Genomic DNA, 56,056 nt, shown 5'->3' with positions numbered 1-56,056 from the left:
CTCATATCTTTCTGATGAACAATTCAGCGAAGCACCACAGGTTCTCGATGCCCTGAAGTCAGTATTCGATCAGCCACTGGACGTTGATTCGACACGTAAAAGCAAGGCGTTTAACAGTGCGAAAGTGACTGCGCATACGGCGATAATCCCGACCGTTAACGTACCGGATGTAAACGCGCTGAGCAGTGACGAGCGCAATGTTTACCTGGCAATCGCACAACACTATCTTGTTCAGTTCATGCCTGAAAAAACATACCAGGAAGTATCCGTTGCCATTCAGTGTGGTGATGAGTCGTTTTATGCCCGTGCCAGGAAAACAACAGACAGCGGATTTGAAGCGTTTCTTGGTGAGGAAAATACCGGGGATGAGGAATCAGAAGCCGAAAATGATGATTCCGCTTTTGATCTGCTCTGTAAAATTCGCACAGGAGAAACAGTGACGACAAAAGAAGTGGTTGTGAATGAGAAGAAAACAACGCCACCGCCATTATTCACCGAAGCCACTTTACTTGCCGCGCTTGTTCGTGTCGCAGATTTTGTCACTGATCCAGTGATTAAAAAGTTACTGAAGGATAAAGATCGGGATAAAAAAGACGAACATGGCGGTATTGGTACGCCAGCTACGCGGGCTTCCATATTGGAAACACTGAAAAAACGGAACTATATCACCCTGGAAAAAGGAAAACTTATTCCGACAGATACCGGGTATGCGCTTATTGATGCTCTGCCGGATATAGCTGTTAATCCAGATATGACGGCATTATGGGCGGAAAAACAGACACTCATTGAAAACGGAGAAATGACCATCGAACAGTTCGTTGACGAACTGTACAATGATCTGATACCGATGATCAGTAATGCGAACAGTGCTGAAATAAAAGTTTCCCCCAGCGCGCCGTCTGGTCAGTCACAACGCCTGTCCTCTCCTTGTCCTTCCTGTGGTAAACAGATTGTTATCAGGCCAAAAAGCTATTCCTGTACAGGATGTGAATTTAAGATATGGAAAGATTTCTGCGGCAAATCATTAACCGATAAACAAATTGAAACGTTAATAACAAAAGGAGTTACAAGTGAATTGAAAGGTTTCATTAGTCAAAAAACAAACAAAGAATTTTCAGCAAAAGTAAAACTGGTTGACAAAGCAACCGGGAAACTGGGATTTGAGTTTACACAAAAAAGTAAGAAATAAATCCAGCAGTAGAAATCAAACATCGTTGTAGCTACTATAGGACAAGGATGTTCTTCAGGAATTGTACAATGAAAACAAAACAAGACTGGCTCTTTCAGTTAAGACGTTGCTCAACACTCGACACACTTGAAAAGATTATTGAAAAAAACCAAAACAGCCTCCCTCCTTCTGAGCTTGAGTCGTTTAATGCCGCCGCCGATCACAGGCTTGCAGAACTCACAATGAATAAACTCTACGATAAAATCCCCCCATCCGTCTGGAAATATGTATATTAGTTCTCATCTATTAATATTAGATTTTTGATCGACACAAACATCAGCAATCCCTATACACCTTTCATAGAATGAATTGAACCCTGTATATAGCCTGTCTGAAATGGATATCTGGCAGGCTATCTTAATAGTGTTATAGGTGATGTGAATGTTTTTCCACATGATCACTCTTTTTCTGTTCTTATCACTATTGATACTCCTGATAAGGATATTCTCCGCCAGACTAATAATTCCGGCTGTGGGCGTGTTTCTGCCAGTATCATCACTCTGGATGGGATTTCATATGCTCACAGAAAATGAATCCTGGACAGTTTTGTTGGTTCTTATACTTATAGACTGGATTAAATCATGAAAGAATACGAAAAAGCGGCTTTAATATATTCCTTAAAGGAAAGCAATACATTAGTTCTTCGGATTATACTCATCTCTATTTTAGTTGTCGGGGTGATTTCAGGCGCGGTATACTTATATAACTTAGCGATCTCGTTGTTTGATTCAAACCCGACGTCTGTGCAATTCACCGTTTGCGGAGTAGGCTGTTTTATTGCTCTATTACTTCAATGGATATCTAATGTTGATGCAAATTACAGAGAAAGAATTGGGGAGCAACCAAGTACAATAAAAAACATTGTACAATATTTATTTGCAGCCATTATTATCATTAGTTTCATTACAATGGCATTAACAGCCTCATTAGTCTTAAAAGACTCGTCCAACATATGGCTCAACATTACTTTTATTGCATTATTACTGTCCATTTTTGTAGCTGTTATTTCTGTTTGGGGTTGATTTTTTTTCCTTGTTCACCCTTCTTAAAAAACACCCACGCAAGCCCTGCCGACATCGCCCACGCAAGCATCATCGACACCACCGTATGGCTCAAAAAATGATCGCCAATAATCATCTTATAGCAGCCCATCGCCCAGCCCAATGCCATCACCACGATGATGATCGCACCACGACGGCGGCGCAAACTTGGCGCAAACGCAAAGGCAAACAGCGCAAATCCGCTACTGGCATGCGCCGCAGGAAAGCACTTATCAGGAATGGTGTTACGCATACTATCAAGCATCGGCAAATACGGCAGCGTACCATCAAAAATCGTCAAATGCACAGGGCAGACCACATGAGTATATGCCTTCAATGACGCGACAACTGTCGGCACTAGGATCAAAGTCAGCACCAGATACGCAAGCTCACGCACGCGAAATTTTGTCACTGGGACAAGCCACTTGGCAGTGATAGCATTGCCCTTTTTCTCATGATAAGCACGGCAAATGGTCGCAACCAGCAAGTAGATCAGCATCGCCATCAGCAGCTTTTTTAGTCCAGAATACAGTAGCAAATCTGGCAAAAAAGCTTGCTTGGCAACCATCCAATGCCCCATACCCAGATAAAACCAATCAGCGACCATCAGATCAATCTGACTGTGCTCAAGGGTCAGCGTGGCAACGATCGCCATGACAAGAGCGATACTCATCTCAGCAAGTAGGCGTTTATTTGATAAATACGGCATAACAAACCCCACCCCACCGCCCATAATACGAATGGAGTGTGCGGTGGGTTTGGAAAAAATACAGGGAGAAATCAGCGGATGAATGCGGTGCGGTCTTTGACTTTGTCCGCGGTGACATCAAACAGCTTTAATAATGTCGGCGTGATCGCGTCATGGGTCAGGACGGTATCGGTTGCCATTGGCGTGATGCCAGTTTGCTTATCCGTCCAGAAAAATGCAGGCACACTGCGCTGTTCTTTTGGTGCAAAGGCATTTGGCATACCATGTAGATAGACACCGTTCTCACCCAGACTTTCGCCATGATCGCTGACATACAGCATTGAGACATCATAGGCATTGCTGTGCGTCTGCAGCCACTGGATACTTTGAGCGATGAAATCATCGGTGGCAAGCAAGGCATTGTCATAAGCATTGATCAAGGACTGATGTTCGCACTTGGCAAGCTCATTACCTTCACACACTGGCGTGAATTTGGCAAACTTTTCATCATATCGCTTAAAATACGCAGGCCCGTGATTGCCCATTTGGTGCAGCATGATCAGCATATCTTTGCCGTTATTGGCAGCGACAAAGTCATCTAAGCCAACGAGCATACCGACATCGCGGCATTCGTTATAAGGATTGGTGTTGCAGATGGCGTTGTTGGTCGCGGATTTATAATCGGCAAATTGCGCTTTTGGCAGCTTATCCATCACGCCTTTTGAGTCCGAATTATTATCACGCCACAAGATACTTACGCCCAAGCGATCCAGCGTATCCAGCACATTTTCTTGGTATTTGGCGGTATCGACATCATACTCATCCGCGCCCAGATAGCTGAACATACACGGCACAGAATACGCCGTCGATGTGCCGCACGATGTGACATTGCTAAAATTGGTCACGCCATCGATCTTGGCAAGCTGTGGGAAAGTATCGCGCTCATAGCCATTGAAGCTGACATGATCGGCGCGTGCCGTCTCACCGACGACGAACACCACTAGGCGTGGCTTACGCATATCAGGCTTGGTTGCTTGTACCGCGTCTTTGGCGTGATAAATGGTATCTTTTGGCGCACTGGCTTTTTTATACTCAATACTGGCAAGCTTACCCACCGAGTAGATTGGCATGATCGGATTGACATAGCTACGCAGCGGCTTATGCACGCGAAAGAAACTGGCATAATGACTGCTGAACGCCACCACAGGCAGTAAAATCAGCGCAAGACTTGCCACGATCAAGCCCAATCGGCGCATCAAACCCTTGCCCCAAGTCGGATAATCCACCTTAACAAAAGCCACAAGCAAACTTGGTAGCACACCCAAACCAATGATACGCATGATAAACGCTGCGTTTAATAGATCCTTGGTCTCGGCTTGGTCGGTCTGTAGGGCATTTTGGAGCATGGTCGTATCATAGACCGTGCCATAAGTGTCAGTAAAATAACTGGTCACCGCGCCCATGATTAATAGCAAAATCAACACAGGCTTTAGCACATAGCGATACGATGATAACAGCGTGGTGATCAGTAGCATCGCGCCAAAGAGCACGACAGCGATCGTCAGCACAAAGCCGAGATTGTCCGCGATGGGATAGGTTTGGCTGATTTTATCAAAAAAGGTAAGATTGGCGGTCGCGGTCAAGAAAACGGCAACACTCGCCACAAGAACAAACGGACTGACCGAGCGTCGGTACCACACAGAAGTATGCTGCATCATGAGAAACTACTCAAAAAATAAACGGTGTGATAATTGCGGCAATTATACTGCAATTTTTTAAGAAATCCAGTACAATTTATCTGATATAAAAAATTATGCGATACAGAAATATTTCAGAAATTTTATTAGGCAATCATTGCGCAATCCCATACTGAATATACACTTGAGAGTATTTATAATTTGTATCTTAAAAAGCCCGAAAACCGGGCTTTTTTCTTAATTAGTGCATGTCCTGTGAATTGTCACGCTGTTGCTGCAATTCCAGATGTTCTTCTCTGGCCTGGACAAATTGTTTTCCAAGAGCATCTTCTGCCATTTCACGAGTGAATCCGTGATTAAGCAAATCGGATTCGGCCTTCTCCCTTTCGAACTTCAGTCCTTCCCCTCTGAACTTGTCCTCAAAGCGATCAATTGCCTCAAGAATCTTGCCGTCTTCCGGCGTGCAATCCCGTCCCTGTGCTTTCTCAATTTCATGACGCTCCACGCGTTCAGCATTTTTCATTACAGCGTCAATCCCCTGAGAAATATGTTCAGACTCGACGCGATAAATGACAGTATCGCGCTTATTGAGATCATGTAGCTCGCATTCAACCCGGCCCCACTCAATAGCATCCTTGAGAGAGCTGAAATCTTTTATTTCAGCATTCAGGCCTTCATGTGTTGAGAAATAGACATAATCCTTCTGTTGTTCCAGTTTATTCACATTTTCAATAGCCCTTGTACTGAAATGGATACCTGTAATTACCGGAACACGAGCCGATGTTTGGTCCCCCGTTAAAACTTCAGAAGGTGTTTTTCCAGTGATCGCGGCAAATTGCTGCTCCGTAACATCCACTCTGGCAACTGCATCACCACGCTCTAAGCCATGCTTACCAGCGACCGCAAGGTGATAAAGACCACCTTCCCCCCTGGTAATTTCCGCCTCCACAACGATATCCCCATTGCAGGAACTGAACTGAGAACGGTCTTTAACCAGGAAGTTTTCAAGCCCGGAGATCATATGCTCGTTAGCTGAAATACTGGCGAGTATCTCTTCTGGTGATTCTCTGGACGAATCCCCCGCCTGTTCCATCACTGCCATATTAGCGTCATTAACAGCGTCCTTAATTCCTTTAAAGGCGATTTCTTCTCTTGTTACAGGTGTGATTAAGATATCATCCTGGTTAAGCCCGTGCTCCTGAAGCATCTTATTTTTATATTCAGATGCGTCGTGCAATGACTCAAAAGTCTTAATATCTTCACTAAACTCATCCTTCGAAAAAGAAACCGCATACACTGGAGTACGGTATTCTTCATATGAATTGGCAATTATTTCAAATGGCCTATCAAACGTTACTAATGCCCCCTCTGGATAAGAGGATAATTCATCGGTTGAGACAGTTTTAGACATAAGCACAACAGTATCAAAACCATCACCATTTAAATAATTGCTTTCATATTTTTCTATTGCAGAAGATTTGCTTTCCTCATAACACTGAATAGCCGCATCTTTAGAATGAAAGACGATACCTTCATTCAAATCATGGAAGCGACTAAAGTTTATACAATAAATTTCCTGTTTATTATGCACCTGCGCAGTAGCCTGATCGTGTTGAGTAGTAAGCTGCTCCTGAATCAGAGCCTGTGTTCTGTCAATACCTAACTCATTCACAATTTTGCAAAATTCTTTTGCGTCGTTTTCATTATCAAAACTGGCAACGTCAAAAATATCATCGCTGTCTCCAGGTACATGTCCCAGCACTTCCCAAATCTCATTTTCATCGCTATCCAGAGATTTCAAATAGCCAAATTCACCATTTGTGCCTTTACTAAGCATCTGTGAATCCAGGGTGTTTGCCCTGGTAATAACACCAGGATCATATGAAGATGTGGCCTGCGCTGCGACCTGTGCTTGCTCTGTGGCCTGTGCCTGCTCTGTGGCCTGTGCCTGTTCGGTAGCCTGTTCCTGTTCGGTAGCCTGTTCCTGTTCGGTGACCTGTTCCTGTTCGGTGGCCTGTTCCTGCTCTGTAGCCTGTGCCTGCTCTGTAGCCTGTGCCTGTTCTGTAGCCTGTGCCTGCTCTGTAGCCTGTGCCTGCTCTGTAGCCTGTTCCTGTTCGGTGGCCTGTTCCTTCAATGCATCACCTTTCTCTATTCTGGATTCGGACTCCTGGCTATTTTCCTGTGTTTCCACCTGCTCAAACTTATTACCCTGAAGTTCTGCTTTTAATTCCAGCATCATCTGTTGATACTGCTCCGGGCGTAAAATAATCTTCATGTCCTGCTCTGCGGCAACTTCAGCGCACATTTTTTTGAAATCTTCAGAGCCGGTAAGTTTGAGTACACCACCAAACTTTTCCCTGGAATACTCAAGCATTATTCCGATCTCTTCTTTTGAAGGATTTTTACCCGCAACGACAAAGTTCCCTTTGTCGGTAAAGACAGGCTTTTCCGATTCCTGATCGCGATAAACAATCCTGGAATCCTGCTTATCCATCACAAGATCTTTTAGTTTGGAGTTAACCTTTTTCGCCTCTTCTAAGCGGCGCTGGGAATCCACCGCTTTCTGAAGCGAAAGTTCGGGTTCGTCAGCAGAAATGGCGTTGATTTCATCGAAGTTGAGATAGCTTTTGAGACGTTCAAGGGCTTTCATTTCATCTTTATCCTTATGCCAGTCAGCATGATATTGACGAATTATGTGTCGCCCCTCTGTGTCGAGTTCAGAAAGACGCTCAAGTGTGGTTAGTTTTTTGTAAACAATCACACCCACGGCAATATCACGCTGTTCACGTGGTATTAACTTCAACTCGCGTCTCATCTCTCGCAGATCATTATACAGCTTGCCACGCTCAAACCTGATAGTATTTCGTAATGTTTTTTCCGATAAATTCAGTGAGTTAAGACGCTCACGGGCTTCATGATGCGTAAGGCGTCTGTAGGTTGGATAGCGCGTATATGGCGTGTTTTCTAACTGCTGTGAATAAACTTCAAGCAGAAAGGATTTCGCATCTTTCCAGGCAAGATTAATATGCTTTGTCAGAAAATCAGATGCGTTCATATTACGATTCCCCACAGAAAACCGGGGGGAACCGTCCTTTGCTGTTCTGATTTTATGCTGCGCTGGAATAATATTAAAACGCTCGGCGGCAGAAGACAGAAACCTGACAGGATCAATATTTCTGCGAATTTCTGCCATCGTTGCAATTTCGTTTTTCTCTGCCGCCTCATTCAGAGTCTGAAACATCGTTTCACACAAAAAAGAAGAGCGTTCAAGACTTTTTATTCCTGACTCTGTGAATTGTCTATCATAATCCCGTCGCACATCCTGACCAGGATGTTCTCTTTGCGATAATTGCTCTGCCAGATCACGCTGCGAAATATCTGACAATACACTGACAGAGTCGGGTCTTGTGAATCCATTGATTCCGTAAACCATACCGCGTTGGGGCATACGTGACAATCCGACTGTTGCTTCAGATTGACGGATTCTGGCAAACTTTTTAGGACACGACTTGTAACCTCCCGCTCGTCCTGACGTTTGCTGAGAATTTCTTTCGTTAAGTTTTTCTCTTGAGTCATATTCTTTTATCCTCTCTTTCAGAAATTCAATCTGCTCTGCTTCAGATAAACTTGTATAGTCCTTACGAACGCTGGCGTTGAGAAAAACATGTTTAATCTCGTGACTGGTTTTGTTTACCCAGGTATTGAGACGTTTTTCTATTTGCTTAGGCGTAGGTTTTTGAAGAGTCAACTTTCCCTCTTCAATATAGTTTTTACGAAACAACGGGCTTTTCAGATTAGTGAACTTTTTATCTCCCGGTAACTTAACAGCAATATATTCACTGGCCTTTCCTTCATTTCTTATCCTAACCTCACCATATTCTGCAACAATCTGTTTGAATACAGCATAATCACTTACTTTTTCTTTTTCAATTCGATAATTCAATTCATTCTTAAATGCAGAATTACGCTCTACATCAAGATCTGCTTTTACTCTCTTTAAAATAACACTATAATCGCTATTTTTTCTCGGAAAGTCCTTCGGGCTGGCAAGATTATATTTATTATTAATATGCTCCTGTATTGCATCTAGCTGTTCGATAGTATGACCTTTCCCTATAAGGCCAACAGGATCAAGTTTATCTCCTGTAACTAGATTAACCTTTGGAATGACAATGTGAATATGAGGCTTTCTTTCAATTAACTCTCCTGTACTATTATCCTGAATATGCCGGATTTTTGGCAAATGTGCTTCAGCATAGAAAGAATATTCTTCAGGATGATAAGCATTCATCAATAATTTTTTATAATCATCCACAACCGCCTTTAACATTTCATTTGATACGTGACTTTCATGAAAAGACAACGTAATGTGCAAATAACGGTCCTGTTTGTTGTCTTCAATAGAATTGATAATCTTATCTGTAGTCTGGAGATCACCATCAAGAACAACACGATGATCAAGTTCATCACGTGTGTACTGACGTTCTGCTTTGCGACCATTTATCAGGTAATCAACAATACCGTCATTACCACCACCATATCTGACAATCATTTGGCTATCTCCTGAAGACGATCACGAATACCAATCAGCACATTTAAAATCTTTTTATAAAGCGCCTCTGATATAATACCCTTTAAATGATCTGAGTTTAAGCGGTGAGCTATCTGGTTAATATTATTCCCAGCCCAACTTAACTGAGAAAGACACCGTTTGTATTCCGGGATATGGCGTTTATCTGATGTGTAGTTTTTTATTTTACCAATAGTAAGCAGCCTGAAAAATTCAGACTTACTAATTTCAAGCTCTCTGATTGCTCTGTCAAATGGAGCATACTCTTCTTCTGTAAGTCTGAATGTCACATGAACACTTTTGTTGGCTTTTTTCTTCATAAGTCCTCAAGGTTCGTAGAACCGCACTAGAACGGCTGCGCCGTTCGGGGTTGCAAAGGGGCGTCCCCTTTGGCACAAGCATTGTAACATGGCCGGAACGGGCTTGTGTACAAAGCTTATCGTGCCTGTGTTTTAGGAGAACAAGAAAATGCTGTGCATACAGCCCACACAATGACTCACATAATAACCCACAACTCAAAACACACAGCCCACACAATCACCCACACTTTAACCCACAAAAAAAGACCACAATCCCATTGACAACCCACAAAACAACCCACATAATCACCCACACAAACGGCGAGCAAATTGCTTTAAATAAGGTATTATGCCAATGTAGGAGGTAGAGAGAGAGAGGAAATGTAACAAATGAAAAAGATCGAGAGTTTATTATCTCCAATATGCGAGGCTATAAACGAAACAAAATCGAAATCAAAACAGGCTGTCTTCAATATGTATTTGCAAAATATACTTGAAGCAAAGAAATATTATACATGGGAGCAAATAGCTGATTACATAAACAACAACACCAAGACAGAACTAGCCCAAAAGACTTATATAAATATGACAGAGAGGGCTAAAAAAAGACAAAAATGCACTGAACCAAAAGAACAGGCAAAAACCATAGATGTAATTGATCAGAATGAAACTAAAGACGATGAACCGAGAGGGGGGGTAAAAGGTTTTTTTTCAAACATTAGTGAGAACAAAAAAGAAATAGAGCACGATCCAAGTGCTACGAATGAAAAATTCATAAATAAATATCTTTAAGTAAAGGAGCATTATAAATGAAAAACTCAATCAATTTCATCCTTCAGGGTAAAGGTGGTGTTGGAAAATCATTCGCGACCGCAATACTGGCACAATACTTTATTGATGAAAATCACATGGATAATATCGTAGTCGGTGACACAGACCCAGTTAATACAACTACGGTTAAAGTAAAAAGATTAAATGCAGATTTGATACAAATCACTGAAAACAGCAAAGTAATACAATCCAAATTCGATCCAATGTTCGAATCAATGCTGACCAATAGTCAGAATACTTTTGTTATTGACAATGGCGCATCTACATTTTTACCGTTAATTCAGTATTTCAATGATAACTGTGTTATGGACATGTTTGAAGATGTAGAACAAGACGTTTATATCCATACTGTTATCGTTGGTGGACAAGCTCTTGCGGATACCTTGCAGGGATTTGAAGAACTGAAAGAACTGGTTAAAGGAAGTAAGGTAAAACTTATTGTCTGGATAAATGAATTTCAGGGTATTCCAGCACTTGAAAATATCCCATTGATAGAAACTAAATTCATTGAAAAAAACAAGGATGTAATCGCTGGCGTTGTTGTTATTCAGGACAGAAAAAGTGATGCCTTTGCCTCTGACATCAAAGAGCTAACAGAAAAATCACTAACACTGAAAGAAGCTCTTGAGTCTGACCATTTTGGATTAATGGCTAAATCACGATTAAAACGAGTCTTCAATGACATTTACAAACAATTAGATAGCATCTATGACGATGAACACGGTGAATAATATGAGTACAGTTAATCAGCCAGAATTAAAACAGCCTGAAAAGGCTGTTTCCAGTGAAGATATTGATAATTTTATTGTTGATGTATTCAAGGAGACAGGGCATAAAATATCTAAAGATGATCCAGTTATTTCATTGATTTTTCTAAACCAAAAGATACAGAAAAAATTCAGCAATGAGTTACAAGCTAACTTCACAGCCCTGTCTGAAGGCTTCAGACAGGTCGTTTCATCTGTAGAAAATGACTATATTCAAAGATTCAAAAATATCGTTGAGACGTGCGGCGATCTGGATAATGAAATAAAAGAAAAAGTAGAAGAGGGAAAAAACGATCTAAAAGAAACAAGCGTTGAGGTAAAAGAAAAATTAACAGATGATATTATTGAACTCATATCTGGAATTAAACGCAACCAGGAAAAAAACAACAAATTATATGAAGAAAAGTTGAATTCATTATCTAAGGCTGTAAAGCCCTTCAGTACAAGAACAGCCATTGCAATTTGTGCTCTGTGCACATTATGCCTGTCTGCGGCATTTTCTGGCGCAACCTGGTATGTTGCACAACATGAAAAGGAGGCAAGTCTGCGCTTCTATGCAAGAGCATTTCTTGATATGAAAAAAATAACTGAAGAGAGCATGAGAAAATTACCAAAATCAGACCAGCAAAATATAAAACTCAAACTAGAAGAAATTGATTCAAGAAAACCATAAATATGAAAAGGAGTCCCTAATGACCACTTTTACCGACGAGGACAAAGAACTAATTAAAGAAATCAGAGAGCGAATTGGCAGCCTGGACGTGCGAGACAATATTGAGCGCCGGGCTTATGAAATTGCTCTGGCATCGCTGGAAGCAGAGCCGGTAGCATGGCGATATCGCTACGTGAAAAAAGGCGTTACGGACTCTCAGGGGGAGCCGTGGGTTGGTGACTGGAAATATGTACCGACAAAAGAGGATTGCAACGACAGGCCGAACTATGAAATTCAGGCGTTATTCACGGCCCAGCCTGTGCCACTGACACCAGAAGGATTGATTAAAGCAGTGCGTTTCTATGAACAGGTAAAGCGTGAGAATCCGCCAGTCGAAACCGGAGCATGGAAAGACGCTGTTGAGTGGGTTATCGAAGAGGCTTGTCTGGCTGTAAAAGCATCATCAGGGAAGGATGCATAGTGCGTACCTGCTTTTCTCCTGGCAACGGTGGATCTTCCGCTTCCTCGTCACTCGCTCGCTATGCTCGGTCGCTGGACTGCGGCGAGCGGTTAGCTATCAAAAAAAATCCCCGCACAACGCGGGGATAGTTTTATTTATATGCAAGTTCATGACGTGCCGCCTGAGCCAGAAAATGGCTACGATCTTTGTATACGCCACCACTTTCTCTCACATATCCATCAATACGACGAATCAATACATCAGGCAATGAAATATTAATACGTTGTTGTTTGCCCTCAATTTCTGACAAATCAACATCAATTACAAACCAGCTATCACAGTGGTTATAATTTGGGTTGGCGGAATAAGTCAAACACCCTTCATCATGAATATCATCAACAGAATGAGCGCCGCTTATTACCATCTCTTCCACGATTGCTAATATCGCTTCACGCGCCATTGCGGGTATTTCTGCCTGAGAATCAGCAGCAGAAACACATCCAAAATCAAAACAATCAAAAGCCGGAACAGTGATGCCGTATGCAGTCTGATCATCTTTCGGTGTTTCGACACCAACAGAAAAAAACATGATTATCTCCACAGAAGGCAGTGATTTACAACGTGGTGCACTGTAAAGACACAAAGACCTTTACAATGTAAGCGAGAATTTTTTAAGCCTATTACAGAAAAATCATATAGTGTTTTACTATATGATACCTGATTGACACTTTTAACTGCACATCTCATTATTTACACCGTAAAGACAAACACAGCTTTACATTGTAAAGCCAGATGATTGAACACTCCGTCTCCCTGATAAGGAAAAAAAATGGCTCAAGCAACTCCAGAAAAGATACTGGCAATCATAGATGATCATGATCGCGCACAAAAAAAACAACGCAACAAAAACCTCTTAATTTATTTATGTCTCTGCTTAGCAATTATTGGAGTGGTCGCGTATTCCTTTATATCAAAGTTTCGTCTTGATGGTGTAGCCGTCCTTACAGTGCTTTTGGGCGTGTCCGCAATCGCATTTTTTCTACATTATGTGGAATCAGGGAAAGGCCAGATTCTTAGTAGTGACCGCATATTGTCCATACTCGATAAAACCAAAGATTACCCTGCAATTCGACGTAAAGTTGTTAATCGCTTGCTCTCCGGTTCAAAACTCACGGGTAAAGATGAAGAGTACATATTCAGTGAATTGAAAAAAGCTGAACAAAGCAACGAACGTGAAAAGAGATTGCAAGCAATTAAAGAGTATGCATCGTAATACACCGTAAAGCATTGTTTGTAAATACAACACACTACACCGTAATACCAAGAAACATCAACGCCTGCGAGCAACAAAAAGGGGCGATTAAGCCCCTGCGCGATGATGACTGACTTCTTTTTCCAGTGCCTTATTGACAAAGGCATTCAGCGACAAATCTTCTTCCATCGCCATTTCAGCGACCCGACGATGCAGCTCTGGATCAAGCCTGACGTTAAACACACCTTTAAAGGGCGTGTCAGGCTCCTTTCCGTCCTCCACACAGGACTGTAAATACAAATCAACCGATGTTTTAAATTCCCGTTCCAGGTCAGCCAATGTTTCTGCCTCATAAGTCACCAGATCACGAATAAATGCCAGCTTTCCATACAGGATATTATTTTCAAAATCCGGCTCAACCGTACCTAAATATCCTTTATATTTTAAATGTTTCATAAAACCCCAGCCTCTTTCAAGTTCTGTTTAATAGCTTTCAGCGTTCCACCTTTAATATAACTTTCTGGATGTGGGCGATGCATTAATATTGTGTGATTAATTTCAGCATTGAAAAATCGCACTCTTGATCCCTGCATTTCCTTTTTGACATATCCTAGAGAAGAAAACAAAACAACGAGTTCATCCCATTCAAACGTTTTTTTACTGTTTAAAAATTTTGCCAGTAGCTTATCTGCTTTCCCCATACGCTATAATCCCATCCCTTGCCAACATGCAACTAATTATAGTTACAAATAGCGTTGTTGTCAAAAGTCATCGGACAAATAGGAGGGTGAAAGAAAATACCAGGGAGCAGCGAAGCCACATACCCCTAAGCGCAGCGCAACCGCCGGAAAACGCACCACACTGTAAAGACAACGAATAAAATCTTTACAACGTAAAGCTAAATATGTAATACAACTCGCTTACACAATAAGAAAGGGAGAGCATGACACTCTCCCCATATATGAATTTATCCCGGTTATTTAAAACATTTCATACCCTTGCAGGTAGTTTAACCACCACCGGAATTGATCCCACTCCGTGCACGTCATTGCCGGAATTCTGGTTTCCCAGCCTTTGACAAGGGAGTCAGCAAGCTGTACGATCTGCCGCGTTGACATTTAAAAACCTCATTCAGTTTTGATTGTCGATAACGTGATCAGGTTGTTCCAGCAACCTGATCACACCTTTCATAATTTATTTTCCCCTTATACATCCGATATATTCTTTAAAACTCAAATACTCCTCGCCATTATTTAACGAGTCAAAATATTTTTCATATTCGTCCCGATAGAAAAGAATTAAATCAATATCACTCTGCTTAAGTTCACCAAACTGAGAAACAATTCCGGTCTTATAGTCACGAATTTTATTGTTATCCGTAAATATGACAACATACTGTTGTCCCGTATCCTTATGAATAAGAACAATCGTGCAAAGCGTTACTCGTTCGAATGTGAAAACATGATTCGTGGTTGAAGTGAATTTCATTTTAAATCTCCTGTCCGTTTGGACTTAAGAAGGAAAGGAGCCAATCCCCTTTCGATGAAACAATAATACATCTATTTAGATGTATTATCAAGATTTGTTGCCTGAAAACAGCAAGTTATTTGATGGTTTGCTCATTTTTTTATCCGCGCCAGCGGATAGAAGGGGCGAAAGAAAATACCAGGGAGCAGCGGGGCCACATCGCCCCGAAGCGCGGCGCAGCCGCTGACGAACATACCAGGATGCACAGGGCCATCCCTTCGCCCTGCAAAGCCAGAACAGACCAACAGGCTATGATCATGCTGATTTGCGCCGCAGAATGCCGCAGTTAGCGCGAGCGCCAGCGAGTTCACGCCGTCCTGGTGCATTGCAGCAGGGCGGGGCGCTGTACTGCGCGTGTGAGCGTCAGCGAGCTACGGGCGCAACAACACACCAGGCAAAATCGCAATTATGTAAAGTCGCCCTGTTACAAACACACACTGTGTAAAGACAAAGAACAATTACAATGTAAAGACAAATAAACCTTTACACTGTATATCTTAGATTTCTGCGTCGTGGTGTTTTTCTTCTCGCTCACGGTTCCTCCGGTGAGCGGGATTCAGCTTTTTTATGCAGGACGTATTCAGGGTGCTCCCCTGCAAGTAATAACAGGTACTCAAATTCACCTTTCGATAAATTAAGCTGGTTGTGGGTTTTAGCTTCTTTTTTCTGCCATGTACTTAAGCCTACGCCAAAAATCTCACCGCACTCTGTCTGGGTAAGGCCAATTTTTTTACGTAATTTCTTTATGTTTTCCGGTGTATTTTCAATAGTCATGCATCACTCTCCTTATATTCTTTCACCATAGTTAAGAGAATATTCTTATCAACAGGTCTTAAACCATTTTTTGTAAAGTCTATTGCCTCGACCTCACTTTCATTAAAAACCAGCTCACTTAACGTTCTCTTTGTTCTTTTTGTTTTTCCGTCAGTGAACTCCTTTGAATAACTGCTTATTTTTTTTACAAAATGGTATTTTTTATCAATCACTTCAAGATAATAAGTCAATCGCCCTTTATTTTTTCTCATAACTGTTTCAAATATCCTGTAATTTTAACAAGTTGATCTATACTCAAACCCCTAATCTGCAAATCATAACGCTCGCCCTGCTCGGTGACTTTACCGTTCAATCCATTTTCAGCTTTAAAGCCTGTCAATGCCCCATACCAGCTTTCAAGCTGGACAAGTTGCGATAACATACCTTTCAGGATCAGAATTTCGTCCTTTTTTGCCGCCTGGCGTTTCTCATACTCAATCGCCTGTAACACCTCCTGCGAAGCATTTAGCAAAATTTTTCGCTCGATATTGGCTGCTATATCAACGGGATTCCGCTTCCTGGATAACGTACAAACATGATACGGACTACTCCAGGAACGACTATCCACACTCCCCACAACAGAAAATCGGTCTTTTTCCATCCGAATATGCACAGAGTAATTTTTAAACTGCGGTGACGTCAGTTTTATACGAGACGGACAATCATCAAGTTTGTTCACGCGCCAGCCGTTCCCCAGGATACGGCAGACAACTTCAAAGACAGGGTGATATTGTTCAAAAAAAGAGTTCATCTGTTTCCCTTTTTGCTACGTGGCTGCTGTTCCCGTCTTTTTGGGTTCGATGCCCCAAAAGACGGGCTGGTATGATATCGGGGGCTTCTCGCCCCCGTTCTGGTTACGCTCTGGTTTCCACGCGTTGCCACCCTGTCGCCCTGCGCTGTCCGGTTGTACCGTATTTTGCGCGGATTTCTTCTATCGTGTGTTCTTCACGATTCCAGTAACTTTTATGTTCGTCTGGACGATAAAACCATTGTTTTTTCTTTGCCGCCCATTTACACCCGATTTCTTTTAAAGTTTCCTTATGTGTAATAGTTTCTCCACTAATCCATACCCAGTTACCTATCACTTCAAATACCAGACCAGATAAACCAGAAAGAACGTTTAATACTTTTTCCAGGTCATCACCGTAATTATATCGTGCATGTTCATCAGCGCTCTGGAACTGATTTATTTTATCAATATTTGCCATCAAGACATCAAAAGCTGCATTTACCGCTTTCATCAGTTCAGCCCCTAACGGGTTACGATCTGGATGATATTTTAAAGCGGCTTTTCTGTATGCTGCTTTGATATCTTTTTCAGTTAATTCGCCGGATAATCCAAAAACGTTTAATGCTTCCTGGATATTCATTTTAAATCTCCTGTCCGTTTGGACTTAAGAAGGAAAGGAGCCAATCCCCTTTCGATGAAACAATAATACATCTATTTAGATGTATTATCAAGATTTATTTCCTGAAAACAGCAATTTACTTGATGATTTGCTCGTTTCTTAATCCGCGTCAGCGGATAGAAGGGGCGAAAGAAAATACCAGGGAGCAGCGGGGCCACATCGCCCCGAAGCGCGGCGCTGTACTGCGTGTGTGAGCGTCAGCGAGCTACGGGCGCAACATTACATTGCTGCATTAGCCCGGCATTCTCCACGCCCTGAAGGACGGAGTTTTACCCCATCATTCATACTAAAACCCCCTGGGTAAATACTACTACTATTAACATTTTTAACATGGTTGCAGGGGATACCCCCTGCAACTATTTTCTTAGTAGTATGATGTGAACTCGTGTTTTTCTTCCGGTGATCCTTTATATGCTGTTTCGAATTCCTCAATTTCAATTGCTGGCGTACTGTAATAATCACGCACTCGCCGTTTTAATGGCTCACCACAGAAATCATTAAGTAATGGGGTCTTATATCCGCTCATTGAATGAGTCCGATGAACTGAAGCGCGAATCTCCTGAACAGTTACGGTTTTTTTGCCATGAACAGAAATAACCTGGTAGAAATTAACGTTCGTTTGCTCATATCCCCAGGAAGATACAAACACATCGCCAACAGAAACAGTGCCGTTATTAAAAGTCAATGTTTTCATTTTAAATCTCCTGTCCGTTTGGACTTAAGAAGGAAAGGAGCCAATCCCCTTTCGATGAAATAATAATACATCTATTTAGATGTATTATCAAGATTTATTGCCTGAAAACAGCAATTTACTTGATGATTTGCTCATTTCTTAATCCGCGTCAGCGGATAGAAGGGGCGAAAGGAAATACCAGGGAGCAGCGGGGCCACATCGCCCCGAAGCGCGGCGCAGCCGCTGACGAACATACCAGGATGCACAGGGCCATCCCTTCACCCTGCAAAGCCCAACGGACTGACAGGCCATGATCATGCTGATTTGCGCCGCAGAATGCCGCAGTTAGCGCGAGCGCCAGCGAGTTTACGCCGTCCTGGTGCATTGCAGCAGGGCGGGGCGCTGTACTGCGCGTGTGAGCGTCAGCGAGCTACGGGCGCAACAACACACCAGGCAAAATCGCATCCTGAAAAGTTACCCTGTAACATACACACAATGTAAAGCACAAAAACAATTACAACGTAAAGACACAAACATCTTTACAACGTAGGTATAATGAATACAATGTAAAGACGAATAAACCTTTACACTGTATATCCGAGGTTTCTATGGGGAGAGCATTACTTGTCGCATCAGATAAAGGCGGTGTAGGAAAAAGCACCACAGCAACAAACCTGGCTTCTTATCTGGTAAATAATTCACGAACGGTCATCATTCTGAAGACCGATAAAAACAATGATATTCTTAGCTGGAATGAAAAAAGAAAGCAGAATGGCTTATTACCGGTTCCTGTTTATGAAGAGTATGGCGATGTATCAGAAGTCATTAAGCGCCTGAAAAAAATATGTGAAGTGCTGATCATTGACTGTCCAGGGCATGACAGCAAGGAATTTCGCAGCGCCTTAACTGTAGCTGACATTCTGCTTACTCTCGTTAAGCCGTCTTCAGATTTCGAAGCAGAAACGCTGACTCATGTAACAGAAAAAGTTCGCACAGCTCAACAGATCAATCCAGACCTGCAACCCTGGGTACTTTTCACGAGAATTAACACGACAAAACCACGCCACAGAAAAGCAGCGATTGATCTCGACAAGTTACTCCGGGAGAACCCGGTGTGGATACAGCCACTTCGTACACGTATTTCAGATTTAGATATTTTTGAAGCGGCCTGTAATGAAGGCGCTGGCGTTCATGATGTACGTCGCGCATCCAGCCTTTCTACAGCTAAAGCACAAATAGAGCTTTTGGCGCAAGAGTTAGGCATCAATCCCTAATGGATGTAATACGATCGCTTTACATCATTAGCTTTACACAGTAAAGCTAATGTAACACACGAAAGGTGATATAATGGCTCTTGACTTGAAAACTCCGGTAATACCAGGACAAAAAACAGAACAAACCAATGCAGACACAGCCCGATTCATCAATGAAGCTACCCGCAAAAAATCGGGAGCAACTAAAGTGACCAATGTCCGGCTTGGGGACGTTTACGAAGATATTCTGGAACGGGAAGCACTGCGAACAGGCCAGACAAAAACAGCAATAATGAAAGCGGCTCTTGCAGCTTACGAACACGGCCTGGACGAAAACGGAAAAAATCACTGGATTCTACAGTCAGCCAGGCTGAAATGATAAAGCCCTTCGGGGCTTTATCCCTTACGTTTTAATTGTTTCTTCTCGCTGGCTTTCTTACGGGCATCGAGAACCAGTTGCGCATAAGTTGCGTGTGCTTTTTTTACTGTACCAGCAGGTTTCCCGTAAAGGTCGTAACGTGTTGCGCCTGGTACAGTACAATTCTGAAGATATTGCCACCGGAACGTCATCACCTGAACCGCACAATTCCACTCTTCAATCGTCAGATCCACATCCGGGTTATCCGCCAGGTATTTCTCAACGTCCTGGAGAATCCCGCTTTTCAGGGGCAAGTTCTTTTTTTCGTCTGTCCATAGTTCAGGAAAAACAGCACGAACTTTATTGAAACACTTTTCAAAATATTCTTTCGGATATTTTGGGGGAAAAGTGATTTGTTTTTTCAAATACCAGGGCTGAGGCTGCTTTTTACGTGTTTTCTCTGCTACAGCATCTTTCTTCTGTACTTTCTTGTTTTCATTAACTGCTGATTTTTGTACTTCCTGCGGCTTTTCATTCACCACAGGATTTTCTGGCATGACCAGAACGCGGCGTTTTTTGACCACAATCACGGGTGTTTTTTTGGGCTGCATACTCGCCTCAATAATTGCTGTCATATTGACTAATTATACCATATTCACCAGTTAATATCCTGAAAATACATGGAAAAAGGGGGTATCCGTACAGAATACCCCCTTTGTAAAGGCGCTTAATGCCAGAACCACATCATCCCCAAAAAGGCGGGCTTTCGCCCGCCTCCGGGTTGCTACTTACCGCCGGATTCGTAAGCCATGCTTGCCGTAACCTCCCTGTATCCGTCCTTCAGCCGGATTTCGCACAGGCGATTCCGGGTCAGGAGTGTGAATATTAACAACGTGCAGCACACGATTAATACGCACCAGATAAGGGCGTTTCCCGGTAGTTTCATGGCCTTCTTCTCCTTGCGTAACGCGCGGTAAGAGGCTATCCTGATGTTGTTCAAGCATTGGGATCGCCTCGTGGGTTAATGAAAAATTAACTACGGGGCTTTCTTCTTTCTGCCGCACAACAAGATACAAACCACCTTTTCGCCATGAGGCAGAAAGCCTCAAGCGCCAACAACATTATATATCGACCAGAAACTTGAAAATACATGGTATTGCGTAAAGGGCGGTAAAAGTCTATCCTGGTGTTGTTGAAGCATTGGGATCGCCTCGTGGGTTAATGAAAAATTAACTACGGGGCTTTCTTTTTTCTGCCAGACAACAGGATACAGTGCGCCTTATATCCCCGTCCTTCAGGGCGTGGAGGATGTCAAATATTGACCAGGAATTAAATTCCCAGCTTTCGGCGTGGACTATACAGTGTGTGATTCACCACGATGAATCCTTTGTTGATCCACTGTGTTACCTGCGCAGGTTGAACTCCGGTCAGCCTGGCGAACGATGCCTGATTCCCCCGATAGAACTTGTTGATGTATTCAATCAAAGGCATTTTTTAATTCTCCGAAACAACGCAAAATCATATAGTAATTTACTATATGATTTTTATTTCGCAAGTGATTAACTCATCGGATTTCTTTGTAGTTAACGAAACGTTAAATTTAGTTTGTGCCTGGATTGACATCCTCCCCCACCTTCGCACTTCGTGACTCAGGAGGGGGATTCCCATTAGTGGGTGACGGCTGATTGCTCAGCCTCTGGTTCCTGCTTCAACGGGCGGCCTGACTGCACCATCCCTCCACAGGCAAGCACGGCGTGCCCCGCCGCTAAAATGTTACGAGCGCCGTTTACATCGGCGTTCGCTGTATATCCACATACCTGACACACAAATTTACTTTGTGACAGGCGATTTTCTTTCGCAGTATGACCACAGCACGCGCAACGCTGGCTAGTGTACGCTGGCGGAACAGCAAGCACCTGACCGCCACGCCAGAGCTGCTTGTACTCAAGCTGGCGGCGCATTTCATACCAGCCCTGATCCAGTATCGAACGGTTTAAACCTGATTTTGCCCGGACATTGCGCCCCGGCTGGCTGACCGTACCCGCTGCTGACTTTGACATGTTGCTGACCTTCAAATCCTCAATGACTATCATTGCGTGGTTTTTGCTGACGGTCGTTGTGACTTTGTGAAGGTAGTCCCTGCGGATATTTGCAATACGGGAATGCAGTTGCTGTATTTTGCGTTTCTGCTTCTGCCAGTTGTTGCTGAATTTGACCTTGCGGCTTAACTGACGCTGGAGTCTCGCCAGCTTCTTCTGGTTTTTCTGAAAACTGTTTACAGGCTCAAAGACTGTGCCATCTGACAGCGTGGCAAGTTTAGCCACGCCAGCATCCAGCCCGACTATCGTTGTGCTTGTGTGATTTGGTTCTGCCGTTTCAATTTCAACCTGAAACGAGATATACCACTGTCCCGCTAACTGACTGATTGTCGCATTTTTGATTTTACCGTTCACACGTTGAGATTGCCGGAATTTTACCCACCCAAGACCTGACGGTAGCTTCACTCTGCGATTTTCAAGGCAGCAATATTTCTCAAAGTTCACAAAACGGATTGAGTCTCTGCCCTCATTTTTTCGTTTCCATACCGGAGCCTTAGCTGCGAGCTTTTTATCAAAACAACGTTTCCATGCGGTATGCAGGTCTTTCAGCTTTTGTTGCAGATTGTCGGTATAAGCATCCTGTAAGAAGATGTATTCCGGCATTTTTTTCCACACCGTAATCATCCGGTTCAACTCGAAAGCCGAAGGTAGCTTTTCGCCTGAGCCAAGTATGCGCTTTGTCTCCGCAAGACCTAAATTCCAGACAAAACGGGCGCAACCACATAACTGCCGCAAACGCTGCGACTGCTCATGCGTTGGTTCCAGTCTGAATTTGTAGGCTTTCAGGATTAGCATCATCATTCAGTGTGTAGTAGATTTGCTTACAATATTACTGCTTTTACGGCCAACCTCAATGCAAAAATATAAAATCAATCGTTCAAGACATGCTGCCTTCCTTTTGCATGTTCATCTTGTCTTTGTAACAAAATACCGTCGAAAGATACTGGGAGAGTTACACTGTGCAGCATTCCATCAGTATGCAGCAGAAGTCTGCCGTGATTTTGGGGCAGAACTTAAAGAAAGTAACGGAGACGTCGATCATGTCCACATGCTGATCGAATACCCACCAACAGTGCAACTTTCGGTACTGGTTAACTCACTGAAAGCAGTGACATCCCGCCGTCTGCGAAATGAATTTCTTGATTTGCGGGGGGCATACGGAAAAGCCGTGCTCTGGTCGAGGTCATACTTTGCTGGCTCCTGCGGAGGTGCGCCGCTGGAAGTTGTGAAGCAATACATTCAACATCAGCGTGGCTGATCACCTTTCGGGCTTTTCAAGCCCGTCCAAATTCCCCTCCCGCCTTATGTCGGCGGGAGTACCCTTTGGAAGTTAAGATGGCACGCAAGAAGCACACTAGCATTATTATTTTGATCAAAACGCTATTTCCCCCGTCATTGGGGGGCTTTCTTTTTTGATGCCGCGCCAGCGGCATGGAAGGCGGCACTCCGTTGTTACATATGATACTGGAGTAAAACCGCCGAAGCCCGGCGTAAGCCGGTACTGATTGATAGGTTTCACCTTACCTATCCCCATCCTGCTAAGCCATACCCGCTTTCAGCCATGAAATAGCTTTTGTGCGCGGTCGGAGTGGTCCCGACAAGGGTTTACCCGCAGTCGGGGCGTATCTCCGCGTTAGCGGGCCGCCAGGACCGCTTACGAGCGTGTACTTGGTACTTCCAGCCAGAAGACTGACAGCCATGTGATTTCTTAGTTACAACATCCATTATTGAAAGCGATGTTGTTCCCGCCCTTCGGGCGGGGGCGGCGGCGCTTTTCAGTGATGGGTTGGGCGCTGTGGCTGAGTATTTGCAGCGTTTTTTTGTAAGAGGGTTGGAGGGGCTTTGTTTTTCATTAGGCAGAAGTCCATATGCCCGCCGCGAAGCGGTGGGAGGTACTTTTATATTCTGAGCGGCGCGGCGTTAGCCGCTGCAAGCGAAGGCATTTTTGTAATTATCCACAGTTGTTTCAAAGATAAATATTTTCCCTGCGGCGAAGCAACGCAGGGGATTAAAGAACAGGGGTTAAGAATATATTGCGGGTTTGATGTTCTATGTTTGCTGCTTTCTGAAGCTATTCCTTTGCGGGTTTTTGTGGATAACCGAAGGCGTTTTTACTCCGATACCCTATTGCGGCCATCAAAAAACTGTCAGAGCGGGACAAAATGAAAAACGGTCGTCAAATATGAGGAATTTCATGAAATGCAGGCAACACGAAAAGCCCCGAAGGGGCTGAAGAGAGTGCCGATTGTATCAGGCAGCTAAACTAGTGGGGTGGCGAAGCTGTCAGAGCCAGTTCAAGCTGACGTAGATCTCTGGCTACCAGTTGCTCTAATCTTTCTTTAGTGCACCAGTACGCTTCGTCCGGCGGCATACGCTTCAGAATAAACCGCGCAATTTCGTTTCGCTGTTCATCATACGGCAGTTTTGCCAGGCGATTAGCACGTTTGCGCTCCGCTGCTTTCTTACGTCGGGACTTGATGGCATCGAGAGAACGCTGCGCATACCAGCGTTTACGAGCCGAGTGAACAGAGATTTCTTCGCCCTCGCGGATAACGCCTTCTTTAATCAATTGCAGACGGATTTCACTTTCTGCAAGGCGTTTACGTTGCTGTTCCTGAAGTTTCACCAGATCAACTCCCAGCATTTTCCAGCCAGTTTCGGTGATCCAGACGTATTTCGGCAGTCGCTGGCGGGATTCACGGTCCCATATCGTCTTTTCTGACGTTCCCAACGTGCCAAAGGAAACCTGCTCTGCCAGCAGACGGGAAAGGCGCGATACTGTGACTGCGGTTTCAGGAATCACGTCTCCCTTACTGTCTTTTGGGCTTATTTCTTCTGCCAGGCGGGAGACAGACATGCCGACAGTGTGCAATCCACGATCACAAAAACTCACAAGTACAACCCATATTGCGTCAAGCAGCCGCTGTTTTTCCGGTCGGAATTTATATTTGCGACCGACACTCTGACGTTTCAGTACATAAAATGGATGCAACGACATGTGCATTCTGAGTGTGTTCTGACCAGTGACCGGGTCTTTTTTAACGAGACGATTGTAAGCGTGGCCCAACTGTCCGCCCAGCGCCTTATAGTTGTCGGGACGGAACCAGGCTGGATTCTCACACTTTGGCTTAGTGGAATGTTCACCCCGGCGACGTTTTGTTGTTCCGCCTTTGTTTTCCTGGAGGACCAGGAATGAGCTTTCAATACCCGCTTCGTAGTCCTGCCAGAAACGGACCTGCTCTTCCGGTGATAGTTCAGACCAGTGACGTTTGCTAATCACAGCAAGCTGCACTTAGCTTGCACTGTAAGAGTTGATATTTCCTTCTCATGGAATTAAACTCCATCTCAGGTAACAAGCATACCTGAAATAAATAAGCTCAAGGCTCTGCCTTGATGTCAGCCCCCGCTAATCTGCGCTCCCTGGAAAAGACGAGATTACGGGGGTTTTCTTTATCTGAAATTTACGTTCTCGAACAAAATTTCAGCACCTCGTTTTCTGCATTTACAAATCGCGGAAAACTTGCCTGCAAATTTAGCAGCATGGGCGCAATCGATCAACGATGTTCAAGCCTGGCTCGTTTCCTTTTTGATTCAACACACATCTCTGACAGCTTCAAAATCGTTTTCAGAACAGCTAGTGAAGCCCCTTCTTTACTGACGTTCCCCATACAAAACCTTACAAAATCAGAAATTCAGAATTTTGTATATTCAAAAAAGTTTTTTTGACTACATACACCCACTCACACGATCGAATAAACCACGCAAACAGTATTATCTAGATTTTTAGATCGTACACCATTTAACAAACAGAATATTATTCTGTTTTTTAGATATTATACAGATCATTAGATCGCTCTTCTGGCATTGACAGGTTTTAAATGTCGCACACACAATACTATCCAGATGATTGTAAAAAGCGCGTTCATCGCGTTTTTTGTGCTCATTGCCTGGAAAATGAGCACTCTTTGACGCCCGTTAGAACGCTTGTCATCTCATGCTCTTTAACAACCCCGGACAGCGGTCATTGCCTAAAGCCCTGGCATAAGGAGGTTATTATTCGTGCATTTCAAGCACCGCTGGCATCTGTCAGCAACGGGCTACGTAACAGAGTGACGTGCCGCGCCATCTACACAGGTAACGACTCTTTATCCGCAAATATCATTCTGCATACTTAAACCCCCTTATTTGGTGAACTCGCGTTGAGTTAATCTCACTCACTCTCTCCCTGAGCAAGTCGTACAGGCTGCAACGCAGAAGTACACCAGATTTGCCAGTCTCCACTCCAGGTAAGGGGGTTTAGCTATGCATGATGATGAACAATCAGATAAAGAGCCTGTAGTGAGTGGCTGCAACTTTTCATAATTAGCTTATGACGCTGTATTCCGGGGATGTTTCTATTTCAGACAAACAACCGGGAGAAAATATGGCGCGTAAGTTAAAAATTAATCCTGTCATTCCTGAATGTGTGGCAGATTTGAAAGGATATCCACTCTATATCATCGTGGCTTATTGGGGATTAAGAAATAATAAAACGCTCACAACAACGGATGTTAGCCGTAATTTCCTTATTACACAGCAACAATCTTATGATGTGCTTACCTACATTTACCAGGAAGCACAGAAGCAGATAACAGCAACTAAACGAACACTATTTAACGAGCACAAAAGAAGAATTAGCGCGTTCAGGATTCTTGATATTGACAAAGGCATATTGCGCACACCCAAAAAAGAGATTGCATATGCCAGCTACGACAATATACCAACTGTCACAATGAAAAGTACCCGTTGTGAGATCCAGGATAGTTTTACAGAACTGCGCCGCTGGATGTGTTCAAGAAAGACAGGTGATCGAGTGGAGGTATTTTTGAATGCCTAAGTACCAAATAAACGCAACCATCAAAAAACCAGGTGGTGGCCCCGTGAAATGGACTCATTACAGCGACTTCCCTATGACCGCTGAAGAATGCAGAAAAAACTTCTCAAAAGAAAAAGAAGCAGGAAAGTGTTTTTCTGTTGATGTTCATATTTCAGATTTCATTTGCAAAGAGATACCTCCACAAAATGCAGGAAATACATATGGCTGATTTTGGTTCCACTAAACAAACCGTAACATTTGAAGAATGGCACGAGCTATTAATGGATTACGCAGAGTTACGCGGTGGAAATGCCGCCGATGCGGAAGCATGGCGCGGTGATTATGAAGCAGGAAAAACTCCGGTTGAAGCATATTGTGATGAATGGGGAGAGGATTAATCATGATTGACGCTATAATTACGCCAATAGTTACATCTATTCCGTTACTCTTATTAATTTTAGTTGCGCTGATATTCGTTAAATCTGCCGTCAAAATCGTGCCACAAGGTAATGCCTGGACAGTGGAACGCTTTGGTAAATATACCCATACGCTTTCCCCCGGTCTTCACTTCCTGATCCCGTTTATGGACCGCATAGGTCAACGGATCAACATGATGGAAACCGTCCTGGATATTCCTAAACAGGAAGTTATTTCGAAAGACAATGCAAACGTAACTATCGATGCTGTTTGTTTTGTCCAGGTCATTGATGCAGCGAAGGCAGCTTATGAAGTCGATAATCTTGCATCAGCTATTTCAAATCTTGTTATGACCAATATCCGAACTGTCGTTGGTGGAATGAATCTCGACGATATGCTTTCTCAACGTGACAGCATCAATTCTAAACTGTTAACGGTTGTCGATTATGCGACTGACCCGTGGGGAATTAAGGTCACACGTATTGAAATTCGGGATGTTAAACCACCAAAAGAACTGACTGAAGCGATGAACGCGCAAATGAAAGCGGAACGAACTAAGCGTGCCCGGATTCTTGAAGCGGAAGGTATACGCCAGTCAGAAATTCTGAAGGCAGAAGGGGAAAAACAGTCTCAAATACTGAAAGCAGAAGGGGAAAGGCAATCAGCATTTCTTCAGTCTGAAGCACGCGAACGTCAGGCAGAAGCGGAAGCTCGCGCAACAAAACTGGTGTCGGATGCAATCGCTGAAGGTGATGTTCAGTCTGTTAATTACTTTATTGCGCAGAAATACACTGAAGCACTCCAGGCAATTGGCACAGCATCAAACAGTAAACTGGTTATGATGCCGCTTGATTCAAGTAGCCTGGTGAGTTCGGTTGCAGGTATCAGTGAACTGCTAAAAAACGTATCACAGGATACTCCCAAAGTTGATATGAAACAGGCTCAACAATATTTGTCTTAAAAAAGATAGCGGACGGTGACAATATTATTTTAATCACCGTCCTTATCTTAACTCCTGAGTGAGCCATTAAAATGAAAACTTATACATGCATCATTATCATTTTGTATATAATTCCCATGTCAACATGGTTTTTTCTCCTTTCTATTACAAGAGATAATAATGAAAGAGAAAGACTACAGCATATTATCGACTCCATATTTCCAAGATGGCTAGACTGGGGATCTTCGACGCTCATGATAGCAACGATGCCTCTGCTTATATGGAGTTTGAATGGCATATTCTTCGGTTTATGTCTGTTGTTTAATGTATTAGCCGTTTGTTACCACCTTTATTATCTTTATTCACTCTCCGCCTTTTATCATGGAGATTAGCCATGTTATGGTTTACACTGTTTCTTCTGTGTATTGCACTTGAAATTATAACCGGAACGGGATGGTTACTCTTAATCAGTCTTGGTGCATTATCAAGCGCCATTATGGGCTTTTTTCTTCCGATATCACAAGAAGCCAATATATGCTTCTTTGCGTCAATCAGCATACTGGCGTCGATAATTAAGTTCTTCTATGACAAAAAACATAAGAAATTAGACACTCTCCTGGTGAACACAGGGCATTCACGTTTTAAAGGAAAAGAATTTACGCTCAGTGACGATATTGTTAACGGCAAGGGGCAATTACTCATTGGTGATACATTCTGGCCTGTTGAGACGTTACACAATGAAAACTACCCTGCGGGAACAAGAGTTATTGTTACAGACATGCAAGGAATAACTCTTAAAGTAATGACCATCGAAGACAAGAGTGAAAACAAGGAATAAATCATGCATCTTTCGTTGTTAATTCCGCTTACAGGAGCAGCGATGAATGCACTATGTATTTTTATTATCAGACTTCTGGATAAGGATTTTATTGAAGCCTACAAAAAAACGCTAAAAAACATTACTGCATTACATATTTTATTGATGGTGTTAAGTGTCACAGGAATAGTATGAGGAAAATTCAATGCGAAACGCAAATGAAGGTGTTTCTCTTTCAGAGATTGTAACTAAAGCCACATTACGCAAATTTGGTATTAGAGGTGTAAATAAATACGAGACATACACAGTCATAATAATAACTGTAGCTTTTTTTATCCTTGAATCAGCAGCAGGAAGGGCCAAAGATACATTTGCTGTGGCTGTAAAAGTATTAAGCTACATGCTCCCCTGTACGGCAATTATCATGGCTGTCATATGGATAATATTTTTCATCGGCGATAGACGAGAAAAGTTAAAACATGCAGAGCTGGACGTGATTAAGATAAAAGCTCGTCAAAAAATCTACGATCGCCTGCGTTACGTTGAAAATGAGCATATCGTTTTCGACCCGGTTACAGGTCGGGAAGTTCCGGCAGAACGGACTTGTATCAATGAACTTGTTGAAGCTCTCGCGATGGAAGCAACAACGTGAGAAGGTGACAGCCCCCTGAAGGATACGATGAAATGTACAGAAAAAAACATCACCTAATAAAAATATTTTTATTAAAAATGGCGTGCAATGTTTTTTCTTTCCTGCTGGGTGCTTTCATACTTTCAGCACCGTTTGTCTTATATACATTAACCGGTTCAGTTCTGAATGCCGTTATTCATTTCACCTTTTCTTTGCCTTTAGCCACCATATTACTGGTTTATGCTTATTCAGGCTTTGAAGAAAGCATTTATTTATTCATGGCATACAAATATGACTCAAGCAAAAGCTAATCTGAGAAAACTTCGCCGTGCACGTTATGTCCCCCCTCGAACAGTAAAGAAAAGCATAGCGAATACAGAACGTGTCGTTTCAAAAGCAATTACCGGCTGTGGTGTCTTCCGTGATATACCACAAGTAAAAATCAATCTCATCGAAACAAGGAAAATTTTACAAATCGAACTGGCTTTATCCATTGCTAACTTATCTGAGGCGAATCCAATTGAGATACGAAAAAAAATCAAAAGCATTGACCGACAATTATCTTCAACCTCAAAAATCAGAACTACATTATGAAAAAAAACGACGATTTAATCACTTTACCATCTCATAACAGCCACGCTCTCGATTACATCATTAAAAAAGCGTTTACACCACGTAAAACCAAAACATCGACAGCGACCCACAACGTTTATAGTTACAATAAAGAAGAATCCACATTAAATTTCCAAAAAATTGGAGAAGCAATTTTTTTCGGCACAGACCTGGTAATTAAGCTGAAGCCAAATATTAGTGCCTCTGGTGAACTCTTCATCTGCCAGAAGGACTAAGCTATGAACATTGTTTCAGAATTTCTTGAGAAAGTAACAACCATTGTTGAATCCACAGCGGCGACGAACGCCGCTAAGGTCGCACAGGCAATATCTCCTACATTTTTTGCGGCTATAGCCTTATACGTTATTTATCTAATATATGAAATCACGTATGCCCAACGTGACATCCTTATGAACGAGGTGACGAAGAATATCGGTGCATTCGCCCTGGTTGGTGCATTCACTTATTCAGCGCCTTATTACAGCCAGTTTGTTATTCCTTTTGTAATGCACGCTGGCTCCGACCTTTCTGCTGCTGTTACTGGAGGTTCAGGAACTGCAACCAGTGTTGATAATTTGTGGAACGCTCTATCTACGAATTTAAACAACTTCCTTGATACAAGTATGAGTATTTATGGAAAGTTCCAAATTGCTGAGAAAATGGGGGTTTATCTAGTATGGGGGATTGGCTATATCGGCGGAATGCTTCTCATCTATTACACTACTGTTTTCTTGACACTATCAACTTTCATGGTTGGAATTCTTCTTTCCGCTGGCATTTTATTCATTTGTTTCGCTCTATTTTCATCGACCAGAAATATGTTTACTGCATGGGTCGGCAGTTGTCTCAACTATATACTGTTAAATTTATTCTATAGCATATCATTTAGTTTCTTAATTAGTTTCGTTGAATCAGTTGTCCCTGTTAATGGAGATATAAAACTATCTATTGTAGTTTACTTTTTCCTTATTACTATTATTTCCATATTCCTTATAGAACAAGTTGGCACACTCTGTTCTACATTAACAGGTGGGGTAGGTATAAATGGCCTTACATCAGCCGCTAATGGCTTTGGAGGTAAGGTTGCATCTGGTTTTATGCGAGCATCAGGACTCCGATCTTTCACCAATGGATTTGCCAGCAAAATGCCAAATCCATTCTTTAATGCAGGAAGTCGTTCTGCATCAGCATTAGTTCAGGGATTAAACCGTGGAAGTAAACTTAAAGCGGGGTGATTAACATGAAAGATAAAGTATTATCATTTCTCTTTGCTGGAATAATTACCGTAACATCACCATCAATCTTTGCATCTGGTATTCCAGTAGTAGACGTTACAGCGATAGCTAAAACAGTTGAAGAAGGGCTAAATCGTGCCGCTGAAGCGGCAAGACAGCTTGAGCAACTCAAGCAACAATATGAACAGACCATAAGATACGCTGAAGAACAGAAGAAAAGACTCGAAGGCTTCACTGATTTCAGCAATGGCTTTGATAGCGCATCCAGCTATATGAAGGATTCTCTATCAACAATAACAAATAGTGCAAAATCAGATCTTAGCTCTTTGCGATCGCAATATGACTTATCAAGCAACATTGCAGAGACGCAACAAAAATATGATGCAATCCTGGCTAAGATCAAATTCTATGAAAATTTCAACAATGAAATGCAGGAAAGGGCTAAGAGATTAACCACGTTACAGAAGGAGTTCGCGTCAGCAGATACTCCGCAAAAAAAAGCTGACTTATCTAACCAATTGAATACAGAAAAATTGACAATGGAGCTACAATTGAAGCAATATGATATTGCAGAGAGACAGCTAATCGCGTCTGAAAATGCAAGACAAGAGGCTGTTAGTCGAGAAAAGTTTAAATTAATGATGCAATAGGTGTTCGAATGAAAAAATTCATAAGCACTTTAACTATCTTGTCATGCTTCCTTTTAGCTGCTTGTGAAGACAAAGTTTATGATGTCAGTTACTACACTGAACATCTTGAACAAGCCCAAGATGTTGTCGAAAAATGCAGCAAAGGGGATATGTCTGGTCAAAACTGCGAAAATGCGCGTGAAGCCATTCAAAAAGAGCAATCGGGTAAAGCATTTAAAAATATGATGCAATAATCCTTCATTAAAAACAGCTCGCAAAGCGGGCTTTTTTTGGCTGTACGCAGTGACCAGTTGATAAATAGTTCTAATGTTCGTGCTGCATTAGAACAACGCACAAAAAGAAGAGTACAAGAAGACAGTGCGGGATCTAATGGAACGTTTACAATAGAATCACCTTCCCTATAGCAAGGTGATTCTATTTAAAAGAATACCCGCCTCGTGCGGGTCTTATCTTGCTTAAAGATCTATGAAACCTCCGGCTTCGGGTATTAAACTATAACTTGCTTTGGCAAATATTGTTTCATTGACTTCATGGAATCTTATTTTCTCCGCCTGTTCATATGTTACAGGGAAGAACACGCCCCCTGGCTCATTAAACATCATAAAATCACCTTGCATTGCGTTACAATGACAACAATGATTCGCGTAATACTTCATTTTTGCTGTTTTGCTATGGGATGGATAATATAATTTTGAATACTCATTAATCCTTGAGAGAGCAGAGGTTGAAATTATTTCAATTTTCGTTAAATCAGTCCACCATACTCTACTGGTTAACCACCGATAAATCATATTTTTCTTTGAATCAAAATACTCCATACCCTTAGGGGAGGATGTTTCATACCATTCATCTAATATACAATCTTCCCATTCGGCAGGATCAACTCCCCAAATAACGTCTCTATACTTATACCAACGAGGTAAAAAAATACCAAACACAGGAGTTGTTTTCTTACAGCGCCAACAAGACTGGTGACTTTCCGCAATATAAAAACGTTGCGAAAAAACATTGTAATCATGTTCATTTAATTCTTTTATCCACCGAATAAAATAAATTGGATTTTTCCCCTGTGGAACAAACCATTTCCGTTGTTCTTGGTCCCATTGCGCCCCTTTTTGTTTAGCCAAATCCTTTTCTTCAAACGGAACATTTAAATAAAACCGCGCCATAGCCAACTTAACTCCAGTATTCTGTTCTGATGATGCACCAGGATAGATATCAAAACTAAACAAAGAGTGCAATTCCGCCTTTAATGGCTCATTCATACCCGCCTCGTGCGGGTTTTCTTTTGCCTGAAATATGGAGGAACACCATGAAATCCATCATTTTATCGATGGTTGCCGCCACCGCATTACTGTCAGGCTGCGCGGATAGCAAAACACAACCAGTACCTGAGTCACCGTTAACCAAACATGACCATCAGATAACGTTGAAAATTGATACCGTGCGAACAGACCTGCCGGACAGTTCTCCTGTTTGTTTGAATGGTATGAATATATACGAAAGTCTGAGCGAGCGGCATCCAGGCTTGTTTGCCAAAAATCAGAACGTGATTTTCCGTAGTGCATTCTTTGATGACGGTCAGGCGATATCCTCCGAAACAATCCGCAAAATAATGCAGAGTACCCCGTGCGTTGAATCACAAACAACATCTGCCGGAAGCTGGGAACCTGCCACGGAACTGATCCCCCGTCAGGCAATATCCGGTGACACTACACTGGCTGAAAAAGATCGGACTGCTGGCTTCACAATGCGGATAGCACCGGAGATTGAGCGTGGAAATTTCCACCTGCTACTCACAACCACTGACCCGATACGGAAACTGACTGTCAAGCAGAATATTTTACTCAAACCGGACCAGCCCCTTATCGTGAGTGGTTTTACTGGAGTTAATGCTGATAGCCAAAGTGAGAACCGGATTGTCATCATTACGCCACACGTGCGTTGATTCCCAACCCCGGATCATTTTTGTCGTTCCCCACAATCAAAAGCACCTTTAAAAGTCTTTTTAAGGTGCTACAATCTCCATGATACAAATGGAGGACTTATGAGCTACCAAATTCTGACTACGACAGCAGCCAGTATTACTGACCTGAAAAAAAATCCTATGGGAACTGTAGCCGAAGGAGAAGGGGATGCCGTCGCAATCCTGAACCGAAATGAACCAGCGTTCTACTGTGTCCCACCAGAACTTTATGCCTACTACCGGGAACTCGCTGAAGACGCTGAACTCAACGCAATTGCTGATGAAAGAATGAAAAATCCAGACATTGTAAGGGTTAACCTGGATGATTTATGAACTGGCATTTGACCACAGAGCACTGAAGGAATGGCAAAAACTCGGTCACACTGTTCGTGAGCAATTCAAAAAGAAACTGTCAGAACGCCTGATAAATCCACGCGTCCCCGCAGCCAAGCTACATGGTCATACTGACCGTTACAAAATTAAGCTTCGCGCATCCGGTTACAGGCTCGTTTATCAGGTAATTGATGAGAAGGTCGTTTTGCTTGTGATTTCTGTGGGAAAAAGAGAAGGCAGCGACGTCTATCACATGGCAGATACCCGCTGATATTTTAAACCTGTCAAGTAACCCGCCTCGTGCGGGTTTTCTTTTGCCTGAAATATGGAGGAACACCATGAAATCCATCATTTTATCGATGGTTGCCGCAAGTGCTATCGCACTCACTGCCCCCGTATATGCGTCTGATCCGTGTGCTTCCGTTCTTTGTCTGTACGGTAAAGCTATCGGTAGCGGCGGCGGGAGCGAATGCAAAAGCGCCGAAAAGGACTTCTTTAATATCATCAAAAAGAAAAAGGGATCTATTCGCTGGAGCAAAACCTTTGATGCCCGAAAAGCGTTTCTTAATCAATGCACGACCGCAGACCCTGCGGCGATCTCAAAAATCATGAGTAAGTTCGGACGTTCCTGGGGTTAACCATGAAAAAGCTCATTATTATTCCCACCACATTATTGCTGAATGCGTGTTCCCATGCCCCTGAACCCGCACAGGCAAAAGGAGGTTGGTATGAACTGAATACCACAATTGAGCAGGTAAGAGCAGACACATACTATAACGGGGTGGCCCTTCAGCAGCCCGTGTCACAGCCAAACAGCACTGTTCAATACAGCAATGATAATTATCTCAAAAAGGAAGCCATAAACGTAACTCCCGCGCCTCGTATTGCAGAAACCGTAAAACCACGTTCTGAGCAATCAGCGACAGCGCCAAAAAACCAGGGCAGCAATAATAGTTTTCTGAAGCCGACAACAAACAGCATAACTTCATCTGGTGAGATAAAAACAGCAGCCAAAGGAGCAACTAAACAGCATTCTGAACAACCAGCACTCTCTCCCGCAAAGCCAATCAGTAGCAACAACCATCAGGCACAAACGGCACAAAAGACTGATCAGCAGACAAAACCGCGTCCTGAACAACCACCGCTAATGTCAAAAAGCGGTTTTCTGAAAAAAAACGCTAACAACGCTGTTCCGGCCACCACGCTTACAGGCCCATCAACACCTGAAAAGCAAATTTACTTTGTTCGCCATGATGGTAAAGGCTCGCTGCAAAAAGCATTAAAAGAAATTGTCCCATCGGACTGGACGGCTGAAATATCCCCGGAGGTAACGAAAACTTTCCGTCGCACGATATCCTGGCAGGGCAACGATCAATGGCCTTATGTCCTGGATAAAATGCTTCGCAACTACGGTCTGACGGTAATTAAGAACACCGAAAAAAGACATCTTCTGATTGATTTTCAACAACAGAAAGGGAAAACATCACAAAAAGCACCTGTATCTCCTGACAAAACCCCTGCATCTCCTGTCAGGACACCAGTTTCCTCTGACAAGTTACCTCAAAAACCGCTAACGCCTGTCACCGTTCCGCAAAAACAGACAGAAAAACTCACCTGGAATCTTAAAAAAGGTTCGACGCTGCGGGATGGCCTCACCGAATGGGCGTCAAGTTCACCGTGTGGTAATTCAACCTGGAATCTTGTATGGGATACTCCTGTGAACTACAGAATAGATGCTCCTCTTATTTTCCGGGGAAACTTTGAATCTGCATTAAAAGATACGCTGATGCTTTATCTTTCAGCAGATAAACCGTTATACGCATTCAGGAATATTTCACAATGCGTAATCACAATTAAAGACACACAACAGGAGTAATCGCTATGGGTTGGTTCTTCAGCTTGCTCCTGATATTCCTGTCAATAGGCAGTTACTATCTGACAGATAACAATAACCAAACCATACAGCGAATGAAGTTGCTTCCTGCAAAACAGGAAGCAATTGAATTTGTCCATTTCGCAAATGTTATCAATGACTATCTTTATAAATATCCAGACAAACGTAATTCAGGAGGAACGTTAACATCTGAGCAAATCGGTATAACACCCGTTTATGATATTCATCATATTATTTACGGTAAGCGAGTTTATATCTGGTCTGCCGATACAGAAGGTCTGATGTCTGCTTTGCAGCAGCAAACAAAACATTCAGCAATGTTAGGAAGAGTAAAAAATAAGAAGATTGTCGATAATCAGGGGAATGATATGGGCGTTCCCGTTCCTTCCTCCATTCCAGAAGAGGCTATTGTACTCATTAACTAAATATCCCCTGACAAGGGGATTCTGAACTGGAGTCTGCATATCCGACACATCATTATGTGGGCCGGATATATCGCTACGGCGCGGACTTCAGTCCAGAAAATCTTTACCGGAGATACCCATGCAGGATAATGATGATCTCAGCGAGCTTGATATTGCCACTCGTGAAGTCCTTATCTTACGATGCAATCTTATTCAGCTTGCTTCTGAATATATAAAAATAAATCCCCTTAAAAACACCCGAATCTATACAGATTTAATTCATCGTTCAGCAGATGTTATCAAAAATATCGAACAAGGTAACATCCAGAATAAACATAATTATCTGTCACAGGATGTAAAACATACGCTTGTTTTATACGACCTGTACAAATCAGACTTTGAACAATGTCCGGGGGCAAAATCCCTTATACCTGTCAGGGAAAAAATTGTCTCGCTGAAAGAACTTCTTTCCGGCGCTAATGAGCTGGACAGTATCGTTCGTCGCCCCCGCAGGAAAAAACGTTCTTCACGAATTTAATATCAGGAGATAAATCCCTTATGCAGTTATCAGCGGCTGTTCTGGCAGCACTGATAAGTCAGTGTGCCCCTGATGTATCACCCGATACGATGAATGCCCTGATTATGACTGAATCAGGGGCTAATCCATATGTAATAGCGAATGTTTCTGACGGAACAAGTAAGTATTTTAAAGATGAAAAAGGAGCTATTGAATATGCAGAAAAATTAACAGCAGAAAATAAAAGATTTAGTGCAGGTCTGACACAGATATACAGCAAAAATTTCCCATCACTCAATCTGACTAATAAAACAGTTTTTGACCCGTGTACAAATATAAAAGCAGGAGCGGCAGTCCTGACGGACAATTATCTGAGACAAAAGGAGGGTAGTAGTAATCAAAAAATTCTCCGCGCTTTATCTTTGTATTATTCGGGTAACGAATCAACAGGATTTATTAAAGAAAAGAAATTCAACAACACTTCTTATCTGGAACGGGTTATTCGTAACGCGAATAACTATATCGTGCCATCAATCCGTGAAAAAACTGATGAATCAGAAATAAAACCCCCGAATGATGAAGAGAAAACATCACCGGACTGGGATGTTTTTGGAGATTTTAATTAATGAAAGTCAAATCAACTTTGCAGTATTTTATCCTGGCGTTTTTCCTGTCACTAACCGCCTCCGTTGCCTATGCAGGTGGACTCGACACCGCAACAAATACCATGACAGAACTTAAGACATGGGCATTTAGCTTTGGTGGTGTTTGTGCTTTGTGTTACCTGATCTATAACGTCATCATGGCATTCATGGAGAAGAAAAGCTGGTCTGATGTAGGAATGGCGCTTGTCTATTGTTCCCTCGCTGGCGGTGCACTTTACGCCGGGAACTGGGCGCTGGAACTCTTCAAATAAGTAATCCATATATACAACTGTGCCGCATATTTACCTTATGTGTGAATTGCGGCTTTTTTCATGGTGAGTTATGGACAAAGTAAATGAACATGTCAGTGAGTCATTCATGACTTATAACGGGTTTAACCGTCCTGCGTTAATTGCTGGTATACCCTTAATGTTGTTATTGTTCACGGCTTTTTTCGCTGTTCTGACAGGCTTCCCCGCTATTTTCCTTTGGGGTATAAAAGGGATAATTATTCCTGTCATATGTGCGCTGTTTCTTTTTATAGTAAAACTGGCCTGTGAAAATGACTCAAACGCACTAAGAGTCATCCGTTTAAACCTTATGGGGCTTTTGTTAAAAATCCGCCACAGAGATTTAATTATTGGTTATTCATCTGTCAGGTAACATATATGCACAAAATCAAATTAAAAAACAGTGACAATATGGATGTTGCTCGTGAATATCCCGATTATCGCTTCCATGTAACAGACAGTATTATCTTTACTTCTGACAGAAAAATGCTGGCTTCACTTGTTGTAGCAGGCATTCCATTTGAGACGGAGAACGATAATGTTCTTACAAATTTATTTAACAGCGTTAAAAACTTCCTGATTGGGTTAGGAAAGGAAGGCGACCTGTATTTATGGACTCATCTTATCAAGAAAAGAGCAACCATCAATGGAGAATGGAATTATGACAATGATTTTTTAAGCAGGTTTTCAAAAAAATACCTTGCTCTGTTCACATCCAGCGCATTCTATAAATCAACATGGTATCTGACATTTGGGATTCCCTACGATGATGTTGATACCGGAATCGAGCGCATGAATGAAATGACACAACAGGCGCAAAAAGCACTTCTACCATTTAACGCTTCTTTATTATCCGTATACAATACTTATATTAGTGAGGTGGCAGACTATCTATCACTATTGCTAAATGCAGAACATAACATGATTCCTTTATCATCCACCCCCTTATCATCCAGTATTTGTGATTCTGAATGGTATTTTGGTGCTGATGTTCTTGAACTGCGTAACAACGAATCGGATAGTAAAAAATTCGCAACGAATTATATTTTGAAGGATTTCCCGATAGAAACAACCCCCGGACAATGGGATTTCCTTCTCAAACAACCCTATGAATTTATTCTTACTCAATCCTTTATTTTTGAGTCACCAACAAAAACCCTGAAGAATATCGATTCACAGTTAAACAAACTACAATCAGCTAATGATGCAGCCAAAATACAGCAGGAAGAACTCGAAGCTGGTAAAGAAGCGGTCGCAGCCGGAATTACGTTGTTTGGTTCACTACACTGCGCATTAACGGTATTCGGTGATACACCAGATCAGGCCAGAAGCAATGGTATAAAGCTCTCTGCTGAGTTTATTACTTCGGGTAAGGGATTCCGCTTCAGTCGCGCCTCACTCGCATCACCTTTTGTTTTTTTCAGTCATATGCCGCTGAATAAGAGGCGTCCACTGGATACCCGAAGAACAATTACCAACCTGGCCTGTCTGATGTCTTTTCACAATTATTCCTCCGGGAAAAAATCAGGCAATCCTATTGGTGATGGCTCCGCCATAATGCCTTTAAAAACGGATTCAGGCAGCGTTTACTGGTTCAATACACATTACAGCCCACCGGAAAAAAATGTTACCGGGCAAAAAATTGCCGGACACGCAATGTTTCTTGGCGCAACAGGCACAGGGAAAACAACATTTGAAGCAACAGCCAGCGGCTTTCTTCAACGCTTTGACCCTTTAATGTTTGTTGTGGATTACAACCGTTCTACCGAACTTTTTGTCCGCGCATACGGAGGGAGCTATTTCACATTGCAGGAAGGTATCTATACCGGCTGCAATCCGTGGCAACTGGCAGAAGGCCCGGAATCTCCCGTCTGGCACAGACTTCTCGCATTTCTGAAACGCTGGACACAGGTTCTGGCACGAGACAACCAGGGCAACCCCTGTTCTGATGAACATGGCATTGAATTAAACGCTGCCGTGGAAAGCATTATGCGAATGCCTGTCGAAGAACGCCGGACAGCCCTTCTTCTCGATATAGTCAGTCCTGAACTTCAGACGCGTCTCGCCAAATGGTGCGACAACGGCGAATATGCCTGGGCGGTGGATTCCCCCCGGAATACCTTCAATCCACTGCATCATAAAAAAGTGGGATTTGATACAACCGTTGTCCTGGACACAAAAAACGGTATTCATCCTGCCTGTGAACCTTTACTCGCGGTCCTGTTTTTCTACAAAGAAATCATGCAACGCGGCGGCAATCTGATGCTCTCCATTATTGAAGAGTTCTGGATGCCAGCAAACTTTCCCATGACACAAAGCATGATTAAAAGCGCACTGAAAGCGGGGCGCATGAAAGGTGAAATGATGTGGTTAACATCACAGTCCCCGGAAGACGCCATAAACTGCGCAATTTTTGCGGCGCTGGTACAACAAACCGCAACGAAAATTCTCCTGCCCAATCCCGATGCAAAATGGGAAGGATATAAAGAAATTGGGCTTACTGAAAAAGAGTTTGAAAAACTCAAAGAACTGACGAAGGAGTCAAGGACCATGCTCATCAAGCAATCTGGCTCTTCTGTTTTCGCCAAAATGGATTTGTTTGGATTCGATGAGTTTATCCCCGTGCTTTCTGGCTCTGAAACTGGCCTGTCTATTTTTGATGAGATTATTGCTGAAAAAGGAGATGTAGCTCCTGATATCTGGATACCAGAACTCCTGAAACGCCTGAACGGTTAATTTCTCTGTTTTATACAGAACGGAAAACAATATGAAAATCCCCCTCATAATTGCCTCCGCGCTATTAATTAGTGCATGTTCTCACACCCCCAATCCTGTGCAGAAAAAAGGGGGATGGTTTGAGTTAAACACAGCAATTGAACAGATCAAAGCAGGTGATTATTAATGGAAAACACAAACTATTATGAACATTCAAAAAAAGAAGCCTCCAAAAAGAAATTTGAAGAAAAGAACGAAAAAAAGGATTATTTCAAGGCCATACGTGACTTTGAGCGTAGTGAAATTGAAATCATAAAGAAAAAGGCAAAAACATTTACCATTCTCGCCATTGGTGAATTTGTTGTAATTTGCATTCTTGGTTTCGCAATAGCCTCCCTTGCTCCATTAAAAACCGCTGTACCGTTCCTTGTGCGAGTGGATAACAGCACTGGATATACTGATATTGCCCCTCAATTATCTGATGCTAAGGAAAGTTATCAGGATGTTGAGACTAAATATTTCCTGTCAAAATATCTCATTAACTATGAAGCATACGACTGGCAGACTATCCAGGAACAGGCCGATACAGTAAAAACAATGTCTTCCCAAAAGGTGTTTTCAGCTTATGACACCATGATTCGTGCTGATTCCTCACCACTGAACATTCTGAAAAACAACTACAAAATTAAGGTCCAGATTAATTCAGTAATCCTTCTAAGGAAGGATATGGCGCAGGTGCGTTTCAAAAAAATGGTACTGGATTTATCTGGTAAACCCGCCCCCGGATACAGAGCAACAGAGTGGATTTCGACGATTTCTTTTGACTGGGATAAAGATATCAAAACAGAAAAAGAGCGCCTTGTGAATCCGCTGGGACTGCAAGTTCTGAGCTACCAACCTGATCCAGAGGTTATAAAATGATGCTTAAACGCACTACTGCGATAGTTCTTTTGTCGATGCTACAAGTACCTGGTGCTTTAGCAGCTATGTACGGCACACCATCGGAACGAGACGGGCGTATTCAGACCGTAGATTATAACGAGCAGGATGTATTTAATGTGCGCGTAAAAGCAGGCGCACAAACAACAATTAAGTTCGGACAAGACGAAACAATAAAAGATGTCGGAATTGGTGATCCAGAAGCCTGGTCAGTATCGGTCAGGGACAACACTCTGTTTCTGCGTCCAAAAGCAGAAGAACCGGATACAAACGTTACCGTTCAGACCAATAAGCATATATATCCTCTTTACCTGATATCAACCACGAAACAACCCACGTATATTCTGCGTTTTAATTATCCGAAACCACCGTCAGCTACCGTAATGACTGAAAAGCCATTTCCATGCACTGATGGTGGAATAATTAATGGTCATTATCAACTCAAGGGGGACAAATCAATTTTCCCTTATCAGGTATGGGATAATGGCGAATTTACATGCATGAGATGGACTAATAAACAGGAAATTCCGGTCCTTTATCGTGTTGATGCCGATGGAAATGAACATCTGGTTAACGGAGACAGAAATAAAAACACAATGGTTTACTATGACGTGGCTGAAAATCTCCGTTTGCGCCTGGGTGATCAGGTTGCAGATATCAGAACATCATCAATCGTTAATCGTCCGTGGAATAAAAAAGGTACGTCAAACGGAAAAACACGAGTAGAGAAGTTCAGCTATGAAAAATAAAGATGATGAAAAAAATAATGACGCGGGAAATCGCGGAATTATCGAAGTAAAAGGTAAAGCAGCACCAAAAAAAATATTAATCCTCATCATATTACTGATTGCCGCGTTATTTGTGATCATTATCTTGTTTAAAGTTCTTTCACGAGAACAGGTCGTTCAGCAAACACCTCTTGAGAAGTCTGACGAGACACTGGTCACAAATACCAACAATGGCGTTTCACTGACAACAATGATGAAAAACATCGAAGAAAAGGAAAAACTCGATGCCGCTAACCGCAGGAAAGCACAGGAGGAGCAAGAACAGAAACAGGCAGACAATGCCCCGTCAGCGCCAGCATCACAAAAGGCCGATCAAACAGCCGTCAATGTGATAGCCAACGGCAGTCCCCAAACCGCCAGTGGAGATCCAAACCAACCACAACCATTGCCAAAATCCGTCCGACAACTGATGGGCGACACAATGGTGAAGATCGACAATCAGGAACCAGGCGAAAAAAACCAGGAAAGAGATGATTTACAGGGCAGTCAGTACGCAGACGGAAAGGTATCCCCTGTGCTGAACCGCCGATATCTGTTATCTGCGGGAACAGCATTATCCTGTGTGCTCAAAACGAAAATCGTAACCTCTTATCCCGGTATCACAATGTGTCAGTTAACACGAGACATCTGGTCGGATAACGGCGAAGTGCTTCTTGCCCGTAAAGGAGCATTACTGATCGGGGAGCAGAATAAAGTCATGACACAGGGAGTAGCCCGTGTGTTCGTTAACTGGACAACGCTCAAAGATGAAAATGTCAATGTGCGCATTGGCGCACTTGGCACTGACAGTCTGGGCGCTTCCGGCCTTCCTGCATGGGTCGATAATCATTTTGGTCAGCGTTTTGGTGGTGCATTGCTGCTGTCATTACTTGGTGATGGTTTAGATATTCTGAAAAACAGCACGCAACAAACAGGCTCAAACAGCAATATCACCTACGAAAACACATCTGACGCAACAAAAGAAATGGCAAAAACAACGCTGGACAATACGATAAATATTCCCCCCACGGCATATATTAATCAGGGGACTGTATTGTCTGTTATTGTTCCGCGAAATATCGACTTTTCATCCGTATATGAACTTCAGTAATTCAGTAAAGCAATTGATATGAATAACATCAGAGATACCAGTAATACATCACAACCACGAGATAACAGTAAAACCGCAAGACGATATCTGGATATGACGGGTATCCAGTCTGTTCTTAATATTGAACATGTCACAGAAATATCTGTGAATAAACCAGGAACAATATGGTTTGAAGGGAAAAATGGCTGGGAATCTAAAGATGCGCCAGACGCGACTTTTGATAATTTAATGACACTTGCCAAAACTCTGACGAACTTATCAAAGATAAAAATACCACTTAGCCATGATAATCCCATTGCATCGGTAGTTCTTCCCGGTGGGGAACGTGGACAAATCATCATTCCACCTGCAACGGAAAATAACAGCGTTGTGATATCTATCCGCAAGCCATCATTAACACGCTTCACTATAGATGATTATGTCCGAACAGGGCGTTTTGATAATGTCAGGATTGCAACAAAACACGAAGCAATACTGACTGAACGGCAACGCTACCTGTATGAATTATCCCGGCGTCCGGATGGTCAATCTAAAGCTCAATTTTTAAGAGAGGCAGTTAAAGACCGTCTTAATTTTTTAATCGTAGGTGGGACTGGCTCCGGTAAGACAACTATAGCAAAGGCAATTGCAGATATCTTTCCACCTGAACGGCGTTATATAACCGTTGAAGATGTACCGGAAATGTCTCTGCCGCTGCATCCAAACCACATCCGGCTTTTCTACAAAAAAAATACCGTTGAAGCGAAGGAAATCATTGAAGCGTGTATGCGATTAAAGCCAGATCACATCTTTCTTGCTGAACTTAGGGGTAACGAAGCATGGAGTTATCTGGAGGCGCTTAATACAGGGCATGAAGGCTCAATCAGTACCATTCATGCTAATAATACTTATGCCTCATTTTCACGACTGGCAAGTATTGTAAAACAATCTGATGTTGGTATGACTGTTGATATGGACCTCATCATGCGCACGATAAAAACATCAATTGATGTCATTCTTTTTTTCAACCATACCAGAATGACTGAACTGTATTACGAACCCGAAGAAAAAAATCGTTTTTTGAGCACAATGTAAATTGTGGAGATAACTATGAATGCAAAAAAGATGGGGGGGTTAATTCTCTTCCTGTTACTGCTTCTTGTGGGTGTGCTTATAGCCTCAAACTATCTCGGTGGATACACAGCATTAAGATATTCATCCGTTGATATGTCTTTGCTCAAGTGGGATACATTCCATTCTGTAATCTCAACATTTTCTGGCAACCCACAATATAAAAAACTCGTTTTTATGGCATGGTTTGGATTCAGCGTTCCATTAATATTCTTTGCCATATTCATGTTAATTGTCGTGATTGGGATTATGCCTAAAAAAGTCATCTACGGTGACGCCCGGCTCGCAACTGATATGGACCTGAGTAAATCAGGTTTTTTCCCGGATAAAAAATCACCTTACAAACATCCACCAATACTCATCGGTAAAATGTTCAAGGGGAGATACAAAAAACAATTTATTTATTTCGCCGGACAACAATTTTTAATTCTTTATGCCCCGACACGTTCTGGTAAAGGGGTGGGGATTGTTATCCCCAACTGCGTAAACTATCCAGGAAGTATGGTCATACTGGATATCAAACTTGAAAACTGGTTTTTATCAGCCGGATTCAGGCAAAAAGAATTAGGGCAAAAATGCTTTCTCTTTGCGCCCGCCGGATACGCGGAAACTATCGACCAGGCAATTAAAGGACAGATACGCTCTCACCGCTGGAATCCTCTGGATTGCGTCAGTCGCAGTGATTTACTTCGTGAAACGGACCTGGCAAAAATTGCCGCAATCCTTATCCCGGCAAGTGATGATCCTATATGGTCTGATTCTGCACGCAACCTTTTTGTCGGGTTAGGGCTTTACCTGCTGGACAAGGAGCGTTTTCACCTGGACCAGAAAGCCAAAGGTCATAATGCACCGGACGTCCTTGTTTCCATCAGCGCCATACTGAAAACGTCGATTCCCGATAATGGAAAAGATCTCGCCGCATGGATGGGACAGGAAGTTGAAAATCGTAGCTGGATTAGCGATAAAACAAAATCATTCTTCTTTGAGTTCATGTCAGCACCAGATCGCACAAGGGGAAGTATAAAAACGAACTTTTCATCACCACTGAATATATTCAGCAACCCTGTTACTGCTGAAGCGACGAATTTCAGTGATTTTGATATCCGGGATATTCGTAAAAAACCCATGTCAATTTATCTTGGTCTGACACCGGATGCCTTAATCACTCATGAGAAAATTGTAAACCTTTTCTTCTCATTACTGGTTAATGAAAACTGTCGTGAACTGCCGGAACATAACCCGGACCTGAAATACCAGTGCCTTATTCTCCTGGATGAATTTACATCAATGGGTAAATCGGAGGTCATTGAACGCGCTGTTGGTTTTACAGCAGGTTATAACCTTCGCTTTATGTTCATTCTTCAGAATGAAGGACAAGGGCAAAAAAGCGATATGTACGGTCAGGAAGGATGGACCACATTCACTGAAAACAGTGCTGTTGTGCTTTACTATCCGCCGAAATCAAAAAATGCTCTGGCTAAAAAGATTTCAGAAGAGATTGGGGTGCGTGATATGAAAATATCCAAACGCTCAATATCCAGTGGTGGTGGTAAGGGAGGAAGTTCACGTACACGGAATGATGATGTAATAGAGCGCCCGGTTCTTCTTCCTGAAGAAATTGTGTCTCTCCGGGATAAGAAGAATAAAGCCAGAAATATTGCAATCCGTGAAATTATAACCAGTGAATTTAGCCGACCATTTATTGCCAACAAAATAATCTGGTTTGAAGAACCAGAGTTTAAACGCCGCGTGGATATCGCCCGTAACAATCATGTTGACATTCCAAACCTGTTTACACAAGAAGTCATGGATGAAATAGCAAAAATTGCAGAAATTTATCTCCCTAAAGCTGGAGGAAAAAAAGTCATGGTTGCCGGAGGCAATGTGATTACTAATCCAGACCTTGATAATCACGATAAAACAGACGTATCTGAATAATCCTCGCAATAAAGATACTATTGATTAGCAAAGACAGGATTCTATTATGAGAATAAAACACTCGAATATGATAAATATGAATATGAATATGAATATGAATATGATGAAAGAAGCCATTGATGTTTTGATAAACTCTGAAAAACATATTCTGATTATAGGCGAAACTGGAACTGGAAAATCAACACTTTTAGCAGAATTGCTAATCAATGACACTGACGTTAAATATTTTGATTTCTGTGATATTTATAAACGCCATGAACACCTTCCCCTTCTAAAACACCATTATCTTTGCGATGAAAATTTTGATTATTTTGACTTTTTATCTGCACCTGAAAAAACGTTGGTTCTTAATAGTGTAGCCATCGGTAACAACTTACGGGAATCAAAAGTTGTTCAGTTTATTGTTCGATTTATTAAAACAGCCAGGAAACGTGGCAAACGTCTTATTGTTGTCACGACTCCTTCAGATGGCGGCGTGCAGATACAAAACCTTTTCGACACAGTTATATCGTTAACCCGCTCTCACGATGAAATAGGATGCACAGTTATCATTCCAGTACCGGAGTTAATTAAATATGAATAAAAAATTGCTTTGTTTATTAATATCCTCTTTTTTATTATCAGGCTGTGCAAACTTCAAAAAAATCAATACTAATGAACTTGCAGCCGAAAAAGACGCACAAAAAGCGACTGAATACGCGAAAAAAATTCGTAATAACCCGGTTATCCAGGACTCAACAAAACAATGGATTAATACAACGCCAATTATTGAAAAGCAGGTAAAGCAATCAGCGCCGCCCTGCCCGATTGTGATTAATACTCGTTCAGATATTGAGCTACGCCAGATCGCACAACGCATCACACAAACCTGTCATATCCCGGTACGAATCAGCGCCGATGTCTGGACCTATCTGAACGGTACAGGCACTGGCTCAACACAACAAATGACAGGATCAATTCCAGCACCGGATGCAAATGGAATGGTTCCTCTGGCGTCAGTAGGCAGTCAGCCAGTAAAAGTCTCTTCTGGCGGTACATCACTCCCGGAACTGAATATCTCCGGGCTTCCTGCCCTACTGCAAACCGTATCCTCACGGCTGGGAATATCCTGGAAATACGATAAAGGTCGTATCACATTCTTCTATCTGGAAACGCGCTCATTCCCGATCACATATATGGACAGCAATGTGGCATACAACTCAAAAGTTGTGAGCGGCACAATGTCTTCCAGCGGCAGTACCGGCTCTACCAGCTCTGGCGGTATGACTGGCGACGCATCAAATACGCAAACTACAACCGTGGAAATGAAATCATCGCTGTACAACGACCTGAAAAGCGAAGTTTCCTCAATGCTGACACCAGGCACAGGGCGCATGTATCTGTCCACTGGTTCACTGACAGTAACAGATACCCCGGATGTACTGGACAGCGTTCAGGAGATTGTGAACAAGCGCAATAATGAAATGAGTCGTCAGGTTGTGCTGAACGTTGAAATCCTGAGTATCAAGAAATCAAGCCAGGAACAGGCGGGAATCGACTGGAACGCAGTATTTAATGATGGTCATCTTGGTCTGAGTCTTGGTGGCTCATTTGGTAATGCCGCCGAGAATGTTATTACCAGTGGTGTATCCATCGTGGACGGTAAGCTGGCTGGCTCAAAAGCATTTCTGAAAGCCCTGTCGTCACAAGGCAGCGTCAGTGTCGTAACGCAAAACTCCGCTGTGACTAAAAACCTGACGCCCGTCCCTATGCAAATTGCCAATCAGCAGGGCTTCATTGAAAGTGTCACAACCGATTCCACCGCCAATGTGGGATCATCCACGTCACTGAATGCGGCAACAATAACGACAGGATTCAATATGACTCTGCTTCCATACATTCAGCCGGATTCACAAAACCTGCAATTGCTGTTCTCAATGAGTCTGTCTGACAAACCTACTTTTGAGGTGTTCGAAAGTGGCGGCAGTAAAGCACAAACACCGAATGTGGATTTGAAAACAATTAATCAGACTATTGACCTGAAATCAGGCCAGACAGTTATTCTGAGTGGATTCCAGCAATCAAACCGGAAAACCAGTAAGCAAGGTGTAATAACCCCCTCCTTCTTTGGACTTGGGGGTGGCATTAACAGCGAAGACGGCGACACGATTCTGGTCGTTTTGATTACACCAAATGTGCTTAATTCCGGCTCCAGTGCAGTAATAAAAAATGTGAACTAATTAACTGAAAACTCCCTGAAAAAACACAGGGAGTTTTTTTGGAGGTCACTTTGTCTGAGAATAATCAGAATAACCGGAATTTCACTTCGGTTATTAAAAACAAGCGTGCTTTTTTCTCCGGTCTGGACTGGAAAACGCTTCCTTCAGAAGAAAAGAATGCGCGTACATTCGCAAGAAAAAACGACGCTGAATATTTTCTCTCCTGTCAGTATCAGGATTCAGAAAATGAAACCAAAACGATGGTGGCATTTATCAGAAAAGAGGATCTTCCCACAGGGGCGTCCTCATTCTGGTCACTGGCACTGATGATAAAACCCCTCATCGAACCTGACGGATACGCTATCTGCGAACTCGGTGATCTTTATGGCTTTGTTTCCTGCGTCAATAACGTTCTCGTCAACGATGTTGTAGGTAACAAAAGTCAGATCATGAGTGCTTTGACAACATTTCTTGAGTTTAATGAAACACCAGAACCCGGCTGGAAACTATACCAGCCTGAATCATGGGATATCAGCCAGGCACTCCCCTCACTCACTCTGTCTGCGTTGATTGACGTAAAAAAACCGCCGAAAGAGGCGGCGTTTACTCGCGTATCCCGAAAACGTCAGTTCATGATTTATGGCGGAAGTGCCATTCTGGCCATACTGCTCTGGAACGGGATCACCATGTACCAGGAATACCGGGAAAAAGAAGCTGCGGCAGAAGCTGCACGTCTTCGTCTGGCAAAAGAAATGGCAGACAAACAGGCAATACAGATTACCCCACCGTGGCAACATTTACCTGAAATAAAACCATTTATTGATAAATGCATTGATAAATGGGATGCACTGCCCTTATCGATCGCCGGATGGCGTTTTGACCTTGCTGAATGCAGCACATCCGGTAATGACGGGCTGTTACGCACATCATATAAGGAACTGAGCGGCGTTACGGTCGAGGACTTCAGCACACGGATACGAGAAATATTCCAGGGGACAACCACAGCAACTTTTGTATTGCCAGAAGGCAGCGCCGGGGGATTTTCTCTTCCTGTCAGTTTTGACGTTTCGCCTGATCCAATTACCCCGGACACATTGCCACAGGCAACAGATATTCAGGAACGCCTGACAACATTTGCACAAAAAATGAGGTTAAAACTCACCTGGCAGGAAATTGAAAACACAAAAACAGATGAAGAAGGCCGTCCAATAATTCTCCCGTGGAACGAGTATGAATTAATGATTCAGACCAGCACCCCGCCTTCAATACTTTTCGCTAACTTTCATGAACCTGCCGTTCGCTTCCAGTATGCAGGAATAAAACTGGAAGAAGGAAGACTGAATTATGAGATTAAAGGTGCATTCTATGTTAAAAATAATTAAACCAGCAATTATTTCTGTCTGTTTTTTCAGTTCACTTGCTTACGCAACAGAATCTGAAAGCACGCCAAAAGACGAAATAAAATATTCATCTCCGACCATTTTACAGGTAGAGCAGATTCAGGCTGAAACGGTAATTTACGAAGCAAAGCTGGCGCGTCAGAAGGCTGTCAGTGAATTGCGTAATCTTGATTTGAATGGTGTAGCGTCCGCAACGCCAGCAATAACGCCCTCTTCCGGGTATTCTTCTCTTGCAGATACCGATATACCAGCGCAACGTGTAGCCGCTAAATCACTTCGTGTTATTGAAATATTTGGTACACCACAACAAATGTCAGCACGAATTTCTCTCCTGGACGGGTCAGTAACTGATGTCAAGGTCGGGCAAAGTATTCCTGGTACTCCTTATAAGGTGGCATCAATCACCGGTAATGGCGTCTGGATTCAGAATGGTACAGAGAAACGCCAGCTTATTCTTTAATGCTATTGAAAGAGACGACACATAATGTTTTTTTCTGACGCAGACTATCCCGGAAAAGATATTTCTGATGTTGTATACGTCAGTATATCTGAAAAAGACGATAAACCTGTTCATGTTTATATCGCTGATAACAGTAAAGGACAGCGTGCTGTTCAGGCTTATATTGGCACTCTGAATGTTAAATATCCCGGACAGGTAAATATAACCTGGACCACTCTTGATGTTATCGCATCCCGCTACCAGGACAGCGAAAGAAGGTCTGATTCAAACTCATCACAACACTTAAACAGCAACCAGGAAAAGGTCATTAGCTACCTGGCGAAAGCAAACAACCTGGGAAGTTCCGATTTGCACATCACACCTGGTCGGGACGGTTCCGAGTTCACTTATGTCGAAGCACGCGTGCATGGGGAACTGGAAATTCTGGATGTCATCCCGCGTAAAGAAGGGCTGGAATTGCTGGGTGCTGCCTATTCTGGAATGAGCGATGTTATCAAAGGTACGCAGTTTGACCCGGCAATACCGCAGGATGCACGTATCGCAGAGAATTTTCTGAAGCCTGTAAATCTTTTTGGGGCGCGCTATTCGCATTATCCGTGCGTGGGTGGTGTGTACGCGGTCTTCCGCCTGATTAAAGATGACAGCGAGGATATTCCCACTTTCGAAGAACTTGGCTACATGCCACAACAAATCCAGACAATCAGGCGAATGTTACAACGCCCGGAAGGAATTATCGTTTTATCCGGCCCTACAGGATCCGGTAAGTCAACGACTCTGAGAACGGCTTCAGAAGCCTATCTGAGCACGTTTGGTTTCAACCATAACGATAATATGCGTCTCCCCCGAAAACGCCTTTTCACCATTGAATCACCGCCGGAGGGCCGCATTCCCGGCGCAATACAGACGGCAGTCAGGGATTCCGTCGATGGCTGGGTTGACGCGATTAAATCCGCTATGCGACTTGATCCAGACGCGATACTGAACGGCGAAATTCGTGATCACGCATCGGCATTAGCAGCAATCAAAGCCTCGATGACAGGCCACCTTCTGCTGACGACCTTACACGCCAACGATGCACTGAATATTATTGAGCGCCTTGAAATGGAGAATATTCAGGCCAGGCTGATTGCAGATCCTCTTCTGTTTATCGGTCTGCTGAGTCAACGGCTGGTACAAAAACTCTGTCCTTACTGTAAGCGCACTTATGCTGAAATGGCAGACAAACTGAGTACAGAAGAACGGAAACTCATTGAGGAAAATTGCCTGCCGGAACAGGTCCGGCTGCGCAATCTTGACGGTTGCGAGCACTGTTATAAAGGCGTAACGGGAAGGACGGTTATAGCAGAAGTCGTCTCACCCGACGCACGTTTTTTTCAGTTATATCGTCAGTCCGGGCGTCTGGAAGCAAAATCATACTGGCACTATGAACTTGGAGGAATTACCCGTAATCAGCACTTATTACACCTGATTAATCATGGCCTGGTAGATCCGCTGTCCGCACACTTCATATCCCCCATTGACGAAGATAAATACTCAATGCTCCCGGAGGGGACATGGCGATAAAAGATATATTTGAGAAACTCAATTCGATAGAAATTGATTTCTCTGGAATATCCCACTGGCTGGCAAAATACACATTCAGGTATTCCAGAATAAGTTTATATGAAGATTTATCTGGAATGTTAAATGATGGCATAAATGTAAAGCGTGCTCTTACACACCTGATTGATGTAGAAACAGACTACGGAAAGAAAACGGGGTCTTCTGCAACCTACTATATTTGTTGTGAGTGCCTTAATGCACTGAATAACACAGGGGCAATATCTTCAGCATTAAAAAAATATATAAAGGAGGATGAATATCAATTAATATCCAGCGGTGAAATTCGCGGCGACCTTGCCGGGGGATTAGTTCAGGCCATAAAAATTGTCAGAAGTCGTTCTGAAATGACAATGACTCTTGTTATGTCGATGATTTATCCATCCGTTCTGTTTTTTGGTTGTCTGGTAAACATGTATATGGTCCACGATACCATAACACCTGTTTTCCTTTCTCTCGCACCGAAAGAACGCTGGACAACTTCTATGCGATTACTGACAGATACGTCTGGTTTCCTGATAGAAAACGGGACGTATATTCTCTGCTTCTGCATCGTACTGTTTTTCCTGATCAGATATTCGCTTGCGCGTTATACAGGACCAGGCCGTCAGTATCTTGATTACATTCCCCCCTGGTCACTTTATAAAACATTTAATGGTGTAAGTTTTCTCTTCAACATGGCCTCCATGTTAAGTATTGATATTCCCGTTGCAAAAGCACTGGAAAGGCTGGAGAAAAACAGCACTCAAAACAGATGGCTACTCGAACGAATAAAAGAAATAAGGAGATATGTTTTACTTGGACAGTCACTTGCAATGGCAATGAAAAGTTGCGGTTATGACTTCCCATCGAAATTATGCATTAACAAACTATTACTTCATTCTGAAAATGCTGACAATGCATTGATGATGTCTAACTATGCTGATAAATGGCTGGAGGAAGCAAAAGGAAAAGTCAAATCAACAGGAGTCTGGATAACTGTAGTATCCGCATTAATTGTTTTCGCATTTATTGTAATGATGATTACTGCTCTCTACGATGTCAGTAACGTCCTGCAACACTAATCCCTAATATTTTTAACCTCTCAATAAATAAGGAATTATTTATTATGTCTTCTATTAATGTTTTAAATATGCGTTCTGTTTTTTCTTCTCTTTCTGCACGCCGTAAAAAAGAACAGGACAAAGGGGCAACACTGATGGAAGTGTTATTGGTTGTTGGTGCTATTGTTGTACTTGCAGCAGGTGCATATAAACTCTATTCAATGGTGCAATCCAACATTCAATCATCCAATGAACAAAACAATGTCCTGACAGTGATTGCCAACATGAAATCACTGAAATTCCAGGGGCGTTATACTGACAGTAACTATATTTCCACTCTGTATAAACAAGGATTGTTACCATCCGATATGATCGCAGATTCCACTGGCGCAAGCGCGAAAAATCCGTGGGGCGGCTCCGTCAAAATAACAGTATCAACGGATAAGTATTCCTTTAATGTTGTAGAGGAAAAAGTCCCACAGAAAAACTGCATGGCAATGGTAAACGCCCTGCGTTCTTCCAGCGCAATCTCCAAAATTAACAGCACTTCCACATCAACCGTCAGTGCAGCAACTGTTTGCGCAACTGACAGCAATACGCTGACCTTCAGCACTGATTCCTGATTTTTCATGTGCATCGGATAAGCGCCTTCGGGCGCTTATTTTTTCCATGTTTACAGGAGGAGTATTGTGCGTTCTGTTCTTTATATCCTGCTATCATGTATTTCATCATTAATCTTTTCATTGCAACCCGCATATTCAGCGACAACGACCCGATTTGATGCCTGCTTTGCACAAGCCGGGCAACGTTACCTGATTGACCCCCTGCTTCTGAAAAGCATTGCCACTGTAGAAAGTTCACTCATACCAGACCGGATAAATCACAACAAAGAAAAAGGAAAAATATTAAGCACCGATTACGGACTAATGCAAATTAATTCATCACACATCCCTAACCTGAAAAAACTTGGCGTAATAAAAGACAAATCAGAGCTTATTGATAACCCCTGTCTCAATATACAAATTGGCGCGTGGATTCTGGCAACACATTTTCAGAAGTGTGGCATAAACTGGAGTTGTCTTGGCAGTTATAACGCTGGTTTTAAAGAAAGTAACGAACAGAAAAGAATCAAATACGCACGCTATGTCTACAATAAATACATGGTAAGGTAACTTATGCTAAACAGCATATTTAATACGGCGATACTTTGCTGTGCAAATATCGTCTGTCAATGCTACGCCTACAATGAAGTTAAATTCCGCTTAAATAAACTTAATGTATCTTATAAAACCGGAACAGAGAAATATTACTGTCTGATACTGACAACGCTTGCCGTTCTGTATCTTTCATTAAATCAGCTATCCCTGATTCAATCCATAATAGTGATTGTTTTCTATGCCTTCCTTACATTAATGGCCTGTATAGACCTTCTTTCATTTCTACTACCACGCCTTTATACCGTGACATTTATCTTCTCCGGCCTGTTATATCAGACATGGAATAACAATATATTGTCTGGTTTGTTTTGTGCAATGCTGATGTTCTTCATTATGCTGTTTGTAAGACTTTACTTTGCATATAAAAACGGAACGGAAAGTTTCGGCATGGGAGATGTGCTACTTATTGCAGGAACTGGCGTATGGTTTCCAACGCCTGAGATTGCCTGTTCAATTGTATTTATTGCCGTTATCGGCGGAATTATTTTCTTCACTCTTGGCGGATTAAACAAGCAAAAAAAATATATTCCATTTGGTCCGTTCCTTTGTGGCGGAATGTTTGTTTACTCACTCGTACCGGGAATATTATTCTGAGGATTAAGAGCAATGAAAAAGACAGATAAAGGTGTATCTCTCCTTGAGGTATTACTTGTCATCGGCATAATGGTGATGGTTATCCCTAAAGTTTATGAAAACATTGAAAACCATCTGAATAATGTTCGCTGGCAGAATGCAGCAGAACACGCAAATACCTATAACACCGCTGTTCGTAATTATGTTGCTGACAATGCATCAACACTACTTGCTGGCTCTTTACCCAAAACAATCACGCCAGCAACACTCATTCAGAAAGGCTATCTGAAATCTGGTTTTTCTGAATCCAATTTTGGACAAAGCTACATTACCGGTATTGCAAAGAACAGCAAAACATCCCGTCTGGAAGCCCTGACCTGTAGTAATGGCGGTCAGTCCCTGTCAGAAGCCGGAATGCGCTCGGTAGCAAGCATGATTGAAGGGCTTGGCGGCTACATCAACAGCAGCAAGCAGGCGATTGGCGCGGGTGGCGGCTGGTCTGACACGCCTTCAAACTATGGGCTGAACTGCGCGACCGGGCATATTGCAATGGCACTTGTTGGCGCTGATTTGCAGGAAAGCGACCGTTTGTATCGTTACTCCATAACTAATCGTCCCGACCTTAACAGGATGCATACGGCGATTGATATGAACAGCAACAATCTGAACAACGTCGGCACTTTAAACGGCAACGCCGCCGCGCTCTCCGGCGATATCAGCGCACGTAACGGTACGTTTTCTGGCGCAATTTCAGGAAATACAGCCACAACCAACGGTGATATCACTTCGAATAATGGCTGGCTGGTCACAAAAAACAGCAAAGGCTGGATGAACAGCACCTATGGTGGCGGCTGGTATATGTCCGATTCATCCTGGTTGCGCAGCGTGAATAATAAAGGGATTTACACTGGCGGCCAGGTAAAAGGTGGAACTGTACGCGCTGATGGACGCCTCTATACAGGCGAGTATTTACAGCTTGAAAAAACAGCAACGGCTGGCGCTTCCTGCTCCCCTAACGGGCTTGTAGGCCGCGACAGTACAGGGGCGATACTTTCGTGCCAATCCGGTGTGTGGAGAACTTCCGGTTCCTCTAACGGTAGTTACAGTAATCTTGGATCACACAGAGGATCATTTACTGGTCGCAATACAGGAAGTGGTACGCTGT

General features: G+C 42.7%; 69 protein-coding genes and 2 pseudogenes (1 of these 71 cut by a window edge). 50 read left to right on the top strand and 21 right to left on the bottom strand.

The genetic code is table 11. From position 1 onward, the window contains the following. From ACJHYO_RS22175 to ACJHYO_RS22165, 3 genes are all read left to right on the top strand, one after another. A protein-coding gene (locus tag ACJHYO_RS22175; protein ID WP_063078686.1) for a type IA DNA topoisomerase crosses the window boundary here: on the top strand, positions 1-1,189 show its 3' portion. Its footprint begins 977 nt before the window's first position; the window shows 1,189 of its 2,166 coding nt (coding positions 978-2,166); its start codon lies off the left edge, out of view; it ends in the stop codon at positions 1,187-1,189. 68 nt (positions 1,190-1,257) lie between these two features. Beyond that, complete coding sequence (gene hha / locus ACJHYO_RS22170; RefSeq protein WP_000850854.1) at positions 1,258-1,464, top strand: hemolysin expression modulator Hha; 207 nt, start codon at positions 1,258-1,260, stop codon at positions 1,462-1,464. A 345-nt stretch (positions 1,465-1,809) separates the two neighbouring features. Further along, entirely contained in the window at positions 1,810-2,250 is a 441-nt protein-coding gene (locus ACJHYO_RS22165; protein ID WP_000666084.1) for a hypothetical protein, read from the top strand. On the opposite strand, the gene ACJHYO_RS22160 is transcribed toward ACJHYO_RS22165, so the two are convergent. The 4 genes from ACJHYO_RS22160 to ACJHYO_RS22145 all read right to left on the bottom strand — a co-directional run bounded on the left by ACJHYO_RS22160 (position 2,231) and on the right by ACJHYO_RS22145 (position 9,543). Continuing rightward, positions 2,231-2,977, bottom strand: coding sequence for a PAP2 family protein (locus tag ACJHYO_RS22160; RefSeq protein ID WP_063101822.1), 747 nt, complete (start codon positions 2,975-2,977; stop codon positions 2,231-2,233). The genes ACJHYO_RS22165 and ACJHYO_RS22160 overlap by 20 nt on opposite strands. Positions 2,978-3,048: 71 nt before the next feature. Continuing rightward, positions 3,049-4,674, bottom strand: a complete 1,626-nt coding sequence (locus ACJHYO_RS22155) for a phosphoethanolamine--lipid A transferase MCR-1.1 (protein ID WP_049589868.1) — start codon at positions 4,672-4,674, stop codon at positions 3,049-3,051. Positions 4,675-4,894: 220 nt separating this feature from the next. Beyond that, entirely contained in the window at positions 4,895-9,205 is a 4,311-nt protein-coding gene (locus ACJHYO_RS22150; protein ID WP_104773483.1) for an LPD7 domain-containing protein, read from the bottom strand. Then, entirely contained in the window at positions 9,202-9,543 is a 342-nt protein-coding gene (locus tag ACJHYO_RS22145) for a plasmid mobilization protein (protein WP_000725934.1), read from the bottom strand. Before ACJHYO_RS22145 ends, ACJHYO_RS22150 begins: the two co-directional genes overlap by 4 nt. Before the next feature lie 369 nt (positions 9,544-9,912). On the opposite strand from ACJHYO_RS22145, the gene ACJHYO_RS22140 reads away from it, so the two are divergent. Genes ACJHYO_RS22140 through ACJHYO_RS22125 form a run of 4 tightly spaced genes read left to right on the top strand, consistent with a single transcriptional unit; the run spans position 9,913 to position 12,253 of the window. Next, complete coding sequence (locus tag ACJHYO_RS22140) at positions 9,913-10,314, top strand: zinc transporter (RefSeq protein ID WP_104773484.1); 402 nt, start codon at positions 9,913-9,915, stop codon at positions 10,312-10,314. A 17-nt stretch (positions 10,315-10,331) separates the two neighbouring features. Beyond that, a complete protein-coding gene (locus ACJHYO_RS22135; protein WP_000797966.1) occupies positions 10,332-11,084 on the top strand; it encodes a conjugal transfer protein TraL in 753 nt (250 codons plus the stop codon). Between the two features lies 1 nt (position 11,085). Further along, entirely contained in the window at positions 11,086-11,793 is a 708-nt protein-coding gene (locus ACJHYO_RS22130; RefSeq protein WP_000108796.1) for a hypothetical protein, read from the top strand. A gap of 19 nt (positions 11,794-11,812) precedes the next feature. Beyond that, positions 11,813-12,253: a hypothetical protein gene (locus ACJHYO_RS22125; protein WP_052993860.1), complete on the top strand. Its 441-nt coding sequence runs from the start codon at positions 11,813-11,815 to the stop codon at positions 12,251-12,253. Positions 12,254-12,383: 130 nt separating this feature from the next. Here the strand turns inward: ACJHYO_RS22125 and ACJHYO_RS22120 are convergent, their stop codons facing one another. After that, positions 12,384-12,821 carry a type II toxin-antitoxin system HicB family antitoxin gene (locus tag ACJHYO_RS22120; RefSeq protein WP_104773485.1) on the bottom strand — a complete coding sequence of 146 codons (438 nt, stop codon included), beginning with the start codon at positions 12,819-12,821 and terminating at the stop codon, positions 12,384-12,386. A gap of 240 nt (positions 12,822-13,061) precedes the next feature. Between ACJHYO_RS22120 and ACJHYO_RS22115 the strand changes: the two genes are divergently transcribed. After that, positions 13,062-13,505, top strand: coding sequence for a hypothetical protein (locus ACJHYO_RS22115; RefSeq protein ID WP_023223351.1), 444 nt, complete (start codon positions 13,062-13,064; stop codon positions 13,503-13,505). An 87-nt stretch (positions 13,506-13,592) separates the two neighbouring features. Here ACJHYO_RS22115 and ACJHYO_RS22110 read toward each other — a convergent pair whose 3' ends face one another. From ACJHYO_RS22110 to ACJHYO_RS22070, 9 genes are all read right to left on the bottom strand, one after another. Then, the gene (locus ACJHYO_RS22110; protein ID WP_000681609.1) at positions 13,593-13,940 is read right to left on the bottom strand and encodes a type II toxin-antitoxin system HicB family antitoxin; all 348 of its coding nucleotides are present in this window, start codon (positions 13,938-13,940) and stop codon (positions 13,593-13,595) included. After that, the gene (locus tag ACJHYO_RS22105; RefSeq protein WP_000513532.1) at positions 13,937-14,185 is read right to left on the bottom strand and encodes a type II toxin-antitoxin system HicA family toxin; all 249 of its coding nucleotides are present in this window, start codon (positions 14,183-14,185) and stop codon (positions 13,937-13,939) included. Before ACJHYO_RS22105 ends, ACJHYO_RS22110 begins: the two co-directional genes overlap by 4 nt. 493 nt (positions 14,186-14,678) lie before the next feature. Continuing rightward, the gene (locus ACJHYO_RS22100) at positions 14,679-14,972 is read right to left on the bottom strand and encodes a hypothetical protein (RefSeq protein WP_000673428.1); all 294 of its coding nucleotides are present in this window, start codon (positions 14,970-14,972) and stop codon (positions 14,679-14,681) included. Positions 14,973-15,103: 131 nt separating this feature from the next. Continuing rightward, positions 15,104-15,322: a hypothetical protein gene (locus ACJHYO_RS22095; RefSeq protein ID WP_154101533.1), complete on the bottom strand. Its 219-nt coding sequence runs from the start codon at positions 15,320-15,322 to the stop codon at positions 15,104-15,106. Positions 15,323-15,542: 220 nt separating this feature from the next. Further along, positions 15,543-15,785 (bottom strand): hypothetical protein, encoded by a 243-nt coding sequence (locus ACJHYO_RS22090; RefSeq protein WP_000151456.1) that lies wholly within the window; start codon positions 15,783-15,785, stop codon positions 15,543-15,545. Next, positions 15,782-16,036: a hypothetical protein gene (locus ACJHYO_RS22085; RefSeq protein ID WP_001230709.1), complete on the bottom strand. Its 255-nt coding sequence runs from the start codon at positions 16,034-16,036 to the stop codon at positions 15,782-15,784. The genes ACJHYO_RS22090 and ACJHYO_RS22085 overlap by 4 nt, the downstream gene beginning before the upstream one ends. Further along, positions 16,033-16,575, bottom strand: a complete 543-nt coding sequence (locus ACJHYO_RS22080; protein ID WP_001083904.1) for a hypothetical protein — start codon at positions 16,573-16,575, stop codon at positions 16,033-16,035. The genes ACJHYO_RS22085 and ACJHYO_RS22080 overlap by 4 nt, the downstream gene beginning before the upstream one ends. 103 nt (positions 16,576-16,678) lie before the next feature. Continuing rightward, a complete protein-coding gene (locus ACJHYO_RS22075) occupies positions 16,679-17,194 on the bottom strand; it encodes a J domain-containing protein (RefSeq protein ID WP_001025393.1) in 516 nt (171 codons plus the stop codon). A gap of 403 nt (positions 17,195-17,597) precedes the next feature. After that, entirely contained in the window at positions 17,598-17,927 is a 330-nt protein-coding gene (locus ACJHYO_RS22070; protein ID WP_000855119.1) for a hypothetical protein, read from the bottom strand. 587 nt (positions 17,928-18,514) lie between these two features. Between ACJHYO_RS22070 and ACJHYO_RS22065 the strand changes: the two genes are divergently transcribed. Beyond that, positions 18,515-19,180 carry a division plane positioning ATPase MipZ gene (locus tag ACJHYO_RS22065; RefSeq protein ID WP_000532148.1) on the top strand — a complete coding sequence of 222 codons (666 nt, stop codon included), beginning with the start codon at positions 18,515-18,517 and terminating at the stop codon, positions 19,178-19,180. 73 nt (positions 19,181-19,253) lie between these two features. Further along, positions 19,254-19,538, top strand: coding sequence for a hypothetical protein (locus tag ACJHYO_RS22060; RefSeq protein WP_001162371.1), 285 nt, complete (start codon positions 19,254-19,256; stop codon positions 19,536-19,538). A 17-nt stretch (positions 19,539-19,555) separates the two neighbouring features. On the opposite strand, the gene ACJHYO_RS22055 is transcribed toward ACJHYO_RS22060, so the two are convergent. The 4 genes and pseudogenes from ACJHYO_RS22055 to ACJHYO_RS22040 form a co-directional block, all read right to left on the bottom strand. Further along, on the bottom strand, positions 19,556-20,152 hold the full coding sequence (locus tag ACJHYO_RS22055; protein WP_000125165.1) for a ProQ/FINO family protein: 597 nt from the start codon (positions 20,150-20,152) through the stop codon (positions 19,556-19,558). A gap of 149 nt (positions 20,153-20,301) precedes the next feature. Continuing rightward, the gene (locus ACJHYO_RS22050) at positions 20,302-20,424 is read right to left on the bottom strand and encodes a type I toxin-antitoxin system Hok family toxin (RefSeq protein ID WP_223170659.1); all 123 of its coding nucleotides are present in this window, start codon (positions 20,422-20,424) and stop codon (positions 20,302-20,304) included. Beyond that, positions 20,369-20,521, bottom strand: a pseudogene (locus ACJHYO_RS22045) (DUF5431 family protein); the annotation flags it as partial. The pseudogene ACJHYO_RS22045 and the gene ACJHYO_RS22050, both read right to left, overlap by 56 nt. Before the next feature lie 663 nt (positions 20,522-21,184). Continuing rightward, complete coding sequence (locus tag ACJHYO_RS22040) at positions 21,185-22,411, bottom strand: RNA-guided endonuclease InsQ/TnpB family protein (RefSeq protein ID WP_001672025.1); 1,227 nt, start codon at positions 22,409-22,411, stop codon at positions 21,185-21,187. Between the two features lie 58 nt (positions 22,412-22,469). Here ACJHYO_RS22040 and tnpA point away from each other — a divergent pair, with 58 nt between their 5' ends. Then, positions 22,470-22,874, top strand: coding sequence for an IS200/IS605 family transposase (tnpA, locus tag ACJHYO_RS22035; RefSeq protein ID WP_001175008.1), 405 nt, complete (start codon positions 22,470-22,472; stop codon positions 22,872-22,874). A gap of 114 nt (positions 22,875-22,988) precedes the next feature. Here tnpA and ACJHYO_RS22030 read toward each other — a convergent pair. Both ACJHYO_RS22030 and repA read right to left on the bottom strand, forming a co-directional pair. Further along, positions 22,989-23,179 (bottom strand): annotated as a pseudogene (locus ACJHYO_RS22030) (hypothetical protein). 700 nt (positions 23,180-23,879) lie between these two features. Then, a complete protein-coding gene (gene repA, locus ACJHYO_RS22025; protein ID WP_001175212.1) occupies positions 23,880-24,908 on the bottom strand; it encodes a plasmid replication initiator RepA in 1,029 nt (342 codons plus the stop codon). Positions 24,909-26,039: 1,131 nt separating this feature from the next. Between repA and ACJHYO_RS22020 the strand changes: the two genes are divergently transcribed. From ACJHYO_RS22020 to ACJHYO_RS21960, 13 genes are all read left to right on the top strand, one after another. Then, the gene (locus ACJHYO_RS22020; RefSeq protein ID WP_000101552.1) at positions 26,040-26,492 is read left to right on the top strand and encodes a CaiF/GrlA family transcriptional regulator; all 453 of its coding nucleotides are present in this window, start codon (positions 26,040-26,042) and stop codon (positions 26,490-26,492) included. Further along, on the top strand, positions 26,485-26,700 hold the full coding sequence (locus ACJHYO_RS22015; RefSeq protein WP_001127357.1) for a DUF1187 family protein: 216 nt from the start codon (positions 26,485-26,487) through the stop codon (positions 26,698-26,700). Before ACJHYO_RS22020 ends, ACJHYO_RS22015 begins: the two co-directional genes overlap by 8 nt. Further along, on the top strand, positions 26,693-26,869 hold the full coding sequence (locus ACJHYO_RS22010) for a hypothetical protein (protein ID WP_000753050.1): 177 nt from the start codon (positions 26,693-26,695) through the stop codon (positions 26,867-26,869). The genes ACJHYO_RS22015 and ACJHYO_RS22010 overlap by 8 nt, the downstream gene beginning before the upstream one ends. Before the next feature lie 2 nt (positions 26,870-26,871). Continuing rightward, on the top strand, positions 26,872-27,849 hold the full coding sequence (locus ACJHYO_RS22005; protein WP_000564239.1) for an SPFH domain-containing protein: 978 nt from the start codon (positions 26,872-26,874) through the stop codon (positions 27,847-27,849). Positions 27,850-28,222: 373 nt separating this feature from the next. Beyond that, positions 28,223-28,666, top strand: coding sequence for an NfeD family protein (locus ACJHYO_RS22000; RefSeq protein ID WP_000964330.1), 444 nt, complete (start codon positions 28,223-28,225; stop codon positions 28,664-28,666). 3 nt (positions 28,667-28,669) lie between these two features. Then, the gene (locus ACJHYO_RS21995) at positions 28,670-28,840 is read left to right on the top strand and encodes a hypothetical protein (protein WP_000550720.1); all 171 of its coding nucleotides are present in this window, start codon (positions 28,670-28,672) and stop codon (positions 28,838-28,840) included. A gap of 10 nt (positions 28,841-28,850) precedes the next feature. Then, the gene (locus tag ACJHYO_RS21990) at positions 28,851-29,297 is read left to right on the top strand and encodes a hypothetical protein (protein ID WP_001243165.1); all 447 of its coding nucleotides are present in this window, start codon (positions 28,851-28,853) and stop codon (positions 29,295-29,297) included. A gap of 32 nt (positions 29,298-29,329) precedes the next feature. After that, entirely contained in the window at positions 29,330-29,587 is a 258-nt protein-coding gene (locus ACJHYO_RS21985; protein WP_001542015.1) for a hypothetical protein, read from the top strand. Continuing rightward, complete coding sequence (locus ACJHYO_RS21980) at positions 29,568-29,870, top strand: hypothetical protein (RefSeq protein ID WP_001360345.1); 303 nt, start codon at positions 29,568-29,570, stop codon at positions 29,868-29,870. The genes ACJHYO_RS21985 and ACJHYO_RS21980 overlap by 20 nt, the downstream gene beginning before the upstream one ends. Further along, positions 29,867-30,124: a hypothetical protein gene (locus tag ACJHYO_RS21975; RefSeq protein WP_000739144.1), complete on the top strand. Its 258-nt coding sequence runs from the start codon at positions 29,867-29,869 to the stop codon at positions 30,122-30,124. The genes ACJHYO_RS21980 and ACJHYO_RS21975 overlap by 4 nt, the downstream gene beginning before the upstream one ends. A gap of 3 nt (positions 30,125-30,127) precedes the next feature. Then, positions 30,128-31,123: a type IV secretion system protein gene (locus ACJHYO_RS21970; protein WP_001028540.1), complete on the top strand. Its 996-nt coding sequence runs from the start codon at positions 30,128-30,130 to the stop codon at positions 31,121-31,123. 5 nt (positions 31,124-31,128) lie between these two features. Then, complete coding sequence (locus tag ACJHYO_RS21965) at positions 31,129-31,773, top strand: type IV secretion system protein (RefSeq protein WP_001310442.1); 645 nt, start codon at positions 31,129-31,131, stop codon at positions 31,771-31,773. An 8-nt stretch (positions 31,774-31,781) separates the two neighbouring features. Further along, positions 31,782-32,006: an EexN family lipoprotein gene (locus ACJHYO_RS21960; RefSeq protein WP_000713562.1), complete on the top strand. Its 225-nt coding sequence runs from the start codon at positions 31,782-31,784 to the stop codon at positions 32,004-32,006. Between the two features lie 222 nt (positions 32,007-32,228). Here the strand turns inward: ACJHYO_RS21960 and ACJHYO_RS21955 are convergent, their stop codons facing one another. Then, positions 32,229-33,038 (bottom strand): DUF5710 domain-containing protein, encoded by an 810-nt coding sequence (locus ACJHYO_RS21955; protein ID WP_024237698.1) that lies wholly within the window; start codon positions 33,036-33,038, stop codon positions 32,229-32,231. Positions 33,039-33,085: 47 nt separating this feature from the next. Between ACJHYO_RS21955 and ACJHYO_RS21950 the strand changes: the two genes are divergently transcribed. From ACJHYO_RS21950 to pilV, 26 genes are all read left to right on the top strand, one after another. Then, positions 33,086-33,721 carry a hypothetical protein gene (locus ACJHYO_RS21950; protein ID WP_104773486.1) on the top strand — a complete coding sequence of 212 codons (636 nt, stop codon included), beginning with the start codon at positions 33,086-33,088 and terminating at the stop codon, positions 33,719-33,721. Between the two features lie 99 nt (positions 33,722-33,820). Continuing rightward, entirely contained in the window at positions 33,821-34,072 is a 252-nt protein-coding gene (locus ACJHYO_RS21945) for a type II toxin-antitoxin system Phd/YefM family antitoxin (protein ID WP_000121741.1), read from the top strand. Further along, positions 34,062-34,343 carry a type II toxin-antitoxin system RelE family toxin gene (locus ACJHYO_RS21940; RefSeq protein WP_000638823.1) on the top strand — a complete coding sequence of 94 codons (282 nt, stop codon included), beginning with the start codon at positions 34,062-34,064 and terminating at the stop codon, positions 34,341-34,343. Before ACJHYO_RS21945 ends, ACJHYO_RS21940 begins: the two co-directional genes overlap by 11 nt. A gap of 67 nt (positions 34,344-34,410) precedes the next feature. Further along, on the top strand, positions 34,411-34,710 hold the full coding sequence (locus ACJHYO_RS21935; RefSeq protein WP_000835764.1) for a TrbM/KikA/MpfK family conjugal transfer protein: 300 nt from the start codon (positions 34,411-34,413) through the stop codon (positions 34,708-34,710). A gap of 2 nt (positions 34,711-34,712) precedes the next feature. Beyond that, positions 34,713-35,948 (top strand): TcpQ domain-containing protein, encoded by a 1,236-nt coding sequence (locus ACJHYO_RS21930; RefSeq protein ID WP_015059538.1) that lies wholly within the window; start codon positions 34,713-34,715, stop codon positions 35,946-35,948. A gap of 5 nt (positions 35,949-35,953) precedes the next feature. Further along, positions 35,954-36,391 (top strand): type IV pilus biogenesis protein PilM, encoded by a 438-nt coding sequence (pilM, locus tag ACJHYO_RS21925; RefSeq protein WP_000539665.1) that lies wholly within the window; start codon positions 35,954-35,956, stop codon positions 36,389-36,391. A 118-nt stretch (positions 36,392-36,509) separates the two neighbouring features. Next, entirely contained in the window at positions 36,510-36,908 is a 399-nt protein-coding gene (locus ACJHYO_RS21920; RefSeq protein WP_001153665.1) for a hypothetical protein, read from the top strand. A 20-nt stretch (positions 36,909-36,928) separates the two neighbouring features. Further along, positions 36,929-37,513, top strand: a complete 585-nt coding sequence (locus ACJHYO_RS21915; RefSeq protein WP_001177113.1) for a lytic transglycosylase domain-containing protein — start codon at positions 36,929-36,931, stop codon at positions 37,511-37,513. Continuing rightward, positions 37,513-37,803 carry a conjugal transfer protein gene (locus ACJHYO_RS21910; RefSeq protein WP_000865479.1) on the top strand — a complete coding sequence of 97 codons (291 nt, stop codon included), beginning with the start codon at positions 37,513-37,515 and terminating at the stop codon, positions 37,801-37,803. The genes ACJHYO_RS21915 and ACJHYO_RS21910 overlap by 1 nt, the downstream gene beginning before the upstream one ends. 70 nt (positions 37,804-37,873) lie before the next feature. Next, positions 37,874-38,194, top strand: a complete 321-nt coding sequence (locus ACJHYO_RS21905; RefSeq protein WP_000362080.1) for a VirB3 family type IV secretion system protein — start codon at positions 37,874-37,876, stop codon at positions 38,192-38,194. Between the two features lie 5 nt (positions 38,195-38,199). Further along, complete coding sequence (locus ACJHYO_RS21900; RefSeq protein WP_063078682.1) at positions 38,200-40,557, top strand: VirB4 family type IV secretion system protein; 2,358 nt, start codon at positions 38,200-38,202, stop codon at positions 40,555-40,557. A gap of 165 nt (positions 40,558-40,722) precedes the next feature. Beyond that, on the top strand, positions 40,723-41,457 hold the full coding sequence (locus ACJHYO_RS21895) for a virB8 family protein (RefSeq protein WP_000432282.1): 735 nt from the start codon (positions 40,723-40,725) through the stop codon (positions 41,455-41,457). Positions 41,458-41,522: 65 nt separating this feature from the next. Continuing rightward, the gene (locus tag ACJHYO_RS21890) at positions 41,523-42,224 is read left to right on the top strand and encodes a TrbG/VirB9 family P-type conjugative transfer protein (protein WP_000274524.1); all 702 of its coding nucleotides are present in this window, start codon (positions 41,523-41,525) and stop codon (positions 42,222-42,224) included. After that, a complete protein-coding gene (locus ACJHYO_RS21885) occupies positions 42,214-43,353 on the top strand; it encodes a TrbI/VirB10 family protein (protein WP_410232571.1) in 1,140 nt (379 codons plus the stop codon). Before ACJHYO_RS21890 ends, ACJHYO_RS21885 begins: the two co-directional genes overlap by 11 nt. 18 nt (positions 43,354-43,371) lie before the next feature. Then, complete coding sequence (virB11, locus tag ACJHYO_RS21880; protein ID WP_001059977.1) at positions 43,372-44,427, top strand: P-type DNA transfer ATPase VirB11; 1,056 nt, start codon at positions 43,372-43,374, stop codon at positions 44,425-44,427. 15 nt (positions 44,428-44,442) lie between these two features. Then, the gene (locus ACJHYO_RS21875) at positions 44,443-46,401 is read left to right on the top strand and encodes a type IV secretory system conjugative DNA transfer family protein (protein WP_015059539.1); all 1,959 of its coding nucleotides are present in this window, start codon (positions 44,443-44,445) and stop codon (positions 46,399-46,401) included. Between the two features lie 46 nt (positions 46,402-46,447). Continuing rightward, positions 46,448-46,984 carry a sigma 54-interacting transcriptional regulator gene (locus ACJHYO_RS21870; RefSeq protein WP_001220543.1) on the top strand — a complete coding sequence of 179 codons (537 nt, stop codon included), beginning with the start codon at positions 46,448-46,450 and terminating at the stop codon, positions 46,982-46,984. Beyond that, positions 46,977-48,620: a PilN family type IVB pilus formation outer membrane protein gene (locus ACJHYO_RS21865; RefSeq protein WP_001035592.1), complete on the top strand. Its 1,644-nt coding sequence runs from the start codon at positions 46,977-46,979 to the stop codon at positions 48,618-48,620. Before ACJHYO_RS21870 ends, ACJHYO_RS21865 begins: the two co-directional genes overlap by 8 nt. Positions 48,621-48,658: 38 nt before the next feature. Then, positions 48,659-49,981 (top strand): type 4b pilus protein PilO2, encoded by a 1,323-nt coding sequence (gene pilO2, locus ACJHYO_RS21860; RefSeq protein WP_000454143.1) that lies wholly within the window; start codon positions 48,659-48,661, stop codon positions 49,979-49,981. Continuing rightward, a complete protein-coding gene (gene pilP, locus ACJHYO_RS21855) occupies positions 49,965-50,459 on the top strand; it encodes a type IV pilus biogenesis protein PilP (RefSeq protein ID WP_000912551.1) in 495 nt (164 codons plus the stop codon). Before pilO2 ends, pilP begins: the two co-directional genes overlap by 17 nt. A gap of 24 nt (positions 50,460-50,483) precedes the next feature. Then, a complete protein-coding gene (locus ACJHYO_RS21850) occupies positions 50,484-52,022 on the top strand; it encodes a GspE/PulE family protein (RefSeq protein ID WP_001420475.1) in 1,539 nt (512 codons plus the stop codon). Continuing rightward, complete coding sequence (locus ACJHYO_RS21845) at positions 52,013-53,122, top strand: type II secretion system F family protein (protein ID WP_000974900.1); 1,110 nt, start codon at positions 52,013-52,015, stop codon at positions 53,120-53,122. The genes ACJHYO_RS21850 and ACJHYO_RS21845 overlap by 10 nt, the downstream gene beginning before the upstream one ends. Positions 53,123-53,166: 44 nt before the next feature. Then, entirely contained in the window at positions 53,167-53,724 is a 558-nt protein-coding gene (locus tag ACJHYO_RS21840; RefSeq protein ID WP_000095051.1) for a type 4 pilus major pilin, read from the top strand. A gap of 66 nt (positions 53,725-53,790) precedes the next feature. Then, the gene (locus ACJHYO_RS21835) at positions 53,791-54,273 is read left to right on the top strand and encodes a lytic transglycosylase domain-containing protein (RefSeq protein WP_001258095.1); all 483 of its coding nucleotides are present in this window, start codon (positions 53,791-53,793) and stop codon (positions 54,271-54,273) included. Positions 54,274-54,276: 3 nt separating this feature from the next. Continuing rightward, positions 54,277-54,912 (top strand): A24 family peptidase, encoded by a 636-nt coding sequence (locus tag ACJHYO_RS21830; RefSeq protein ID WP_000934978.1) that lies wholly within the window; start codon positions 54,277-54,279, stop codon positions 54,910-54,912. Between the two features lie 12 nt (positions 54,913-54,924). Beyond that, the coding region (gene pilV, locus ACJHYO_RS21825; RefSeq protein WP_251362479.1) for a shufflon system plasmid conjugative transfer pilus tip adhesin PilV at positions 54,925-56,056 on the top strand (1,132 nt) is incomplete at its 3' end.

It is taken from the genome of Escherichia sp. WS1118, assembly GCF_046487695.1.
Classification (GTDB): domain Bacteria; phylum Pseudomonadota; class Gammaproteobacteria; order Enterobacterales; family Enterobacteriaceae; genus Escherichia; species Escherichia coli.
The sequence above is the reverse complement of the archived record's forward strand: the minus strand, read 5'-3'. Positions and strand labels throughout refer to the sequence as shown.

Coding starts and splice junctions, on each gene's coding strand:
- hha (WP_000850854.1), top strand. CDS start 1,258: ATGAAAACAAAACAAGACTGGCTCTTTCAGTTAAGACGTTGCTCAACA.
- ACJHYO_RS22165 (WP_000666084.1), top strand. CDS start 1,810: ATGAAAGAATACGAAAAAGCGGCTTTAATATATTCCTTAAAGGAAAGC.
- ACJHYO_RS22160 (WP_063101822.1), bottom strand. CDS start 2,977: ATGCCGTATTTATCAAATAAACGCCTACTTGCTGAGATGAGTATCGCT.
- ACJHYO_RS22155 (WP_049589868.1), bottom strand. CDS start 4,674: ATGATGCAGCATACTTCTGTGTGGTACCGACGCTCGGTCAGTCCGTTT.
- ACJHYO_RS22150 (WP_104773483.1), bottom strand. CDS start 9,205: ATGATTGTCAGATATGGTGGTGGTAATGACGGTATTGTTGATTACCTG.
- ACJHYO_RS22145 (WP_000725934.1), bottom strand. CDS start 9,543: ATGAAGAAAAAAGCCAACAAAAGTGTTCATGTGACATTCAGACTTACA.
- ACJHYO_RS22140 (WP_104773484.1), top strand. CDS start 9,913: ATGAAAAAGATCGAGAGTTTATTATCTCCAATATGCGAGGCTATAAAC.
- ACJHYO_RS22135 (WP_000797966.1), top strand. CDS start 10,332: ATGAAAAACTCAATCAATTTCATCCTTCAGGGTAAAGGTGGTGTTGGA.
- ACJHYO_RS22130 (WP_000108796.1), top strand. CDS start 11,086: ATGAGTACAGTTAATCAGCCAGAATTAAAACAGCCTGAAAAGGCTGTT.
- ACJHYO_RS22125 (WP_052993860.1), top strand. CDS start 11,813: ATGACCACTTTTACCGACGAGGACAAAGAACTAATTAAAGAAATCAGA.
- ACJHYO_RS22120 (WP_104773485.1), bottom strand. CDS start 12,821: ATGTTTTTTTCTGTTGGTGTCGAAACACCGAAAGATGATCAGACTGCA.
- ACJHYO_RS22115 (WP_023223351.1), top strand. CDS start 13,062: ATGGCTCAAGCAACTCCAGAAAAGATACTGGCAATCATAGATGATCAT.
- ACJHYO_RS22110 (WP_000681609.1), bottom strand. CDS start 13,940: ATGAAACATTTAAAATATAAAGGATATTTAGGTACGGTTGAGCCGGAT.
- ACJHYO_RS22105 (WP_000513532.1), bottom strand. CDS start 14,185: ATGGGGAAAGCAGATAAGCTACTGGCAAAATTTTTAAACAGTAAAAAA.
- ACJHYO_RS22100 (WP_000673428.1), bottom strand. CDS start 14,972: ATGAAATTCACTTCAACCACGAATCATGTTTTCACATTCGAACGAGTA.
- ACJHYO_RS22090 (WP_000151456.1), bottom strand. CDS start 15,785: ATGACTATTGAAAATACACCGGAAAACATAAAGAAATTACGTAAAAAA.
- ACJHYO_RS22085 (WP_001230709.1), bottom strand. CDS start 16,036: ATGAGAAAAAATAAAGGGCGATTGACTTATTATCTTGAAGTGATTGAT.
- ACJHYO_RS22080 (WP_001083904.1), bottom strand. CDS start 16,575: ATGAACTCTTTTTTTGAACAATATCACCCTGTCTTTGAAGTTGTCTGC.
- ACJHYO_RS22075 (WP_001025393.1), bottom strand. CDS start 17,194: ATGAATATCCAGGAAGCATTAAACGTTTTTGGATTATCCGGCGAATTA.
- ACJHYO_RS22070 (WP_000855119.1), bottom strand. CDS start 17,927: ATGAAAACATTGACTTTTAATAACGGCACTGTTTCTGTTGGCGATGTG.
- ACJHYO_RS22065 (WP_000532148.1), top strand. CDS start 18,515: ATGGGGAGAGCATTACTTGTCGCATCAGATAAAGGCGGTGTAGGAAAA.
- ACJHYO_RS22060 (WP_001162371.1), top strand. CDS start 19,254: ATGGCTCTTGACTTGAAAACTCCGGTAATACCAGGACAAAAAACAGAA.
- ACJHYO_RS22055 (WP_000125165.1), bottom strand. CDS start 20,152: ATGACAGCAATTATTGAGGCGAGTATGCAGCCCAAAAAAACACCCGTG.
- ACJHYO_RS22040 (WP_001672025.1), bottom strand. CDS start 22,411: ATGCTAATCCTGAAAGCCTACAAATTCAGACTGGAACCAACGCATGAG.
- tnpA (WP_001175008.1), top strand. CDS start 22,470: ATGCAAAAATATAAAATCAATCGTTCAAGACATGCTGCCTTCCTTTTG.
- ACJHYO_RS22020 (WP_000101552.1), top strand. CDS start 26,040: ATGGCGCGTAAGTTAAAAATTAATCCTGTCATTCCTGAATGTGTGGCA.
- ACJHYO_RS22015 (WP_001127357.1), top strand. CDS start 26,485: ATGCCTAAGTACCAAATAAACGCAACCATCAAAAAACCAGGTGGTGGC.
- ACJHYO_RS22010 (WP_000753050.1), top strand. CDS start 26,693: ATGGCTGATTTTGGTTCCACTAAACAAACCGTAACATTTGAAGAATGG.
- ACJHYO_RS22005 (WP_000564239.1), top strand. CDS start 26,872: ATGATTGACGCTATAATTACGCCAATAGTTACATCTATTCCGTTACTC.
- ACJHYO_RS22000 (WP_000964330.1), top strand. CDS start 28,223: ATGTTATGGTTTACACTGTTTCTTCTGTGTATTGCACTTGAAATTATA.
- ACJHYO_RS21995 (WP_000550720.1), top strand. CDS start 28,670: ATGCATCTTTCGTTGTTAATTCCGCTTACAGGAGCAGCGATGAATGCA.
- ACJHYO_RS21990 (WP_001243165.1), top strand. CDS start 28,851: ATGCGAAACGCAAATGAAGGTGTTTCTCTTTCAGAGATTGTAACTAAA.
- ACJHYO_RS21985 (WP_001542015.1), top strand. CDS start 29,330: ATGTACAGAAAAAAACATCACCTAATAAAAATATTTTTATTAAAAATG.
- ACJHYO_RS21980 (WP_001360345.1), top strand. CDS start 29,568: ATGACTCAAGCAAAAGCTAATCTGAGAAAACTTCGCCGTGCACGTTAT.
- ACJHYO_RS21975 (WP_000739144.1), top strand. CDS start 29,867: ATGAAAAAAAACGACGATTTAATCACTTTACCATCTCATAACAGCCAC.
- ACJHYO_RS21970 (WP_001028540.1), top strand. CDS start 30,128: ATGAACATTGTTTCAGAATTTCTTGAGAAAGTAACAACCATTGTTGAA.
- ACJHYO_RS21965 (WP_001310442.1), top strand. CDS start 31,129: ATGAAAGATAAAGTATTATCATTTCTCTTTGCTGGAATAATTACCGTA.
- ACJHYO_RS21960 (WP_000713562.1), top strand. CDS start 31,782: ATGAAAAAATTCATAAGCACTTTAACTATCTTGTCATGCTTCCTTTTA.
- ACJHYO_RS21955 (WP_024237698.1), bottom strand. CDS start 33,038: ATGAATGAGCCATTAAAGGCGGAATTGCACTCTTTGTTTAGTTTTGAT.
- ACJHYO_RS21950 (WP_104773486.1), top strand. CDS start 33,086: ATGAAATCCATCATTTTATCGATGGTTGCCGCCACCGCATTACTGTCA.
- ACJHYO_RS21945 (WP_000121741.1), top strand. CDS start 33,821: ATGAGCTACCAAATTCTGACTACGACAGCAGCCAGTATTACTGACCTG.
- ACJHYO_RS21940 (WP_000638823.1), top strand. CDS start 34,062: ATGATTTATGAACTGGCATTTGACCACAGAGCACTGAAGGAATGGCAA.
- ACJHYO_RS21935 (WP_000835764.1), top strand. CDS start 34,411: ATGAAATCCATCATTTTATCGATGGTTGCCGCAAGTGCTATCGCACTC.
- ACJHYO_RS21930 (WP_015059538.1), top strand. CDS start 34,713: ATGAAAAAGCTCATTATTATTCCCACCACATTATTGCTGAATGCGTGT.
- pilM (WP_000539665.1), top strand. CDS start 35,954: ATGGGTTGGTTCTTCAGCTTGCTCCTGATATTCCTGTCAATAGGCAGT.
- ACJHYO_RS21920 (WP_001153665.1), top strand. CDS start 36,510: ATGCAGGATAATGATGATCTCAGCGAGCTTGATATTGCCACTCGTGAA.
- ACJHYO_RS21915 (WP_001177113.1), top strand. CDS start 36,929: ATGCAGTTATCAGCGGCTGTTCTGGCAGCACTGATAAGTCAGTGTGCC.
- ACJHYO_RS21910 (WP_000865479.1), top strand. CDS start 37,513: ATGAAAGTCAAATCAACTTTGCAGTATTTTATCCTGGCGTTTTTCCTG.
- ACJHYO_RS21905 (WP_000362080.1), top strand. CDS start 37,874: ATGGACAAAGTAAATGAACATGTCAGTGAGTCATTCATGACTTATAAC.
- ACJHYO_RS21900 (WP_063078682.1), top strand. CDS start 38,200: ATGCACAAAATCAAATTAAAAAACAGTGACAATATGGATGTTGCTCGT.
- ACJHYO_RS21895 (WP_000432282.1), top strand. CDS start 40,723: ATGGAAAACACAAACTATTATGAACATTCAAAAAAAGAAGCCTCCAAA.
- ACJHYO_RS21890 (WP_000274524.1), top strand. CDS start 41,523: ATGTACGGCACACCATCGGAACGAGACGGGCGTATTCAGACCGTAGAT.
- ACJHYO_RS21885 (WP_410232571.1), top strand. CDS start 42,214: ATGAAAAATAAAGATGATGAAAAAAATAATGACGCGGGAAATCGCGGA.
- virB11 (WP_001059977.1), top strand. CDS start 43,372: ATGAATAACATCAGAGATACCAGTAATACATCACAACCACGAGATAAC.
- ACJHYO_RS21875 (WP_015059539.1), top strand. CDS start 44,443: ATGAATGCAAAAAAGATGGGGGGGTTAATTCTCTTCCTGTTACTGCTT.
- ACJHYO_RS21870 (WP_001220543.1), top strand. CDS start 46,448: ATGAGAATAAAACACTCGAATATGATAAATATGAATATGAATATGAAT.
- ACJHYO_RS21865 (WP_001035592.1), top strand. CDS start 46,977: ATGAATAAAAAATTGCTTTGTTTATTAATATCCTCTTTTTTATTATCA.
- pilP (WP_000912551.1), top strand. CDS start 49,965: ATGTTAAAAATAATTAAACCAGCAATTATTTCTGTCTGTTTTTTCAGT.
- ACJHYO_RS21850 (WP_001420475.1), top strand. CDS start 50,484: ATGTTTTTTTCTGACGCAGACTATCCCGGAAAAGATATTTCTGATGTT.
- ACJHYO_RS21845 (WP_000974900.1), top strand. CDS start 52,013: ATGGCGATAAAAGATATATTTGAGAAACTCAATTCGATAGAAATTGAT.
- ACJHYO_RS21840 (WP_000095051.1), top strand. CDS start 53,167: ATGTCTTCTATTAATGTTTTAAATATGCGTTCTGTTTTTTCTTCTCTT.
- ACJHYO_RS21830 (WP_000934978.1), top strand. CDS start 54,277: ATGCTAAACAGCATATTTAATACGGCGATACTTTGCTGTGCAAATATC.